The sequence below is a fragment of the Methylobacterium sp. GXF4 genome (assembly GCF_000272495.1).
Classification (GTDB): domain Bacteria; phylum Pseudomonadota; class Alphaproteobacteria; order Rhizobiales; family Beijerinckiaceae; genus Methylobacterium; species Methylobacterium brachiatum.
In genome coordinates this window covers 1-57,339 of the sequence record NZ_AKFK01000070.1, presented here as the reverse complement: position 1 = coordinate 57,339, position 57,339 = coordinate 1, and the positions used below count along the sequence as shown (strand labels likewise).

The following is a 57,339-nucleotide window of genomic DNA, read 5'->3' as shown; positions in this document are numbered from 1 at the left end:
TCGACGCGGGCCTCGCTTTTCCTCTTCAGGCGGAACAGCGCGCGCGTCACCGGCGACCAGCCGAGGACGGCGGCGTAGGCATAGTGGAAGGCGTCGTGGAACCGGTAATCGTCCGGCTTCATGATGTTGTCGGTCAGGCGGTCGCCGATGAAGATGCCGTTGCATCGCTGCACGACGTACCGCCTGTCGTTCCCGCCGGTGCGCTCGAAGATGTCGATGGTCAACGCGCGGGGCAGGCGCTCTTCGTCCGGGAACGCCTCGTCGAACAGCGGCGGGGCGACGCGCGTCGCCGGCCAACGGTCCTCGGCCTTCGCGAGGTTGCGCATGGCGGCCTGCTCCAGGGTGACGCCGGCCTCGTTCGCGGCCGCGACGAGAAGGCCGAACACTGCGGAGAGACGCTCCAGGAGGTCCGGGCTTCCCGCGAGGTCGCCCCGCGCCCCCAGCGCGGCCAGCCGGCCGACGGCCCCGGCCAGCTGTAGCAGGGTGTGCTCGAAGGCGACGGTCGGGACGTGCAAAGGCAAGGCACGCTGCGGCTGCAGGTCCGCGAAGGTCGGCTCGGGTCCCCCGGCGAGGTCCCGGCCGGCGAGATCCCCCAAGCGCAGCCCGGCGTGATCGGCGATCACCGCCAGGTACCAGAGCGCGTCGCCCATCTCCTCGACGACGCTCGCCTCGTAGCCGAGATAGGACCGCGCGTCGCGCTGCTTCTTCTTGGTCTCGCTCAGCAGGCTGCCCGTCTCGCCGAAGAGGCCGAGCACGGCCAGGTCGAGGCCGGTGCCCTTCCCTCGCGTCCGGTCCGTCCGGACCGCCCCGGCTTGATAACCGTTCAGGCTAAGCGGCACCGTATCCATGTCCCCTCCCCGCTCCCGGTTGGCCTATCCTCAGGTTGCCATCGTCGGACCTTTCCGGCGCTCAGTCCAGGGTTGCCTGTACCCACACACGCTCCGGACGCACCCTTGCCATACCGACCGCGGCTGACCACCTAAGCTTTACTGAGCCAGGCTCCCGGGCGGAATGCGCGACGGAAGGACCTGGGCACCGGGGAGAAGCCGCACATGCCGAAGGTTTGCGTGCTCGGTCCTGTCGACGACGAGGAACGCACGGCCCTGCTCAAGCTCTTGGCCGAGGCGGGCTGCGAGGTCGTGGACGAGGAGGTCGCCGCCGTCGAGCCCGACGAAGGGGACGACGACGAGGAGGAAGACGGCGAGCACGTCGAGGATCCCGTTGCACCGGAAGACGACGAGCCCGCGCCCGCGGATGACGAGGCCCCGGCCGGTCACGCCGAGACGCCGGACGAGGACTTGGGGGTGATTGTGCTGTCTCCCGATTGCCTCGCGGACGAGGAGCTGGGGCGCGTGATGCAGCGGGCCGCCGCCCAGGGTCGTCGCGTGATCGGGATCTGGCCTCCTGGAACCCAGGACGAAACGCTGCCGCGCGCGTTCGAGGATTACGGCGGGGATACCGTTCCCTGGGATGCGGGCAGCCTGCGGGGCGCCCTACCGCGGAGGAACGCGAAGCCCGAGTGGTTGAAGCCCGACGCCCAGCCGCGGGCGGAGCGCCAGACCAAGCGGAACAAGTGCTGAGGCCGGCGTGCGCGTCCACTCCTACGTGATCGACCACGACCTCGGGTTCGCGCCCAATCCGTTTCACCGGGTGTGCACGCTGAGCGCGTGCAAACCGCTGATCCGGCAGCACGCGAGCGTCGGGGACTTCGTGGTCGGGACCGGCTCGATCCCGAACGGGATCAAGGACCGTGTCGTCTACTGGATGCGGGTCGACGAGATCCTCACCTTCGACCGGTACTGGGACGACGCTCGCTTCGGCGCCAAGCGACCCGTGATGTCCGGCAGCCGCATGCAGATCTACGGCGACAACATCTATCGCCGCTTGGCCGACGGCACCTTCGTCCAGGCCGATTCCTTCCATAGCGAGCCGGGGGGCGTCACCAGCCTGCCGAACCTGGTGCGCGACACCGGTCGGACGGACCGGGTGCTTCTCGGGCGCGAATACGCTTACTGGGGCGGGTCGGGCCCGCTGGTCCCCCAGGAACTGCGCGATCTCGTGCACAGCACGCAGGGCCATCGAAACCAGTTCACGCCCGAGCGGGTGAGCGCCTTCGTGACATGGCTCCGCGGCATGCCGGGCCGCGGCTTCCTGGGTCGGCCGGCGAACTGGCCAGCCTGAGAGCCGAGCGCCCCGGCGGCCCCACCGCCGGCGAGGACGGCCGGCGAACCCGGCCACGAGGCCATGGGCGTGACCCGCGGCGAGGTGGCCTCACCCCGGTCCTTCGGCGACATCGACGCCGCGCGCCGGCTGCCCCCGACGGGCGGCTCGGAAGGCGCGGCGCCTGCCGGAATGAGCCTGGCTCAGAAGCCTCTACCGCCGAGTTGTCCCGTGCGATGCCCAGGGGCTTTCGAGTAGGGGCGACGGGCGGCGACCTTTCATCCGAGCCGGTCGGAAGCCCGGGCGGACAGCCGCTCGTGGCCCCCGATCTGGCCTCGATCCGTCGAGCCACGGTGGCGGCACGCGATCAGAGACAGGGCGTTCCCAAAGGCGATGAATGACGGCGGCACGCATCGGGTTACGCCGCCCCGCCGCTTGGGCGCCATCTCATTCGGTCCGGGCAGCCTCGGTGATGCCGATCCATGCGCGCGGCTGCGCAGGACACACTCTCATGAAAGCTTGTCCCGTTTTCGGCTCCGCGACAGCGCCGCTCTCAACACAGCTTGTCCCGATTTGCCCGGGACCTTGTCGCGCCGCGATGCGGACGCCCTGATCCGACCGCTCACGAGGTCGTCCGGCTAAGGTGTTGGTGTGTCGGTCCACGCCACGACATGGCCTCGTGGAGCGGACGGGAAGGACGCCTTGGCCTTGCCGAACCGGACGTAAAGCGCCGGAAGGACCAGCAGCGTCAGGACGGTCGCGCTGGCCAAGCCGCCGATGACGACGGTCGCCAGCGGCCGCTGCACCTCCGCACCCGTGCCCGTCGCCAGGGCCATCGGCACGAAGCCCAGGGCGGCGACCAAGGCCGTCATCGCCACCGGCCGCAGCCGGGTCAGGGCGCCCTCGCGGACGGCATCCGGAATCGCCGTTCCCTCCTCCACGAGCGCGCGGATGTGGTTCAGCAGCACCAAGCCGTTCAGAACCGCGACGCCCGAGAGCGCGATGAACCCGACCGCTGCCGAGACCGAGAAGGGCATCTCGCGCAGCCACAGGGCCGCCACGCCGCCGGTCAGGGCCATCGGTACGGCGCTGAACACGATCAGCGCGTCACGCCCGGACCCGAGCGCCCCGAGGAGCAGGATGAAGATCAGCGCGAAGCAGGCCGGCACGACCACCGTCAGGCGCTGGCGAGCGGCCGTCAGGTTCTCGAACTGCCCGCCCCACTTCACCTCGTAACCGGGCGGCAGCCGCACCTCGGCGGCGATGCGCGCCTGCGCTTCGGCCACCAGCGAGCCGATGTCGCGCCCGCGCACGTTTGCGGTGACCACGACGCGGCGGCGGCCGTTCTCGCGGCTCACCTGGTTCGGCCCCTCGCCGAAGGCGAACGAGGCGAGCTGCCGCAGCGGCACGCTCATCCCGCCGGCCGGCGCGGGAGCGGCCGGGACCCCGGTGCCCGACCGCGCGGGCGCGGCCTGCGGGGGCGGTAGCGGCACCGGCAGGTTCCTCAGCGCCTCGACGTCGCCCCGGACGTCGTCGGCCAACCGGACCACGATGGCGAAGCGGCGGTCGCCCTCGAACACCAGCCCGGCGTCCTTGCCGCCGACCGCCGTGCCGATGACGTCCTGCACGTCCGCCATGCTCAAGCCGCGCCGGGCGATCTCGCGCCGGTCGACCTTGATCTCCAGGAAAGGCAGCCCGACCGCCTCCTCGACCTTTACGTCGGCGGCGCCCTCCAGGCTGCGCAGGATGCCGGCGATCTTGCGGGCGCCCTCGACCATCGGGCCGAACTCCTCGCCGAACACCTTCACCGCGAGGTCGTCGCGAACGCCCGCGATCAGCTCGTTGAAGCGCATCTGGATGGGCTGCGAGAACCCGAGCAGCGTGCCAGGGATCAGCTTCGCCTCGGCGTCCATGCGGGCGATCAACGATTCCTTCGCCTCGGACGGGTCCGGCCACTCCGCTTGGGGCCTCAGGATCAGGTAGGTGTCACAGGCGTTCGGCGGCATCGGGTCGGCGGCGATGTCGGGCGTGCCGCAGCGCGAGTAGACGAAGGCCACCTCCGGGAACTTGCTCATGGCGTCCTCGACGCCGAGCTGCATGGCCTGCGACTGCGAGATGGCCGTCGAGGGGATGCGCCGCGCCTCCATGACGATGTTCTTCTCGTCGAGCGTCGGGGTGAACTCCTGGCCGAGCCGCGTCGCCAGGGCCCCGGCCAGCCCGAGGACGACCACCGCGCCGCCTATGAAAGCCAAGGGCGTCCGAACCGCCCCGCCCAGCACCGGTCGATAGGCCGCCTTCAGTCCTCGGATCAGCAGGTTGTCGCCCTCGCCGACCCGCCCGGTGATGAAGGTCGCGACCATCGCCGGGACGAAGGTCAGGGACAGCACGAAGGCCGCCACGAGCGCGATCAGCACCGTCAGCGCCATGGGTGCGAAGGTCTTGCCCTCCACGCCGGTGAAGGTCAGCAGCGGCACGTAGACCAGGATGATGATGGCCTGCCCGTAGACGCTCGGCTTGATCATCTCCTCGGCCGAGACGCGCACGGTCTCCAGCCGCTCGTCCAGGCTCAGCTTCCGTCCCAGCGCGTGCTGCCGCTCCGCCAGGTGCCGCAGGCTGTTCTCGGCGATGATGACCGCGCCGTCGACGATGAGCCCGAAGTCGAGCGCGCCGAGGCTCATCAGGTTGGCGCTGATGCGGCCCGCCAGCATGCCGGTGGCCGTCAGCATCATGGCGATCGGGATGACCAGGGCCGTGATGATTGCCGCCCGGATGTTGCCGAGCGCCAGGAACAGCACCGCGACGACCAGCAGCGCCCCCTCGGCCAAGTTCCTCGACACCGTCCGGACCGTGGCGTCGACGAGGTCGGTCCGGCTGAGCAGCGTCCGGGCCTGGATGCCCGGCGGGAGAAGCTTGTTGATCTCCTTGATCTTGGCGTCCGCGGCCGCCGAGACGGTTCGGCTGTTCTCGCCGATGAGCATGAGGGCGGTGCCCAGCACGACCTCGCGGCCGTTCTCGCTGGCCGAGCCGGTCCGGAGCTCGCGGCCGATCCCGACCTCGGCGACGTCCCTCACCAGGATCGGTATCCCGGCCCGGGTCGCCACGACGACGTCGCGGATCTGGTCGACGTTCTCGATCAGCCCTCTGGCCCGGACGACATAGCCCTCGCCGTTGCGCTCGACGTAGTTGGCGCCCCGGGTCACGTTGTTGGCTCCGATGGCCCGGGTCAGGTCGGCGAAGCCCAGGCCATAGCCGACGAGCTTCATCGGGTCGGGCTGGACTTGGTACTCCTTCACGAAGCCGCCGATGGCGTCGGCACCGGCCACGCCCGGCACGCTCTTCATCTGTGGCCGGATGATCCAATCCTGGACCGTGCGCAGGTAGACCGTGCGCTCGAAGTCGGACCTCAGCCGCTCGCCCTCGGGCGTCAGGTAGCTGCCGTCCGACTGCCAGCCCGGCAGGCCATCGCGGACCGGGGCGCCGTCGCCGGCGGCCTGGTACTCGACCGCCCACCAGTAAATCTCGCCGAGGCCGGTCGAGATCGGCCCGAGCCTGACCTCGGCCCCGGGTGGCAGGGTGTTGCGCACCTCGCCCAGGCGCTCGTTCACCTGTTGCCTGGCGAAGTAGACGTCGACCTTGTCGCTGAAGACGGCCGTGAGCTGGGCGAACCCGTTGCGCGAGAAGCTTCGCATGCTCTCCAGGCTCGGCGTGCCGGCGAGCGCGCGCTCGATCAGCACCGTGACCTGCTTCTCGATCTCGACCGGCGTCAGAGCCGGCGCGATGACGTTGATCTGGACCTGGTTGTTCGTGACGTCCGGGACCGCGTCGATGGGCAGCCGCGCAAGCGACCAGGCCCCGAAAGCGGCCGCGATGAGCGTCACCAGAATGACCGCGTAGCGGTTGGCGACGGAGAAGGCGAGGATCGGGCGGATCACGGTTCAGTCCTCCGCCGCGGCCTTGCCGAGCTCGGACTTCAGCGTGAAGGTGTTGGCCACCGCCACGGCCTCGCCGGGCTCCAGCCCCTCCGTCACCTCCACGGCGGCGTCGTCCGACCGCCCGAGCTTCACCGGCCTAGCCTCGAAGCCCGCGGCCACCCGCACGAAGACGTTCGGTCTGCCCTCCAAGGTCTGGATGGCCGAGGCCGGGATGAGCACCCGCACCGGCTTGTCGGAGATCACGATCTCGGCACCCACGAAAGACCCGGGCCGCCAGGTCTCGTCCGGGTTGGCCAGTTCCGCGACGACCCGCGCCGCGCGCGTGGCCTGGTCGAGGACGGGCACGATGATGACGATGCGACCGCGCGCGGCCTCGCCGGTCGCCTCGGCCCGCACGGCCACCGTCTGGCCCTCGCGGACCAGCGGCAGGTCGCCGGGGCTCACCGCGAGATCGACCCAGACCGTTGACAGGTCGACGACGCTGTAGAGCTCGGTCTCCAGGTTGTCCCGGCCGACGGCCGCCCCGAGGTCGACGCGCCGCTCCACGACCTTGCCACCGAGCGGCGAGCGGATCTCCTGGCGCTCGAACTGCGCCTCCGGCTGGTTCGGCAACGCCTGGATCTCGGCTTGGCTGAGGCCGAGGAAGGTCAGCTTGCGGCGGGCCGCGTCCTCCTTGACCTTCAGGTCCTGGTAGCTCGCCTGCGAGCGCAGGTACTGCTGCTCGGATGAGATGCGCCTGTCCCAGAGCTCCTTGTCGCGCTCGTAGAGCGTCTTCTGCAGGGCGGCCGACACGCGTGCCGCCAAGTATTCTCCCTTGGCGTCGGCGATCTCGCGGCTGTCGAGGAGCGCCACGACCTCGCCCTTGGCGACCTTGTCGCCGAGCCCCTTGCGCAGCTCCACCACCGTGCCGGTGGTCTTCACCGCGATGCGGGCGGTCAGGTTGGCGTTCGGGACGATGGTGCCCGGCACGTGCAGGTGGCGCGAGAGGTTCCCGCCACCGACCCCGTCCGTGCGGATGCCGGCTTTGCCGACTTGGTCGTCCGTCAGCTTGACGAGGCCGGATCTCTCCGGCTCCGGACCGGCCGCCGCGTGCGGTTCGGGCTTGGCGGGCGCGGCGGCCCCCCTGGCGCCCGCCAGCATGGTGCGGACCGCATCGGGAGCGCCGGGCCACCAGGTCGCGATCAGGACGCCGCCGGCGAGGGCCAGCAGAACGGGGATGAGAAGTCTGGACATGTCGGTGCCATGGACGGGCGGCCGCACTCGCACGGCGCCGTCGTTCGAGGATGGGAAGAGGCGGAAAGCCTCAGGTCCTCGGAGGCTCGAACGGTCCCTGCGCCCCGCCCCCGGCTCGAAAGACGTCGTCCAGGCAAGCGAACGACCGCGCCGCCGACGTGGTCACGCTCGCGGGAGCCTTGGCGGCGACGGGCATCACGCCCTGCGCGTGCGATTGCGCGTGGTGGACCAGGTCATCGGCATCCTGGTGGGCCTTGGCGTGGTCCTGTCCCGCCACCGGCGGCATGGCGATCGCGACGGGACCGGAGGCCGCGTGCCGGGCCTCGGCGAGCAACGGCATCACCGTCACGGCCGCCAGGAGCAACGCGACGGCCACCGTCATGAGACGCCGTCCGAATGACACCCGACACCCTCTTCCCGGCGAGCGCCGTCCATCCCGGCGCGTCGAACACCCTTCCCTTATCCCCTCCGGGGGGATAGCATGTCAACATGAATCACGTGCACGCCTCCCACCCGGAGATCATCAAGCGGCTGAGGCGCGCCCACGGCCATCTCGCCGGCGTCATCGCGATGATCGAGGAGGGCCGCCCCTGCGTGGACCTCGCCCAGCAGTTGCAGGCGGTCGAGAGCGCCATCGCCAACGCGAAGCGCACGCTGATCGAGGACCACATGGAGCACTGCATCGGCGACGGCGTCGCGGACGGCGGCAAGTCCGCCAAGGCGGCGCTGGCCGAGTTCAAGGCGCTGGCCAAGTACCTGTGAAGGCCCCGATGCTGAGCGTCCTCGCGAACCGCACCTACCGGCACCTGTTCGCCGCGCAGGTCATCGCCCTGATCGGCACCGGCCTGCTGACGGTGGCCCTCGGCCTGCTCGCCTACCGGTTGGCCGGGGCAGAGGCCGGGGCGGTGCTGGGCACGGCGCTCGCCATCAAGATGGTGGCCTACGTGCTGGTGGCGCCCATCGCGAACGCCTTCACCGGGCAGTTGCCCCGCCGCGCTTTCCTGGTTGCGACCGACCTCGTCCGGGCCGGCGTCGCCCTGATCCTGCCCTTCGTCGACCAGGTCTGGCAGGTCTACCTACTGGTGTTCGTGCTGCAAGCCTGCTCGGCGGCCTTCACGCCGACCTTCCAGGCGACCATCCCGGACATCCTCCCGGACGAGCGTGACTACACCCGGGCGCTGTCGCTCTCGCGCCTCGCCTACGACCTGGAGAACCTGCTCAGTCCGACACTGGCCGCCTTGCTGCTGACGGTCATCGACTTCCACTGGCTGTTCGGCGGCACGGTCGTCGGATTCCTGTGTTCGGCCGCCCTGGTCGTCTCGGTGGCGCTCCCGTCCCCGACGCCGCCCGAGCGCCAAGCGGGGGTGTACGAGCGCACCACGCGGGGGCTGCGGATCTACCTCGCCACGCCGCGGCTGCGCGGGCTTCTCGCCCTGAACCTCGCGGTGGCGGCGGCCGGCTCCATGGTCATCGTCAACACGGTGGTGATCGTGCAGGCCCTCCTGCAACGGCCCCAGAACGACGTCGCGGTGGCGCTCGGGCTGTTCGGGGGCGGCTCGATGCTGGCGGCCCTGCTGCTGCCGCGGGTGCTCGACCGGCTGCCCGACCGCACGGTCATGCTCCCGGCGGCGGCGTTCCTCGGCGTCGTGCTGCTCGGCTTTGCCGCCACGACCTGGGGCGGCGTCATCGGCTGGCCTATGCTGCTGGCCGCCTGGCTGGCGCTCGGGATCGGCTACTCCGCCGCGCAGACCCCGACCGGACGGCTGCTCCGGCGCTCCGCGACGCCCGGCGACCGCCCGGCCGTGTTCGCGGCCCAGTTCGCGCTCTCGCACGTCGCCTGGCTCTTGACCTATCCACTTGCCGGTTGGCTCGGCGCGAAGGCGGGCATGCCGGTCACGCTGGCGGTGCTGGGCGCGCTGACCTTGGTCGCCATCGCCGCGGCGGCGGCGCTCTGGCCGGCCTCGGACCCGGACGTCGTCGAGCACGCGCACCCCGACCTCGAATCTGGCCATCCGCACCTGGAAGGCGTCGGGACGCGCCGGCATGCCCACGCCTTCGTCATCGACGACCTGCACCAACGCTGGCCCGCGGCCCGGCCGGGTTGAACCGAGCCGGATGTTCGTCGGGCGCTTCGGTCACGAGGCCGTGGATGCCACGCGCCGCGGCTTCGATCGAATGGCGAAGGTGCGGGGCGATGCGCCGCCGGAACCCCGCCATGCGGGTCTTCGCGGTGGCAGCCCGGTAAGTCCGTCGGCTTGACCCACGCGTCCTGAGGCTCAACCGGTTCGCTCCGAGCGGGCAGCCGCGTCCATCTCGCCTAAATCCGCCGATGCACCGGCGCCTCGACGGCTGTGGGCTTTCGCGGCGAGGACCGGCGGGGCGACCAAGCCCGCCGGGACCGCGCTTACGATGGGCTGACCGATGGGACGATCCCGACCGCGTGCGCCGCGGGGTCGGGATGGATGCCCTGCCAGCCAAGCCAGCCGGTGTAGAGGCCGACGAGCACGATCAGGGCTGCCGAGGCGTAGGGCGCCCGACGGGCGAAGGCACCGAACCCGGACCACCGCGACGCGACGTGCTTGACGCTGAGGGCGGCCAGCACCCCGGCCGAGACCATCGTGACCGCGAGGCCGATGCTGAAGCAGACGACCAGCGCGAAGCCGAGGCTGAACTGCTTGAGCTGGATGCACAGGAGCAGGACGGTGATGGCGGCCGGGCACGGGATCAGGCCGCCGGTCAGCCCGAACAGCACGATCTGTCCAGTCGTCACCTGACGCCCGGCGAAGCGTCGCCGGATGTCCTCCGCATGCGCCCGGGCATGGGCGTCGTCCTCGTCGCCCAGGTTCATGTGACCGTGGTCGTGATCCTGCTCCTCGAACGCGACCTCGTGAGTTTCCGCACCCTCGGACCCGTCAAGGCGCAGTCGCGCCGTGAAGGCGTGCGGCTCGGGGATCTCCTCCAGGCTCTCCAGGAAGTCGCCCCCATCGGCGAAGGCGAACGTCTGCCGCCCGCCGTCCGGACGGACCGTCTCGACGGTGACCGCACCCGGCGCGGGCAGCGGACCCGTCCCGGCCCGGAGGCGCCAGCGCGGCGGCACGCCGTCCTCGTACACCTCCAGCGTCAACCGGCTGTCGCCGGTCACGACGTGCCGGTGCTCGCCATGGTGATGATGGTGACCGTGGTGCTGCTCGCGCCAGGTCCGCCACGCCATCCAGAGCGCGATGCCGACGATGAGCACCGCCGACGCCAGCTGGAAATACGGCTCGGCCGTCTCGCCTCCCCATTCCTGGCCGAGATACTGTCCGCCCAGCGCGATCACCCAGACGACCGCGGTGTGCGAGAGCGTCGCCGCCAGCCCGAGCAGGACCGCCTGCGTGACCGTGCCCCGGACCGCGATGATGAAGGCGGCCATCATCGTCTTCGAATGGCCGGGCTCCAGGCCGTGCAGGGCGCCGAGCAGGATCGCGCTCGGCACGAACAGCCAGGCATGCGCGGTCCCCTGCTGCAGCAGGTCGGCGAACGGGGTCATGGGGCGGCTCTCGTCATTTGAGGTAGGTCCGCACCACCTCGATCAGCTCGGCGGCGCCCCGGGCGCGCTCGGCGTCCGGCTCGGCGTCCGGGTTCACGACGTGGTGGCGGATGTGGTCTTCCATCAGCTCGGCGGTCAGGCCGTTGATGGCCCCGCGCATCGAGGCGACCAGCATCAGGACGTCGCTGCAGCCGAGCTCGGCTTCCAGGGCCCGCTCGACGGCTTCCGCCTGTCCTTTGATCCGGCGCACCCGCGCCAGCAGCTTGGTCCTGTCCTTGATCGTGTGAGCCATGAATGGCGTCCTCGTACTCGCAATATATAGGGGGGTACCCTATCTGTGTCCAGCGACCGATGCGTCGCGTGGCGGGGAGGCCCTAGCATGAGGAAGGACGACCCATGCATCGGGGTTTGCCAGTGGGATGGGCGGACCGGCTGGTGCCTCGGTTGCGGCCGCACGGTCCCGGAAATACGCGCGTGGCGGAAGATGACGCCTTACAGGAAGGCCGCCCTCGCTCGCGAACTGCCGCGGCGCGTTCAGCAGGTCGCCGTCGCGCAGGTCGAAGTCGAGCCCGGCAGGACCCCGAGCCGCTCCTAGATCGCAGGATCCGCAGGGCGGAACGGCGGCCCCGGTCAGATCGTCCCCGACATGGGTTTCGTCCAGCCGGACGCCCCGTCAAGCCACGCCGGTGTAGCCGAGCCGGAATCGAAAGGCGTCGTGACCGGTGACCGTCACCGCCGCGATTGCGTCCGGCACGTCGGGCGGCATGCGTCGGACGATGCGCTCCATCCCACAGCAGCAAGCCCGGCGGACGAGGACGGCGAGCCCCGATCCGTTTCCGGCGGTCGCGGTCGCCGTCTTATTGCGCCGGGACACGCCGGGCCAGACCACGAGGCTCACCAGCCCCGCCGCTGCCGATGCCCGAGGCGCGAACCGAGCCCGCCGGCGTCGATGGGCAGGTGCAAGCCTGACCGCGAGGGTGGACGTCGGCACCGTCTCGGCCTTGCAGGCCGGCGGTGACCTCATAAGCGCGTTGGAGGCCGAACCCGAGCGGCGGCAGGACGGAGATCCAATCCAGCCAATGCCGGGCGATCCGGCAGGTCGCCGCCTGCAGCGCCGCCAGCACCGCGACGCCGGTCGCACCGAGGACGGATCCGAGCGCGAGGCCGCGCCAGCCGAACCGATGGGCCGCCGCGATCACGGTCGCGGCGATGATCCAATCTGTTCACGTCCCCTGGAAGGCGACGGGGTCCCCGAACCAAGACGGCGTAACATCCTTCCTCGGTCGACGCCCCGCGCAGATCCTCATCGCCCCGCTCATGGCTTTGCGCCGACGGCGCTCGCGCGGAACGGCGGTCCCGGCGTGCTCCTAGGGTCGCGGCGCGTGGGTCTTGGCGATGCGGCGCCGAAGGTCCGTCGGGACATCCATCCGGCGCCATACCGTCGTGGTCTTTCGGCATGTGATCGCGAAAGCTGGCCTGACGCCGGCCCGATCCAAGGCTTCCCGCACCCACCGCGCGCCGGATCCCATCTCCCTGGCGAGCGCACCCGTGGTGGCGTACTCGGCCTCGTAAGCCGCGAGCGCATCGTCCCGCACGAGGATCTCCCCGCACGGCATCGCTGTCCCCGCCATGAGGCCCGCCCGGACGATCAGGCCGACGCTGTCCGTCGGGACCGTGAGCCGCCGGCCGACCTCTTCGAGGGTGAGACCCCCACCTTCGCGCGAACGCCGCGCGACCCTGATGTCCTCCGGGTTGACCAGGAAGCCCGCGAGGCCGGGTACGTCCCGCAGGACCGCCCTGACCCGAAGCTGGCCGGCCAGGATCATGTCGCAGGTGCCGCGCACGCCGTCGACCTTGCCGTGCTGGCTGGCTCGCGCGAGCGGAAGGAGGCCGGCGGGCGTGGCCCCGACGGTCGGCGCCGAGCCACGGATCCGGGATAGCACGGCGGCCACGGCATCCCGGTCGAAGACGTCGGCCTTGATGCCGGCGCGCGCGTGGATCTCGGCGGGTGGGACGATTCGCGCCGCGACCAACATCCGCGTCTGGCGCTTCGCCAGCCCGAGCGCCGCCGGCAGATCCTCCGCGCGGAGCGCGCGGTCGAGGATCGCCCGGATCTGGGCGGCGGTCTCGCGGGCGATGCCGATGGGCGTACCCCTCCTCGTCCGTTGCGGCCAGGCGCCCAGGGCCTTGACGTAGCCGGCGATGAACTCCGGCCTTCGGCCGCATTCCGCGGCGATGTCGGCGAGGCTGACCAACGGGACGTCGGCATGCCGGATCACCACCGAGGTCTTGTGAACCGGGCCCCGACCGGCGTGATGCGCGTATAGGGCCGCCCGAACCGCATCCCCGCTCGCTCCCGCCGGCAGCCGCTTCGCCCAGAGATACAGGTAGCCATAGACCTGTTCGGCCCCCCAGGCGCCGAGGCCGACATGGTCGGCTCGGGCCATCCCGTCGAGCAGGGCGTCGAAGGCGTGCGGCCAGTCCCGGGCGGTGGCGAGACCGGCCGAGAACACCTCCGGATGGCGCTCCGCCGGAAACTTCGAGAGGGCCCCGTCGGCGCCCCCGAGCAGGGCGACGCCGAACCGCTCCATGGCGTCGCAGGCCTCGGCGAGCGTCAGGCCGTCGAGGAGGGGCACGCTGGTCCGGGCCATGCCGCCGAGGCGGCCGACCACGTAGGCGTCCGCCAGCGTCGTCGCGGGCGGGACCCTGGCGCCGTCGCAGGCGAGAAGGGAATGGCCGTTCCTGCAACGGGTCAGCGAGCCGGCTTCCCAGGTGACGCCCGTCCGGCAAATCGGGCAGGACGCCTCCAGGCGGACATGATGGAGGGGACAGGTGCCGACGGCGGCCACGTCCCACCAGAAGCGCCGGTGGATGTTCCAGTGCGCGTGTCGTCCCGACGGCGTCCTGCGAAGGTCGTCCTGCCAACAGCAGGGGCACCACCGCCGCACGTTCGTCGTCCAATCGTCCCGGTGGACCACCTCGTCCGCGATCACGACCTTTTTCTTGGTGATCTCGGTGGGCGTCCAACCCCGGAACGCGTCCTCGCCACGGCCGAGCCGATCCGCGAGGGGGCCGGCGGCGCGGCCCTGCAGGATGTCGCTCATGGAATGGCCCGCGGTCCTGAGGCGTTCGCGGCTCCACGGCTCGCCGTTGACGTCGAAGGCGCGCAGCAGGTGGGCCGCGGCGGATTCCCCGTCGATGACGGGCGGGATGATGGTCAGCCGCATCGGTTTCCCCCTACGCGTCGTCGGCTTGCGTCTCGACCCCGGCCTCGGCGGTCCCCGTCAGGCGCGTGAGCCTCTCGAACTCGATCTCCTTCATCTTCGGCAGGGTCGAGATGTCGACCACCAGGAACGGGTTCCTGCGCGGACCGAGCTCGAAGATCTCCTCGAAGACGAAGCCGAGGTGGTCGACCTGCCCGATGCTCGGCTTGCCCGACTGGATGGCGCGGAAGGCCGCCTTCTTGACGAGGTGCATCATGCGACCGGTGTAGCCGTTCGAAGCCTTGAGCATGCGCTGAACCATGTCGTGCTCCGACAGGCCGCACGCGGCCGGGAAGCCGAGCCTTGCCTCGACCAGCGACAGGAATTTCGTGGCCTTCTTCACGCAGGCTTCCGAGTGACCCAGCGGCTTGATCGGCTTGAAGACGCAGCGCCGGAGGAGCTGGAAATCCTCCTTCAGCACCTTCTTGAGCCAGGGCATGCCCGAGAGCACGAGGGAGACGGGGCGCAACTCCGCACCGGGCGGCCGAAGCGGATCGTCCGGATCCGGGATGACGAGGTTCTTCAGCGTCTCGACCAGGGTGCGCCGCTCGTCACCGGTGCGTCCGCGGAAGGCATGGTGGAATTCGTCGATCATGATGATGGAGACGAGTTGGGCGTGCATCTGGTGGCGCACCCGGGTCCAGATATCGTGCTCCTTCAGGTTGGCGCTGAGCTCCTTCTCCGTCATGGCGAGGTACAGCGCGAGACCCAGCGTCTTCAGCGTGCAGGGGCTCGGCGCCTTGATGTAGACCAGCGGCCGCACGGGGCCGAACTCGTCGCGGAACGGCACGAGCGCCGGGCGGAGCTGCAACCGGGCGAGCAGATGCGACTTCCCGGCCCCGGAAGCGGCCGGGATGACGAGGCACTGACCCTCGACATCGTCGCCGAGGTCCTTGAGCATCTCGTCGAAGCGCGCGACGGTCTTGATCACGACGTCGGTGTTGACGTGGATGGTGTCGACGCGTCGCTTCCAGGCCCGCCGTTCGAGGTCCTGCGGGCTCAAGCGGATCGCGAACCGCTCACGGCGGACCGGGGCGGCCTGGGGGCCGGGAAGGATGGTGACGTCGGGGCGGAAGATCTCCCCGTCCTGGCTTTGCGGCATGCGATGGCCCTCACTCGGCAGTCCAGTTGTCAGGATCGTCGGGGTCGAACTCGGCGCCGACATCCGCCGTCACGCTCCGCGGATCGGCCTCGGCGGCGACGGGCCTCGGACCGGCCGGTCGGGCCGCCGGCGCGGCGTCCTGCGGGGCTTCCTGCGGGGCGCTGGCCGGGCGCGGGGCGGTCTTGCGGCCACCCTGCCCGACCCGGGGCGCGGGTGCCGCGTCGGCCGCGGCCGGCGGCGCGGCCTTCCGCGGGCGTCGGGTCCGCAGCCGCTCTTCCTCGTGGGCGCCCTCGTCCGCGACGTCCCAGGCGACCTCGAACATCGGGTCGTCGGCGTGGTCGCGGAACCAGTCGACGTCGGCGCTCGCCAGGCGCTTCGGCTTGACGCCGGCCTTGCGGCATTCGGCGCGCAGCAGCTCCATCGCGCGGACGAGCGTCGCGCGAGCGACGCGCTGGCCTTCCTGCGTCATCCGACGCGCCGTGCGGACCACGTCTCGCCACTCCGCCAGAGACGTCCCGTCGGCCAACCCGTCCTCGCAGGGGACCTTGATCCAACCGGCCTCCTCGTCCACCAGGACGAGGAGGTGGCCGAGATCGGACGCTTCGGCCTTGACGAGGAATTCGTCGCCGAAGTGGAAGCCCTTCCTGCGACGGACGCCCTTCAGTTCGTCGGACTGGTAGGTGAGGCCGAGGAAGGTGATCCCGTTCCGCTGGATGGTCCGCGGGACCACCAGGGCGATGAGCGGGTCGAGGTCGTCGGCCGACGGCGGCAGGCGCGTGCCATAGCCCGCCAGGTCCTGCCAGCGCAGCAGGGGCGTTCGTCCGAGCAGCCCGCCATGCTTGCGGTTGTGGTAGATGTCGACGACCCAGATGGTGAAGAACTCGACGAGTTGGGCCAGGGTCAGGGCGGCCTGCCCGACGCTGTCGTAGTCGCCGCGCTCGCGCACGTCGCGGAAGGTCCGTCCGGGAAGGTAGGCGCAGAAGTCGCGCGCGATAGTGCCGAGGGCGCGCTCGACCTTGCCCTTCAGGTGGGGCTTGCGCCGGGGCATGTAGCGGAGCTCAAACCGCAGCTGCCCGGCGGCCGCCTTCATCGACCGGGAGTGGAATTCCTTCCCGTTATCGAGCTTGACCACTTCCGGCACGCCGAACACGGGCCACGCCGTGTCGACCCGGATGCCGGTCAGGTCCTTCGGCAGCACCGCCATGCGCAGGCAGTGCATCACCGAAGTCCAGGAGGGACGCTCGTCACTGAGGTGGAATCCCACGATCATGCGGGTCGCGGCGCAGATCGCGACCGTGAGCCAGACCCGCCTCGTGCGCTTGTCCTTGCGGCGCCGGTCGCGCGCCGGCGTGCCGTCGCCCTCCAGGACCAGCACGTCGAGGGGCGTGTGATCGACCTCGACGATTTCGAGCGGCCGCGTCGCCTGGGGGGCCTTCTTGACGTGCCGGAAGGCCTGCTCCGCCGCCGCGGGGCCCTCGCGATGGTAGATCACGTCGAACTGGCTGACGTTCGCCTTCACCCAACGCCGGATCGTCATGCCATCGGGCACGTCGAAGGGCACGGTGCGCGTCTTGTTCTCGCGCTCGATCCTGCCCTGGATGAAGACGATGACATGGCTCAGCGGCGGTCCGTTCCGGGTGAGCCAGTCCTCGCGCACGCGCTCCGCGATGATCATCTCGACCTCGGGATCGAGGCGGAAACCCGCCCGTCCCTTCAGGTCGTCCAGCGGGATCAGCGCCACGATGGACTTACCGCCCTTGCGCCAGCGCCCGTACCAACCCTTCAGCGAGGAGCCGCTCACCCGTTCGAGCGGCACGTCGTCGGGATGGGAGCCCTCGTTCTCGATGGCCCGCTGCCGGCGCTCGGCCGCGACGAGCCTCGCGATATCGGCGTAGCCCTTCGGGACCTTCCTATGGGTCCGCTCGGCGAAGCACCGGTCGCAGGCCTGCACGTAGTCGAGGCGCATCAGCGCCGCGTCCTGCTGGCGAACGTCGAAGGTGTCGATGTTGCGCAGGAGGTTGTCCCTGACGCCTTGGGGGAGCCCGGCGGCGGTGTCCTCCACCAGTTGGAGCCGCCTGGGCTCGCCGAAGTAGAGGTCGGCCAACTCGGCATGGGTCTTCGTGACCGTGACCGGCCTCGCCCCGAGGGTGCGCAGCGTGACGCCGGCCTCGTCGCGCGAGAGCACCTTGTGGTAGACGCCCTCGACGATGACGAGCGCGTCCGCTTGGAGACGGATCTGGCACGCGCCCATGGTCAGCGCAGCCCCCCGCATGCACCGGGTCCCGCCATGCGCACCCTCCCGCCGCGGTGGAGGTCCACCAGGACGGCGTCGCTCAGCACGACGGTCTCGGAACCGCCCGCGAGCCTGCGCAGGGCGAGGCCCGCCCGCTCGCGGGCGACGGAGGCGTAGGGGACGCCGTCGACGACGACGACCGCGCCGATGGGAAGGCGGAACTGCTGGTCGAGCCTGTTCAAGGTGCACTCCTGAGGTTCGCGGGGCGGCGGATCATGGCGTGGTCGTCGAAGGGTCGGCCGGGGTCGGCCAGCTCGGCCTCGCCTCGCGCGACCAGGGCCACGACGGCCCGGAAGGCGCGGGCCTGGAGCCCCGATGCCGCCCGGAGGTCCCGGACGAGGCCCTGGCCGCCGAAGCGGTCGAGAACGACGCGCATGGTGTGCTGCTCCGCCTCGTCGGCCACGAAGGTGCGCTCGCTCGCGACGAGCGCGGCGTTCGCGACGCGGAGCGCGTCGACCTCGACCTCGGTCCAGAGCTCGAAGCCGTCGTAGCCGGCGGCCTTGGCGCCGGCTTCGATGCGGGGCCGGATCCCGTCCCAGCCCAGCCTGATCACCCTCTTCCGCGGCTTGACCTCGACGGCGATGCGCCGCCCGTCGTCGATCTCCACGGCGAAGTCGGCCGTGTAGCGGCGCCACCGGACGCCGTCGTGCCACCGGAAGGGAGCGGGCTCCTCCTGGTAGCGCAGGACGGCATCGTCCTGCTCCAGGATCAGGATGAAGTCCCGCGCGAGGAGGCCCTCGTAGGCCACCATGCGATAGCCCATCCCCACCTTGCCGGAGGGGACCTCGCCCGTGATGCAGTCCCGTCGGCCGGTGACGACCGGGCGCGACGGGCTCGGCTTGCCGACATGACGGCTTCGCAGGGTCGCCGGCATCAGGGCCGCCGCCGGGTGTCGCGGCCGTCAGGCCCCTCGGCTGCGTCGGCGCCACCCGATTCCTCGCCGGTCCGGATCGCGGGAGCGGCCCCCGGCGACAGCCGGATGGGATAGCGAGCGACCCCCTCCTGCCAGCGGTCCAGCGGGGTCCGCCGGTCCGCTCCGGAGCGGCGGAAGTCCAGATCGGCGAGCCAGGCGTGCGCCCCCGCCATCAGGCCTCCTGCGTCCTCGACCGCCTCCCCCCGGGCCGTCAGCCAGCGCTGCAGGCCCGCTGCCCGGCAGGGAGCGCCCGGATGGTCGACCCCGGCGAAGTGCAGCCGGATGCCGAGCGCCGCCGCGGAATGCTGGAACGTGGCGCCGAGGAAGGCGGGATCATGGTCCAGCACGATCACCTCCGGCAGCCCCATGCACAGGCGGGCGGCGCCGAGCGGCTCCGCGGCAGCCGTCGCGGTCCGCGCCCCGAACAGGCCGAGCAGGTCCTCCCCGTCCGGCGGCGCAATGCCGAGCGCCGCCGCCACGATCACGCCGCTGTAGCTGTCGCGTGCGGTGACCAGGTGGACGCGGTCGGCGCCGAGTTCCGGGATGGCGAGCCGCAGGACTTCCCGGGCGACGACGACCTCGGCGAGAGGACGCCCGCACGAGAGCTGCCGGTACCGATACGCCTGCTGCAGGGAACGCAGACGGTCGCCGACCATCCGCACGAGGGTCCGGAAACCGGGAACGTGGGCGGCCGCGCCGCCCCGCGCAGGCGCCGCTTCCAAGCACCTCGCCTGTGCGAGGCGGGCCATGGCCGTCAGCGTGACGCCCAGGCGCGGGTCGGCCTCGGCCACGACCTGGTCGACAAGCTCGCCGATCCACGGGGCCCAGTGGGTCTGCTGCCGGGGCAACCGCGCCATCCGCCGGTCGGCGAGGCCGGCCGGGTTGCCGCCGGCCTCCCTAAGCCGCGCTTCCCATGTCCTGACCTGGCGCGGCGTGGGCGGATCGACGTCGTCGCTCAGCTCGCAGACGGCGCGGATCGCGGCCCGCAGGTGGCGGTCACCCCGCCGTCCCTGCGGGAGGTCCTCGACCGCCCGCACATAGCGGTGGCGGCGCAGCGCGGCGGCGCGCTCGCGCTCCGTCATCTCGTCGAGGGCCTGGATCTCGGCCCGGAGACGGTCAGCGTCGGCAGTCGTCGACGGAAAAAGTTCGAGCTGCTTCATGGTCGTATGGGTCCTTGAAAGGCGGACGGGGCCAGCCTTGTTGATTGGATGGGATGGGATGGGATGGGATGGCGGCCCCGGCCCGGAGGCCGGGGCTTCGTCGGCGGCTCAGAACTCGGTGGGCTCGCTGGCCTCGGTCTCCCGCTCGAACGTCCCCCGCGGGACGCCGAGCAGCGCGGCGACGTCCCCGTCCCAGGCATCGAAGGCTCGGTCGATCAGGGGGGCGAGGGGCGGCTGGAAGTCGGCCGTGAGGGGCTCGACGCGGTACGGCTCGTTCATGATGCTCTCCTCGGATGGGGTCGCGCGGGGCCGGTCCGGATCCGTCGCGGGGACGGTCCGGGCGCGGCCGGCTTGGGCCGGCGGATCCCGAGGAGGCGGAGCGCAGCCCGCTTGCTTTCGCAGGCGAGAGCTGGCATACGTCGTCGGTCTCGAATGTCGGCCTTGATCCCGGTGGTTGGCCGGTCTGGTTTTCGGCAATCGTGATCACGAGGTCTGGCAATGACGCGGTCGAGAGGGCTCAAGCTCTCGGCCGACGGGCCAGTCCTAACCTGCTACGGCTTCGCAGCTCGGTTGCGGGCAAGCTCAAAGCGTGCGGTCCGGATCGGACCGTGCGCTTTTATTTTGCCGCTCCGATCACTTCCCGATCCGGTGGGTCGCGCGAGCGCGCGCGGAGGGCTGCGCGAGATATGTTGCGCATTGCCATTCTCCTCGATGATTGATGAGTTGTTGGATCTAGACTGGTCTTATGACGCCGAGGCCTTCGTTGGATCTTTCAGATACCAATGTTGTGCCTTGCGATCATGGTAAACGAGGTTTTTATTCTTAAGGCGGGTCTTGTTTTTCTCCGAGGCATCGAGCGTGAAGCCGGCGTCCCGAACCGCGTCATTGACTTCGCTTCCCGACAGCCCCTTGGCGCCCGCCTTCGCGAGTGCGTCGACGATGACTTGGGCGACCAGGCCCGAGACTTGCGGCACCGGCTCCCGCTCGGCCCCGCCCGAGACCGGCTCGTCGGCCGGCAGCGGCTGGGCCGGCGCTTCCGTCTCGGCCTGGTCGGCCGCCGGCGTCGGCTCCGGCGCGTAGGCAGCCCCCTGCCGCAGGGTCGCGATCACCTGGTCGAGGCGGGCCGCCTTGGCTGTCTCCGCCGCGATGGCGCTCACGTGTTCCAACATGAGCTCCTGAAGCTGCCGCGTCCTGTCCGCGGCGGCTTGCCGGGCCCGGTCGCGCTCCTGGCACATCTGAATGATCACATCCATTCGGCACCCCCGACCAGGTCCAGGTCCGCATCCAGGTCCGGAGTAGCTCCGCGACCTGCTGATCGGACCATAGACCGGGTGCCCGCCAGGCCGCAAGTTCTTTCGCCCAGGTCCACCGGACGTGGTAAACGGAACCTCACCCGGTCGGCCCGGTCGACCGGGTGAGTGAAACCGGATCGCGCACCCGGCCAATCTTGTCCGTCGCGTCCCCGGGTCATCCTCCGGCGGAGTGTCGCGTGTATCGAACGGCTGGCGACCATCGAAGTGACCAAGGGCGCCCGCAAACGCCACGTCCGCGTTCGTCGATCTTCAAGTCGATGAAGCATTCATTCGAGCACAGGCCGCCGTACCAAATGTCGGTCTGCGTATTCTAATCAGCATCTGCGCCGAGACGAAGGCGTATGCCGCAGTTCATCAAGCTGGCCCTCGGGGGTCAGCGGGTATCGCGACCCTCGCACTGGCCGAGCGGCTTTGCCGTCGACAGGGCCCCCGAGCCGGTCGGCGACCCGGCCGTCCCGGACCTGGTCGTCATGGGCCTGGCCGACCGGTGGGTTGGGCCGGGGCGCGGATCAGGCACCGACCGGCCGGCCCGTCGTGCCACTCGAAGCCGATCTCGACCAAGCCGGACGCCAGCACGAGGTCGCGGACCGGGTCGAACCTGACGGCGCTTCCCTCCTCGTCGGCGGTGCGGACAAGCTCCTCCAGCAACCCGGCATCCTGCGTCCGAACCGCCTCAGGAGCGACCTGGAGCTCGCCGGTCCCGTTGACGTGCATGTGGAGGATGGGCGCGCGGTCCAGCCGCGAGAGGCGGCGCATCGCGCGATGTGCGGGTGTGTCGAGCTCGTCGGGGATGGACGCATCGAGGAGTGCATCGGTGTCTTCGGGCGCGAGCGTCGTCGGCGCGCCGTCCGACGAGACGACCGCGGAGGATTGCTCGAACCGCCCGGCGGCGACGTCGAAGCGGACCGTCAGGAGCAGCCTGACGCCGGCGCGGGACAGGGCGAGGTCTAGCCGGCCTCCGTGTCCCTCTTGCCGGGCATAGCGGGCGTCCCCGATCTCCAGGCCGGCATGCCGGCGCAGCAGTCGACCTGCGGCCGGCGCGAGCGCCTCGTCTATCAGGTCGCGGGAGAGCGCGCCGGCGAGGCTCCGGCGCCATTGCGGACCGCCCCGGTCCGATGTCCGGGCGCCGCGCGCGGGCGGCGCGAGGAGCGCGGCGGCCGTCCAGCGCAGCGCGGGGACGTCGGCCGCGGCCGGGGGGGCGCGGTGAACCAGGTCGGCCAGGTCGCCGATCAAGGATGGAAGGCCCGGCGACAGCGCCGCCCTGAGCCGGCGCTGGACCAGTGCGGCGGCGTCGGCAAGGGCCGCGGAACCGGGTCCGGACGCGGGGCGGCCCGTTCGAGTGGCGCCCGGCGCGAGGTCTTCGAGGTCGGCGAGGGCCTGCAGGATGAGCGGCAGCATCCGCAGGTACTCGAAGGCCCGCCCGAGGTGCGCCCGCGTGCCTTCGGCATCCTCGGGGACCCAACGGGCGATCCGTTCCAGGGCGGCCAGCACCTCGGCGTGGGCCCTCAGGGCGAAATCCTTCGGGATCGCGTCGAGCACGGCGCGGTCGGCCGGATGGCGCGACCGGGCGAGGGGGGCGACGATGCCATCCATCCAGGCCTGCCTGACGTGTTTGCGGATGGCGCTCTGCAGCCCGGGGATCTTGGAGACCTGGAGACCGCCCCCGGAGAGCGCCGCATGCAGGGTGCCCATGGCCGTATCAACGATGGGCCGCGTGTCGGGATGGGCCAGGGCGGAGATGGCCTGCCGCGCCCGCGCGAGTTCGTGCACGTCCGCCCGCGCCGGGCGGACGCCGGCGGGGGAAACCGGGAATTCGGGGTCGGGATGCATGGCCGGACGGTGCCCCAGGCGCGCGGGCGTCCGGTCGAGGCGCACGGCACGACCTCGCACCGGGACTGTGCGCGGAGGCCGGGCCGGGTCGGTCCTGTCCTTGGACGGCGCCCGGGATTCGGGCGCACAGCCCATTGTGCGAGGCGCGCGGCAAGGCACAAACGCCGTCCCCGACCCTGCCGGGACGTGCCGCCGCGCCGCCGCCGGCCGCGACGTTCCCGACGGCGACCCCGGTGAAGTTCCGCTCGCGCGTTCCGCCATGTCCCGCCTCGACATCCAGGGGTTCTCGGGGACCGGGCCGCCTCAGGCGGCACGGCGCGAACGCATGGGGCGCCGGACCGCGGCGCGCCGCTTCGGCATCCGTCGCACGACGGCGCCCGCGGTGGGCGTCACCGGTCCGGGCGCGTGCGCCGGCGGCCGGTCCGGTGTGCCGGCGACGCCGCGCGGCCCGGGCCCGAGACGCGGCGATCTGGACCGGGGCCCCGAGCCCGATCCGGGTGCCGCGCCCCGCGCCCCGCGACCCGGGAGGACGGGACCGGGACCCGAGGGCGAGGGTCATCCGCCCCGGCGGTCCCTGTCGACGACGAACGCCGGCCGCGTGTCGGACAGGCGTCGCCAGGCATCGAGGTAGGCGCCTAGATGCGGTCTGCGGGTCCGCTCCAGCTCCAGGTAATCCTGGAGGCCTGCGATCGCCCTGTCGTGGGCCGCGGCGTCGGTCCGGCCGGCGAGATACGCATGGCGGACGTAGATGCCGAAGGTCGTCATCGTGTCGGTCTCGCAATACGCCCGGACGCGCTCGATCTCGCCGGCGGCGACCATGTCGGCCACCAGCGACCCGTGCTCGCCGAGTTTGCCCGGCATGCCGACCAGCGCGGCCGCCTCCTCCAGGGTGAGCCGGCTGGCGCACCCGAACCCGGACATCTCGTCCATGACGTCGACGTGGGCGCCGCCGTACCGGTTGCCGTAGCCCGACCAGCGCGTGCCGCGCCGGAACCAGGCTTCCGCCGAGATGCCGTGGAGCATCGTGCGGTGGAGCAGCGTCGGCATGTCGAAGCCGCGGCCGTTCCAGGTGACGAGCCGGAATCTGCCGGAGGCGAAGTGCCGCCAGAAGCCGCGCAGGATGCGGGCCTCGTCCCAGCCCGCCTCGCCGCCGCTCCTGCAGGCGGTGACCCGATATTCCTCCAGTCCCGTGTCGCCGTCGCGCAGGATCTCCGCCTGCACGAAGCTGACCGCGACCACGGCGTGCCACGCGCATTTCGGAAACCTGTCCCGGGCCCACACCTCGGGCGGCGGCATCAGCGTTTCGTCCGGCACGGTCTCGATATCGACGACGAGGAGCGCGTCCGCTTCCGCGCCGGGTTCCGCCGCCGGCCGACGGTCGTGGCGGACGGCGGAGCGCGCGCCGGCCGCGGGTGCGCTCGCGTCGGACATGGAGGGGAGCCGAAGCCGGGGCGACGGGGAGCAGGTCTCGTGCATGGGGCGGTTCTCCGGGGCGGCTGTCAGACCAGGATCGTGCGGCTGGCGTCGAACCCGTTCGTCGGGTCGTCCGGGTCGTAGGGGTTGCTCACGACGCGCGTGCGCCCGAGCCGCAGGTCGCAGGCCTGCGGCACGTTCCCGTGGATCCAGACGGCCGGGGCGCCCCACCCCTCCATCACGGGGTCCAGGGCGGAGGCGTGCCAGCAGACCCGCCACGGGTCGAGCACGGGCCTCGCCAGGGTGGGCGGCAGGCAGGACCGTGATGGGGCGAAGCCGGTGACGACCGCGGCCCGGTCGCCCGGGCCGATGTCGCGCAGGACCGGATTCGGCATATGGCCGTACGGGCCGGCACCGACGGCGACGGCGTTGAGGGCGTCCTCGATAAAGGCCCGCGAGCGGGCGTGCGCGCCGGCCGCGTCGTGCGGGAAGAAGGGCACCCCGGGCGCGCTCGCCGCCCTGTCCGTCACCGTCCAGCGGCTCCGGGCGTGGGCGCGGGCGGTCCGGGCGTTCTCGACGCCGTCGAGGGCGAAGTCCGTCCAGAGCGTCGCCCCCAGGATGACCAACCCGGGCCGGAGCGGATCGCCGAGGCGAACGGCGCCGTCGTGGAGCACGGTGATGCCCAGCGCCGCCCCGAGCGGCACGGCCTCGGCGAGCGCCTCGCCCACGGGTTCGCCGTCGAGGTACTCCGCCGGTCCCGGGACGAGGACGACCGGCCGCCGACCCTGGCGGCCGCCGAGCGCGTCCGCAAGCCAGCGCACGGACCGGCACAGGCCGGGCGCGATCCCGCCCGGGACGAGCAAGGCGTCGAAGTCCGGCAGCGGGTCCGGCAGCACGTGGGGCGCCCGGTCGACCCTGAGGTCGGACAGGGTCCACAGACGGAACGGGACGGGCTCCGACGGGGCGGACCGCGCCCCGGGGGCGGCCGGCACGGCGGACGGGCCTTCCGTCGGTACCGGTGCATGCACCTCGGTCCGGGCCACCGGATCGGGAACGTGGAGCGTCACGGCTGTCCTCCGTCCTGCGCGGCGCGGTGTTGGTCCGCCTCGGCGATCAGCGCCCGGAGCGCGTCGCCCGAGACCAGGCGCCGCGCGATCAGCAGCTCGGCGACGGCCGCCACGGCGGTGCGGTTCGCCTCCATGACGGCCAAAGCCTCGCCGCTCAGCCGGTCGAGGTCGCGCTCGACCGCCCCGAGAAGGGCGGGGTCGAGCGACAGCGCGACCGCGACCTCGTGGGGGGCGCCGCGATACGTCAACCGGTCGCCGAGGCCGAGCGAGGCGTGGTTGCCGGCGAGCAGGGTCGTCACGCGCGCGAGGTCCGAGCGGCTATCGCCGCCCGCCCCGGCGCTCGGCTCCCCGAGGAACAGGATCTCGGCGGCCCGTCCGCACAGGAGCGCGACCGCGAGGCCCTCGATCTCCGCGCGGGTCGGCGACTGGCCGAGGCGGGTCGCCACGGAGGTCGCGCCGAGCGAATCCCGGCGCGGGACCAAGTCGACCTGGGCGACGCGGGCACCGATCCGCTCGAACGCCACGGCGTGCCCCGCCTCGTGGTACGCGCTCCGACGTCGGTCCGCCGGGCTCCCTTGATCCGGCGGCGCGACGCGGCCGAGCAGGTCCTCCGGGCGCATCGGCCGTCCGGCGGCGCGCGCGGCGGCACGGGCCTCGGACACCCACCCGGCGACCTGGGCGCCGCTGGCGCCGAGCGCAAGCGCGCCGAGCGGCGCGAGGTCCATGTCGGGCACCTCGCCGTCGTCGAGGTGTTGCCGGAAGATGACCGCCAGGTCGGCGGCCGAGGGCGGCTTGATCTCGATCACCCGGCCCAGCCGTCCGGGCCTGATCAAGGCGGGATCGAGCCTGTCGCCGTGGTTCGTCGCCGCGATGATGCACACCTCGGGGGCGCCGGGCGCGTTGAGCGCATCGAAACCGAGCAAAATGCTCGTGCACAAGGGGGTCCACCACTCGCGCGCGTGGTTGTCCATCGTGGCTCTGTTAGGAATACTATCAGCCTCATCTAGGAACAAAATACTAGGCGCCAGCGCGCACGCGTGCGTGTACGCGGCATCCCAGGCGCGGAGCACGCCACCCAGGTGTCCGTCGGATCCGGTGAACCAGGCGCCGACCGAGGTCGCGACCAGCGGCAGGCCCGCGGCCTTCGCGAGCGAGCGGACGAAAGATGATTTTCCTAACCCCGGGGCGGAACTGAGGGCGACGTGCCTGTCGAGCCGCTGGAACGCGGGCGCGCCGCCGGAGGCGCGCCAGGTCGCGATCTCGTCGATGAGGCGCGTACCCCAGGCATGTGCATCGCCGAAGCCGACCAGGGTCGCGAAATCGGGCGCCGACCCGACGGCGGGATCCGCGGTGGCCTTCGAGCGCGCCGCCGCGGCGAGGCGCGCGACGCAGGACCGCGCCGTCGTCCCGCGCACCGCGGCGGCGATCTCGAAGAAGTCCAGCCCGCGGGCGATCCCGGGCGGCAGGGTCGGACGCCGCCCCGTGGCGGCCCGGACGACCCGCGCGATCACGGCGTCGGTCGCGCCAGGGAGCCGAACGTGCAGGTCCGCCGCGGCGACGAGGGCCGAAGGCAGGTAGCGCGCAGGCGATTGCGAGACCCCGAGCACCCGGTCGCCGCGGGCGAGCCGGTCCGCCACTCGGTCGTTTCCGCGGTCCGCACGGTCCTCGCTTCTCGAACCGCCGTTGCGCGCCACCACGTGACCCCACGCCGCCAGGCGCCCGCACGCCTCGCGGACCGGCTCGACCCAGTCGGCGGCCGGAACCTGGACGACGAGGGCGAAGGCGGGGTCGGCGGCGATGCGGCGGCGCTGGGCGGGCGAGAGCGCCGCTTCGAGCGCGAAGGCCGCGAGCGTCTCGGTCGCGGGACGGCGCTCGTCGGCGGCGACGTCCCCGGTCTCCGCCTCGTTCAGGTCGTCGCGCAGGAATGTCAGGTGGGGCATGGTCGCCTTGCTCCGAGGATGGGTCGAGGTCCGGGGCCGGGTCACGTCGGGCCCGGGTCGCGGCAGGCATCCGCCGGCGACGGCCTACGACGGCACCTCGACGACGCAGGCGGGGTCGAAGGCGGGGTTCTCGCCGTCGTAGCCGAGGGGGTTGCACAGGATCCGGGTCGGACCGATCCGGTGGTCGCGGCTGGCGTGGACGTGGCCGTGAAGCCAGAGGTCCGGGCGGCTGGCGGCGATGAGGCCGCCGAGGTCGCTCGCGAAGGCCGGGTTCAGCACGCTGCCGGCGAAGCTCGGGTCGAGCGAGGCACGGGCGGGGGCGTGGTGCGTGACCACGACGTGCGGTCGCGCCCGCGCGCCCGGCGGGTCGACCTCCAGCAGCGCGCGTTCCAGGAAGGCGCGGCTGGCGGCGTGCAGGGCCGCCGCGTCTTCCGGCCGGAAGGTGCGCCAGCCCGGGTTGCGCGTCGTCGCGATGCAACGGTGATCGTTGAGGCCGGCCTGCGCGGCCGCCACGGCCCGCCGGCGGTTTCCCGCGCCGTCGAGGCCGTAGTCGGTCCAGAGCGTGCCGCCGGAGAAGGCGACGCCGCCGATCTCGACGGTGTCGTCGTCGAGCAGGGTCACGCCGTGCCGTTCCGCGGCCCGGCGTCCGAGCGCGCGCTCCTCGTCCACGGCCGAGCCGTAGAATTCATGGTTTCCCGGCACGACCACGACCGGCATGATCGGTCGGATGGCTTGGCCCAGCCAGAGGATGGTGTCCGCCAGGCCCTGCCCAACATCGCCTGCGACGACGGCGACGTCGGCGTCGGGGATGTGCCCGGGCGTCCACGGCGCCCGCGACAGGTCGCGGTGCAAGTCGCTGAAGGTCCAGATCCGCACGTGATCGACTCCTTGGTTGTCGGGATCGTCCCGTTGTTCGGGATGCGGCGGTCACCGCCGCGGCGGGGGGCGGCGTCCGGGCCGCCGCCTTCCGGGTCGGCCCGGACGCCCGCCGCGCACGTCCGGCGGCAGGCCGGCGAGGACGTGGGCGAGGACGGTGCGGGCCGCCGCATCGCCCCGCCAGGCGGCGACGAGCACCGTCGAGAGCGCGAGGTCCACGACGGCGGGGTCCGGTTCGGCGCGCCGCGTTAGGTCGAGCGTGACGGCGATGGCGGCCGCGGCCTCGCCCCTCCGGGCCGCGGGCCAGGACCGATGATGCAGGCAAACGCCGCCGGCGAGAGCTCGGCGGACCTCCCGGATCGCGGAGGCCTCGATGTCCGGAAGCCGCTCCGTGCGCCAGAGCGCGAGCGGATGGCTTCCCGCGGGCGGCTCGCGGCGCGGGAGGGTCCGGTCGCGGGGATGGGAATCGTCGCTCGCGCGCATGCGTCCTCCGGGCTCGTGACGGGCAAGACGGACCCGCTCCCGCGCGCCGAGGCGCGCGGGCGGGGTTCGTTCGGACGGGATGGCGGTGGCTAGTGCCGGTCGAGGCGCTCGGCGCCCGTGTCGGGTTGGCCCAGGACGAAATACCTCGACAGGGTGCGCGCCCAGCGCCGGCCATCGGACGCGTACAGATCGCTCGTGGTGATGCGGCGGCCGTCGGGGAAGTTCGGATGCCCGTGGACCTCGCCGGTGAGCACTCTCACGGACCGGGTGGAGGCCCGCCACCGCTCAAGGCGCGGGGCGCCGTGCAGGTCCTCCCGCGTCGGCTTGACTTGGTCGCGGATCCCCTGGAGCTCGTCGGCGAGGTCGCGCAGCCGGTCGCCGGCCTCGCGCTCGTCCGGCGCCCGAGCCTGTTCGACGTCGACACCGAGGTTCGCGGCGAACGCGGCGGGGTCGACCTCGGCGGCATGTGGGTTCGCGGCGGCGGCGCGCAGGGCGGCGAGCAGCGTGACGGAGGCCCCGAGGCTGCGGCTCGTGCGATCCCCTTCGGCGATGCGCTGTGCCTCCCCGCGGCCGAACGCCGGCACGACCGTCGGCAGGGTCCGGACACGGCCTCGACCCGGCACGAGCGCCTCGTGCCCACGCATGACGCGGCCGAACGCGTCGGCAGCGGCGGCTCCGCCGCTGCGCCCGCACCCGAGGAGCCAGGGCGGCGAGACCACGTCCAGACCGAAATCCTCCGACGGGTTCATGCCCGCGAGCGCCGACGCCGCGGCATGCTCCTCGAAGGGGGTCGGGCCCACCGGCAGCACCGGCGCGTCGATGCGCGCCCTCAGCCCGAGGTTCCCCAGGCACGCCGCCGGCAGGTCGAGGACGAGATCATCGTCCCGCCCCACGGCCTCGGCCGCGATCTCTCCCGCCTCCCGTGCGTCGCGCGCCTCGCGCTCGCTGACGGTGAGGCCCTCCTCCGTGACCGTCCGGCCCGGCAACGGGGCCTCCTCGGGGAACCTGACGCGCAGGAGCGTGACGGGGCGGCCGAGAACGCCATAGGCGTCGGCGAGAAGGAGCGCGGCGTAGGCGGCATGGGTCCGGCCAGCGGAACCGAAGAAGGCAGAGATCAAGGGCAATCTCCATGACGGAATCCGGACGCCGGCACGCCCGGTGGAATGGCCACAGGGCGCGCGACGTCGGACACGTTGTGATTGATCCGCGAATCTTAAGGCAAAAGAGCGGAAATGAACAGCATATTCCAACTATTATCAAGAGCCATATTTTTGGAATGGTTAACGGTGGCGTGGCGTACAGTGTTGGGCGCCTCGAATTACTTACGCATACGCCCGAGGTGAAACGGCGTCACGATGCCGGAGGCCGCTCCCCGCGACCGGCATGAGGCATCGTGTGACACTTTCGAACCGCGCCCGGCGACCCGAGCGGCTACCTGCGGTCGAAGCCGGCCGGTCCTTGGATTTCCACGCCCCAGGCGGTCGTCGCGCAGACGACCCGCTGCGCCCCTGAGAGCCGGCCTTGACCGACCGTCGTGATCGCCGGTTCGGCGCGACGGTCGCCCGTTCAGGCGCCGATGCCGGGATGAGCCGGCGGCGGCGTCGCACGAGGGGACCACACCTCAGGCCTTTCAGGAATTGACGGGTGCGGATCTCGCGGGCGCTGACGGACGCGACAAGGGGCCGTGCCCACGGCCCGGCCTTCGAGGAGGGCGGGACGCCGATGGCGGTCGTCACGAGCACGGGACCGCGCGAAGCGCGATAGACAGTACGCCGGGCGCGACCAGGGATCCGATAACCAGTAATTTCTGTATTTCTAGACTTATGGAAATATAGATGGCAAGATTCCCTCGATGCATCGGCCCAAAGGAGGACGCCGTGATCGCGACCATCCATTCCAACGACCGCACCGGCCTCCTGGCCGCAGCGCTGGTGGCCGGCGGCCTGACCGCCGCCGGCACCCGTCCGACCGTCGTCGCCGTCGGCGCCAACGGCGCCCAGGCCTGTGGCCTGGCACGCCTCTCGGGTTCGTTCGACCTGCTCCGCCCCGATCCCGGCGACGCGGCGGCCGTCCTCTCGGGACTGGCGGCACGGTCGGAAGGCGACGTGATCGCCGTCCTGCCGACGGACCTGCTTCGCGAGGGCGGTCCGGGCGAACCCGGGCACCTTCGCGTCGTGGCCACCGCGTGCCGGCTGACCGCGGCCCAGGCCCTGCACGCGACCGCGTCGGGGGCGTGGCACCTTCGCTGCGACAGCGGGCTCGGCCAGCCGGCCTGGCGGATCGCCCCGCGCGTCCTGCCGCTCCGGCTGCCGAGGCTCTCGCCGCTGGAACAGATGCGGCTGCTCGCGGGGGATCTCGGCGGCGGCATGCGGTACGCGGCGGTCGCGCTCGCCGCCACCCTCCTCGCCGTTTCGGCGGATCCGGACGCCGAGCGCTTCGAGGCGGGTGACCTGGCCGCGCTCATGTCGCCGCTCTCCCCGGCCCGGGACCGTGCCCTGCACGAGCGGCTCCTCGACTGCGCCGCCGCCCTGGGCGACCCGCTTCTCCGGGACGCGCCCGTCGGCACCGCCGAGGCCGTCGGCGACCGCGTCCGCAAAGCCCGCCCGACGCCGGTGGCGACCGCTCGCCTCCGCGCATTGCAACCCGCCCGCCTTCGCGCCTGACGGAAAGGACCAGAGCGATGATCGACCGCACGAAACCGAACCGCGTCTCGCCGGCACCCCGGCCGCGCGTCGCCTCGCCCGGGACCGTTCGTCCCGGTCGCTCCGGAAGCGCTCGCCGGGTGCGCGCCGGGGCGGGCTCCTCGCGCGCCCGGATCGGTCAGGGCGACCTCTCCCGCGACCGGGCGCCGACGGCGGCTCCGCACCGGGACGCGAACCCCTACGAGGCGTTCTACGCCTTGTCGGCGGACGGGGTCGGCCTGCTCGACCCCGGTTTCGACGACTGGGACTTGGACCCGTGCGTTCTCGTCGGCCTGTCGCCGTACCGCGGCGACGAGCCGGACGACGCTTGACCGCTTCCCAGGCGGCCCACGGCAAGGGCGCCCGGAGGATGCGAGCCGACGAGGACCGGCTTCCGCTTCGCAGCGCGAGCCGGCGCACGTCGAAAGACCGGCGTTCGAAGCCTCGGAAATCGTCCCGGACGCGCCCTCTCGACGAACGTGTAACGGGTATCGTTATGCGTAACGCGTTACGGGTGGCCGACTCCCGGCATAATCGGCAAGCCGGGACACGGGGGTTGCGCCATGGTCAGGGAACGGTCGATCGAGCTGCCCAAGCTTTGTCCGGGAGGGACGAGGCGACGGCGCATCGGGGATGCCGCGCCGCTGCCGGACGCCCGGGCAGGCGGTGCCGCCGGAGACGGTTCGGGTTCGCGTGCGTGCCGGAAGATTGAGCCGGTTACCGTGGTCACGCGCCTCGCGACCGATCTCGGCGCCGGTGGCGATGGATCCGCTGCCCCACGGCATCGCGCCGCGCTGATGGGGTCGGGCATCCGAGCGTGAAGGGGCGCAGCGGTCGGTCGCGAGGGAGCGGAACCTCCCTGCGTCGGCGCGCGTGGTCGAACGCCCATTCCGCGGCGATAGTTCTAGATATATAGAAATAAGGGTTGCGCACCCCGTCCCGCGTCTTCATGGTGCTTCCATGGAGCTCGAACTAGCGGCACGACAGTTGGAGGCGCTCGGCAATCTGACCCGCCTGAGGGTGTACCGTACGCTCGCGCGGGCGGGCCGAGACGGCCTGCCGGTCGGTGCCCTCCAGCAGCGCATCGATGTCCCGGCCTCGACGCTCTCCCATCATCTCCACCGTCTGATCCAGACCGGTCTGGTCGCCCAGGAACGCCAAGCCACGACGCTGGTCTGCCGGGCGGTCGATCCGGCGATGAACGCCCTGATCGGCTTCCTCGCTGAGGGGGGGCACCGGAAGTGGTCGGCCGGTCCCGGTTCGGTGTCGGCCTGATGGACCGGGCTCGCGACCGGGCATGGAACCGCCGCCCGAACGGCGCCGTCCCGACCGCCGCGACCTGTCCGGGCCCGCGCGGCCTTGCCCGGCAGAGGCGCGCCGCTGAGACTTGCCGACGACAGCGCCGACCGGGGCGGCGATGGTATGCTCCGGCCCGAATCCGGATTTTGGGAATGCCGCGCCGATGCGCCTGACGGAAGAGACCGGGACGGATCACCGCCCCTCGGACGACGCCTGGATCGGCAACCTGATCCGGCATTGGCGCGAGGACCCCGGCGCCTCCTATCGGACCTGGTTCCTGTGGGAGGAGCGCATCAAGAACTTCCGCTCGATCCGGCGCGGCCTCCAGGCGGTGATCGACGAGATCCGGGCCGACGCGTTCGGCAACGCCTATCGCGGTTCGTCCTTGGAAACGGTGGTCCACTCCATCGCGGAGCAGCGCCAGGTCTTCAAGGGCGCCGACCACGCCTTCCTCTGGAAGCCTAAGCTGCGCATCCCCGACATCTACGAAGACCGCGCCAACCAGGTTGCGTTCGGCCGGTTCCTCGACGCCTGCCTGTGCTGCAGCGCAGAGGACGGGGTGCTGGCCGCCATCCACGCCCTCGACCGGCAACGCATCAAGGGGCTGGGTCCGGCCGCGGCGAACCTGCTGTACTTCCTGCACCCCACCCTTGTGCCCCCGTTCAACACGGCCATCGTGAAGGGCTACAACGCCGTCGCCGGCGCCAATGTGAAGCTCGGCAAGTGGGACGAGTACCTCGCCATGCGCCGGGGCATCGTCGCCCTCAACGCCGCCCATCGCGGCCTGCTCTCCAACGATTACGGCGCCATCGCGGGCTTCCTGTTCGACGTCGGGTCCGGGCGATACCCGCTGCCGGAGCGCGACGGGGCCGCCGCGCTGGCCCGCTGGCGCGAGGACCTCGACCGCGTGCGCGCGGAGGCCGCCGACACGGCCTCCAAGGCCGCGCTGGCCGCGCGTGAGGCCGACCACACCCACACCGAGGTCCAGGGCTGGCTGCGCGACCTCGGCCTCGCCCTCGGCTTCGACGTCTGGATCGCGTCGAACGACGGCAACCGCCCCTACGCCGCGGGCCGCCTGTCCGACGGCTGCCTCGACCGCCTGCCCGGGCGCCTGACGGCGAACGGGTCGGCCGAGACGGTCCGGCTCATCGACGTGATCTGGCTGGACAAGTCGGCCGGAGACGTCGCGGCCGCCTTCGAGGTCGAGCACACGACGAGCATCTACTCGGGCATCGTGCGGATGCTCGACCTGGCGCTCGGGGTCGAGGGCGGGGCCGCGCGCAACTTCTTCCTGGTGGCGCCCGACAACCGCGAGGAGGACGTGCGCGCGCAGTTCGCCCGGCCCGCCTTCTCGCGTGTGGCCGAGCTCGACCTGCGCTACCTGCCCTACAGCGAGCTGCGCGGGCACCGGGAGACGATCGCCCGCTTCGGGAGCGGCCTGAAGGGCGTGCTCGCCATCGCTAAGCCCGTCGGGCGTCCGCGCTGACCCCGGTGACCGGCGCGACGAAGCCGGCCGGAGGGATTCGGTCGTCATTCCAGCGGCTGGCCGAGAGCGTCCGGAGGTCGCGCAACCGCATCGGCCTCCATCGCGCCGTCCTCGACGAGGGACCGACCAACCACCACGCCGACGCCCTGGACCCGACCCGCTGGTGCCGTCCGACCATCGCGCGATGGGCGAGCACCGTGTCACGGGTGGCCGCCGTCGTCATCGGGCGTCCGGCCGCGGGCGCGGGTTCCGAGGGCGCCGGACCGCACGCGCAGATCCCGACGGTCGCCGAAGACGTTCGCGGCGCGGCCGATGCCCCGCCGCCGGCCGGGATGCCGGTGGCCCCACGACAACGAACCCCGCCGGTGCGGCCGGACCCCGCGGCGTAGCCTGCGGGCGGGCGTCGGATAAGTCGGCTGTCGCGCCGCGGTGGCCCCGCTCGCCGCGGGCCTCGGCCGCGGGCGTCGTCCGGCCCTCGCCGCCGGGACCCCGGCCGGGCTCTCACCGTCCCAGGGAGCTTCGCCCACGAGGGCGGCGAAGCGCCCATCCGGGAGTTCCTCGAACGGCCTCCGCTCCGCTATGCGCTGGCGCAGCTTCCACCGGAGCAGCCGGGGCGTGATCCTCTGGAAGCGCCCCGTCGCCGCGACCAACTCAGGATCCAGGCCGCCGAGGATGCCTTCCGCCGTCTGGGCCCCGCTCCTGGCGAGAAGGGCGTGGACCTCCCGCATGAACAAGCGCCAGAACGGCCGCTTCCCCATCGCCGCGACCGCCTCGGCGAGTGGCGGCTCGGACGTCGCCGCGACGTCCGGCTCGGGCTCGGGCTCGGCCAGCCCGAACCGGTGGCCGACGAGGGTCAGCCCGTTGCCGTCCTGCACCAGGCGCAGGAGGTGATAGCGCAGCCACGCCTCTGTGAGCGGGAAACCCGCCCGCTCGCCCTCCTGCTTGAGCCGGGTCGAGAGCGCTCTCAGGAGCGGGTGGACCGCCATGGGGCCGCGTTGGCGCACCGCCGCTTCGACCGCGTCCCGCACCTGTCCCCAGAAGTCGTTCGCCTCTCGCGCCAGCTTGAGCCCGTGCGCGGTATCGACAAACCTGGGCCCGGCGCGACCCTGCGCGAGGGAGTCCGCCTCACCCGCGGCGGAAACGGGCGGCGCGGCCCCGCCGGCCTGAGTGCCGACGGCCCGCACCCGGTCCAGCTCGGCCTGCAATGCCGCGACCCGCTCCTCCAAGAGATCGACCCGGTCCAGCGCCTCGTCGAGCAGATCCCTCGCCGCGGCCCTGCAATCCTCCGCTCCGACGAAGTCCGCCAGACCCGCCCGGGCCGCTTCGACCCGGGCCATCTCAAGCAGCTCCCGCCCGATCACCGTGAGCCGCCTCTCGAACGCCTCCGGCAGGTCCGCCCGCTCGATGGCCGGCCGGTAGTCCTCTCTGTCCTTCCACTTCCTGAGCTCGCGAGCGATGTCGCCGAACGACCCGCCGCCGAGTTCCCTCCGGACCGTGCGGACCGAGACCCGCTCCTTGGTGCCACCGGGCGGTGCCGGCCTGGCCCGTATCCGATCCGCGGCTGTCCAGACCCCGTTCTCCGTCACCATGCCCGCCATCCCAAGCCGTTACCGGTATCATCGCCGCGAGCGGTGAAGAAACGGTCGCGGTCCGCGTGGAGGCTCGGTGTGGGCGCGAGAGCGAGCCGGACCCGAGGGCGACCGGACAGATAGGCCGCGGGAGGCCTTCGGATTGAGGAACGCCCAGTCGGCGAACGCCCCCGTCGTGTAACGCGTACGCATAACGTTACTCATTATGCGTACGTCTCTGAGTCGCGTGCCAACCGCCGGCGGCAGCAGCCGCCATCCCGCCTTGAGCCGCCGGAAACCTCGCTACCACCGAAGACGTACTTCGTCGGCCTGCCCCGCCGCACTACGAAGGCATTCAGGACCATCGCGGTCGACCAGAGGGTGATCCTGTCGGCCCGTACGCAGAGGCCTCACCGAGGTGCGGCGGCCCGCGAGATCTCGGCACGGGACGGGAGGGGCGCCCATGCTCTTATCCAAGTGCGGTTGCTGCGGGCGGACGGTTCGCACCGAGGCGACGAGGTGCCCGAGCTGTCGCGCCGCCACCGGGGCGGGCATGCGCCCTGCCCCGAACGAGGCGGCATACCGGATCTGCATGCTCGCGACCGCGTGCGCCGTCCTCTTCTGGCTCCTCGTGATTCGCCGATAGGCGCGGACCGGCCTACATCCGCTCCTTGATGCCGGAGCCGACGAGCCACCAATTCACCGGATAGCTGGTCAAGAATCCCGCCACCATCGCGACCTGCATGGCGAACCAGAACTCGACCGAGTTCACCGGCGCGCGCTGGCCGGTCAAGTGCGGGAACAGGAAGAATTGGGCGAACGCCATGAAGCCGTACATGCCGACCTGCCAGGCGATCAGCGAGACGGTGTCCGCCTTCACGGCCGCCACCAGACCCTCGCCGGGAGAGAGCCCGCGCATCGGCACGATGGCGTAATACTGGAACGCGATCCCGAGCGCGTAGGCGAACACGAAATCCAGCACCCAAACCGCGTACATCTTCTCCTCGAACAGGGAATGCCAGCCGAACCAGACGGCGACGCCCGGAACCAGGAAAGCGAGCCACTCGGCGGCGACGTCGCCCAGCATGCAGCCGCTGCCGCAGTGGAGCGCGCCCTTGCCCACCATGACCGGGAACGGGGTCTGCGTCATGTTCGGCGGCTTCTCGCCGCGCTCCTTGGCGTTATGGTGCGCCTCCATCGTGGCTAGCCGTCCATAGCGGTAATACGCCCAGACGACGACGAGCGTCCCGAACAGCGCGCTCACCGGCCAGACGACGTTCATGACCGTCATGTGCTGCGGTTGCCGGATCACCTGCACCGACAGCAGCAGCGAGCACGCCGCGCCCAGCAGCAGGGCGCAGACGGACAGGATGTGGAACCACTCCGGGAACATGCGGCACCCCCACGGAAATGCCGGTGCAACATACCCCCTAGGGGTAAGGTTCCCCGACGCGGTGCAACCCTCCCATGCCGGCGGTGGGCGGATCAGCGCGGCGGGTCCCAGGAGTACGGGAAGCTCAGGGAGTGCTGCAGGCCGGCCGTGACCCGGAAGTCCTGCCGGCGGTCGCCGCCGAAGCCGACGCCGACCGCCCCGACCAGCACCGTCTGCGGCGTCGCCATGTAGCGAGCGCCGATCTCGGCCAGGTTGACCGCCCGGCCGCGCTCCCGGTCGGTCTCGCGGTAGACGTCGGCGACCAGCACGACGGAGTTCGAGACCGGCTGGCTGTAGGCGACGCCGACCCGGTAGCGGTCGCGCCGCTCGGCCTCCCGGCCGGTCGTCGGGTCGTAGTTGTGGAACCACGACGCGTTGAAGTGAACTTGGCGCGGGACGTAGGAATACGGCGACAATCCCTCCGGATCGGGGGTGCCGAGCGACTTGGTCGCCAGGAACTTGAGTTCGGTCTCCGTGCCGCCGGCCATATGGCCGTAGGGCGTGTTCACCCCGAGCGCGACCGCCATGGCGGGCAGGACTAGCCCCTCCTGGTTGAAGTTGTAGAACCCCTGCGCCAGGAATTCGCCCTGGTCGGTGTCGCTCGCGTTGCCGAGCCGGTACGGGGCCTCGACCGAGAGCTGGAAGTTCTTGAACGCGCCCCATTCCAGGCGCGGCACCGCCATCAGGCTGCTGGCGCCGCGCGGGTCGTTCCGGATGCGGTTGTACTGGAAGTAGGACTGCACTTCGAGGCCGTTCTCCTTGATCGGGTAGGCGTCCTCGATGGTGATGGGCAGCCCCTCCTCCAGGTTGGAGTGGTCCGCGGCGATCGCCGAGCCAGCGGAGAGGGCGAGGAGGGCCGCGAGGGCGGTGCGGACGAGCTTCGGCATGGCGCGGCTCCTCAGCGGACGGCGACACGGGCCGGGCCGAGGCTCGGCTCGACGGTCATGTCGATGGGCGCCACGTCCGGGATGCCGGCGGCCTTGGCGTTCCAGGCGGAGAGCATGTGCTCGACCATCATGGTCGGGGTCTCGCCGGGTTCGGTCGAGCCGGGCATCATCCGCATGCCGGGGGCGACCTGCATGAATGCGTCGTGGAGCGAGCCGGGGATCTCGCCGGGCTCGATCCCAAGCCGCCCGTTTTTCATCATCTGCTGCATGATGGCGGCGTGGGATGCCTTGGACAGGCCGCCCGGGTACATCATCGGCAGCATCTCCATGAGCATGTCCATCATGATCATGCCCATGGCGCCCTGGGGCGAGCGCACCCACGCCGGATAGGTCCTCGGATCGAATTCGGGATGGGGCTCCCGGAACCTGCGCGTGTAGGCCTCGTCGCCGGGCTGGTAGCCCATGGCCTCGATGACCCGGTACATTTCAGCCCGCTTCTCCTCGATGGACCAGCCGGGATAGGCGAGGATCGAGTAGGCGATCCCGTGGAGCATGTGCAGGTTGTCGAAGATGTTCGCGCTCTCGGGACTCATCCGGGCGTAGCGCGGCATGATCTCGCGCGAGAGCAGCATGCGGCCGGGCCGGTCCGCCATCACCTCGCGGTACATGAGGTCGATGGTCTGGGCCATCGCGGCCTCCTGGTCGCTGTTGCCCGAGATCATCTGCGTCTCGTACGCGGCCGGGTGCCACCAGTGGGCGACGTAAAACAGGCTCTGGTCGAGCGGGTAGAAGTTCCGGAAGTAGTTGAAGTATGGCTTCATCATGATGCCCGCCCGCCGCATGGTCAGCTCCAGCGGGGCGACGCTGCGGGGCACGCCCGGCGTCTGCATCGTGAGGTAGTATCTGACCGCGCGGTCGGTCCACGCCTTCTTCTCGGCCCACGGGATCTCGCGGAACGCCATCACGTCGTAGGTCTGCTCGTGATGCATGTGCGTCCAGTCGATGGTCCGGAACAGCGTGTGCATCGCCCGGTCGACGTAGTTGGAGTAGTACGGCATCTCCGGCTCGATGGCCGGCGGATCGCGCAGCCATTCCTGCGCCTCCTTGTCGAAGCGGGCATCGACCCCGGCGCGGTCCTCGAACCGCGTGTGCTGCAGCAGGTCGTGCTGCTTCGAGTGGAAGAAGTGCATCCCGGCGCCGATGCGGTAGGCCTTGTTGAGCCGGTAGTAGAAGGCGAGGTTGTAGGGCCCCCTGAGGAAGCTGACCTCGTCCCGCCGCTCGATGCCGTCCAGGGCTCGCGCGGCGGTCCCTGCCAAGGGGGCCGAGGCCGCCGACGCCAGGGCGCCGGTGAGGAATGTCCGCCGTCCGATCATGCCACCCTCCGACTCGATACCCCTTAGGGGTATTTTGGTCGGGCGGATATTGGAAGGGTCGGTCGGGCGAATGCACGCCTTGGACAGGCTTTCCGCCGCCGGTGTTGCGGAAGAGCTACTAACGCGCTTCTGAAGCCCCGTATCATCCCAGCCGACTGCAACTGCGGATACCGGAAGCAAGATTTACATCCATCTCCGAAGACCTCGGGCCGTCGCTCGGCGCATCAACCCGATGGAACGGCGCCGTCATCCTGCAAGGAGGGCTTGCATCGCCTCCGACGACTTCCGCGGAACGCTGGCCGCATACCGCTTGGCCAAGCTCGTCAACCGAACCCTTGGCTCTGTCGACCGACACCGGTCCCGCGACCCTGCGGGCAGGGATCATGATTCCAGCCAAGACATACCCGGCACCTTCGACCAGGGCGTCGCGGCGATGCTGGCCGCCCCGACGGGAGGCTCGCCAGCGCAACGTCGACTTGGCGTCGGCGCCTGAGCTGCGCCACCTCCTGGACGGTGCGGAATCGGAATTCCTTCGGTACGGTCCCGGAGAGCCACGGTCCTTCGGCACCGCCCTCCGGGTCGTTGCGCACCAGTCCCTCGACCCGAACGTCACGCCAGACGCGCGAGCACCTTGGATGGCGCGTCGCAGGCTGCGAGCATGCCGTTGTACCAGATGGCGAGGGGCGTCGCGGGGTCCAGGCAGGTCTCGAATTCCCGGGCAGCCCTGAGATCCGCGACCGTTTGCGGGGCGGAGTAGCCGAGGGCGCGCATGGTCCTCGGCTCGGTCAGGAACGTCCGGACCATCTCGTCGACCATGGCGTTGGGGCCTCCGAGATCGGCGCCGCCCATCGTCATGGCGTCGTCCCGAGCGAAATCGATGATGGCGACCGGGCGGTTCCGTGCATCCCGGAAGCCCTCGAAGGCCACTGTCAGATGCTCGTCGCCGAACCCGTACCCGGCGAAGAGCACGGCGTCGCAGCCGGCCACGAGGCGGTCGAGTTCGGAGTAGTAGGTGCGGAAGGGCCGTTTCAGGATCTGGGTCGTCTTGCCGTATCCCGCGACGATGACCGAGGTCGGGAAATCGATGCCCTCGACGTGGGAGCGCGTGCTGCGGCCACCGGCGTTCTGATGGAAACGGCCGCGGATATCCGGCTGCCAGCGGATCTCGTGCATGTCTCCGGTCGGGCCGGGCTGCATGTCGAAATGGACGGACCCGTGGAGGTGCAGCATGCATGCCCAGCCGGACCGCCGGAGGATGCGCTCCTGGTCGAAAATGCCGGTCGCCGGGTCGAAGCCGGTCTCGATCCCGGGAAAGGCGCGGTACATCACGTTGTCGTAGTTCAGGGTGACCACCGCGACGTCGAACTCGGCCTGCAGCGCGGCGACCAGCACTTGAAGCCTTGCGAACTCGGACGCCTTGTCCGCCTCGCTGGCGGCGCAGCGCTCGCGGAACGCCTCCACGACGGCATCAACCGACGCGCGGCCGAGATCGCGCAGGGTGTCCGGCCCGACCGGCGTGGCGTGCCGACCGAAAAGCGAGACGTCGGGCATCCCCTTGGCTGTCACGACCGCGCCCAACGCCGAGGTCGCGGCGCCAGCGGGGTAAGCCGCGGCGACGGCGAAGATGGCGTACAGCAAGTCCTCGTAGTGCGGCTCGCGGCGCAGGAACTCGGGCACCGTCCGCTGCCAGTGGGTCCTGACCAAACCCTCGACATGCTCGTAAAGGTTCGTCGCGGGCTCGGCGAGCAACGGGTAGCGAACCTGGATGGCGTCGTTGATCATGGCCCGAACCCCTGCGACCGGGGGCATCCCGAATTCGAGGGACGCACCGGCGCCGACGACAAGCAAAAGTTTTCTTCTCGGCACGGCGCTCCTCCCCCTTCAGACCACCTTGGCGATCAGGCGGCTCATCTCGTCGGCGAGGCGACCCCGCTCCTCCTCGGGCAGGTTCCCGGTTAGCGTGGCCTGTACCAGCGCCTGCAGGTGGTCGCGCAGCATGTCGGACTGCACCCGCCGAAGGGCCGCGATGACGGCGTCGGCCTGGTGGGCGACGTCGACGCAGTAGCGCCCGTTCTCGATCATCTGCTGCAGGCCGCGGACCTGCCCCTCGATGCGGCGCAGCCGGGCGATCTGGCGGGTATGGTCCACGGCCACGCCGCCGTGTCTGTCGTCCGGTTCGCTCATCTCGGGCCCGTGTTGCGACTGCCAAGATAGGCGCTCGGGCGCGCCGCCGGAACCCCGGGGCGCGCATTCAGGGCAGGGACAGCCCGTCCTCCGCCGTCGCCTCGACGAAGGCGAGCGCGTCCCTGCGGCGTTCGTCCTCGTTCAGGTACAAAGCCGGCACGTCGGGCGTGCGGCGCAGGCGCAGCGCCTCGTCGATGATCCGCCGCCAGCGTTCGTCGAGAGCGATCAGGCCGTAAAGACCGGCCTCGGACTTCGAGGGTATGCGCCGGAGCGCGAGCAGGTAGTGCAGCCGGCAGGCGCCCAGCACGGCCTCGTCGACCTCGGCCGTCCCAGCCGAGTCCCGCAGGGAACCGAACGCCTCGGCCGCCCACCCGTCGACCCCGGGCACGTTCAGCCAGCCCGGCGGCGGACCCCGCAGGGTCAGCCCGTGCTCGGCGAGGGCGAGCCTGTCCACCGGGCGGCGCCTGTGCCCGGACAGCGGCTCGAAGCGGCCGACCCGGACCGCCGGACCCTTGTCCTCCGGTCCTTGCCGGTCCGCCGCGGCGACGTAGATCCCGTCGAGGGCGGGGCCGCCCATCGCGCCGAGGCCCTCGTGCAGGTCCGCGAGCCGATCCAGCGCGTCGGCCCCCGGGGGCCAGGCGACGACGGCGACGAAGTCGAGGTCGCACCGTCCCGGCACGAAGTCGTCCAGCGCCGCGGAACCGACCACGTGGAAGCCCGAGACGAGGCCCGGCAGCGCCGCGTCGACCGCCGTCAGGTACCGCTCCGCCGCCGCCGCGGCGAGCGGGTGCATCACAGCCGTCGCGTCCAGGAGTTCGGTCACGCGGCCCGTCTCACAACCGGGCGGCCCGCAGGCGCAGGGCGTTGCCGATCACGCTCACCGACGACAAGGCCATGGCGGCCGCCGCGATGACGGGCGAGAGCAGGATGCCGAGGAACGGGTAGAGGATGCCCGCCGCCACCGGCACGCCGGCCGCGTTGTAGACGAAGGCGAAGAACAGGTTCTGGCGGATGTTGCCCATCACCGCCCGCGACAGACGCCGCGCCCGCACGATGCCGAGGAGGTCGCCCTTGAGCAGCGTCAGGCCCGCGCTCTCGATGGCCACGTCCGTGCCGGTGCCCATCGCGATGCCCACGTCGGCCGCGGCGAGCGCGGGGGCGTCGTTCACGCCGTCCCCGGCCATCGCGACCACCTGCCCTGCCGCCTTGTGGCGCTCGACCACGGCGGCCTTCTGGTCGGGCAACACCTCCGCCTCGACCTCCTCGATGCCGAGCCGACGCGCCACCGCCTCGGCGGTCGTGCGGTTGTCGCCGGTCAGCATCACCACCCGGATGCCCTCCGCCCGGAGCGCCGCGAGCGCCTCGGCCGTCGTCGCCTTGACCGGGTCGGCGATGGCGAGGACGCCGGCGACCCGTCCGTCGACGCCGGCGAAGATCGCCGTGGCGCCGTCGCGCCGGAGCTCGTCGGCTTCGGCGTCATGGGTCGATACGTCGACCCCTTGCTCGCGAAGGAAGGCGGCGTTGCCCAGCGCCACGCGGCGGCCCTCCACGGTTCCGAGCGCGCCCTTGCCGGTGGGGCTGTCGAAATCCGTGACGGGAGCTGTGGAGAGCCCGCGCTTCCCGGCCGCCGCCACGATGGCCAGGGCGAGCGGGTGCTCGCTCGCGCGCTCGACGCTCGCCGCGAGCCGCAGGAGCGTGTCCTCGTCGAAGCCGGCCGCCGCCACGATCCGGGTCACGGCCGGCTTGCCCTCGGTCAGGGTGCCGGTCTTGTCGACCACCAGGGTCGTGACCCGCTCCATCCGCTCCAGCGCCTCCGCGTTCTTGACGAGCACCCCGGCCCCGGCGCCGCGGCCGACGCCGACCATGATCGACATCGGCGTGGCGAGGCCGAGCGCGCACGGGCAGGCGATGATCAGCACCGCCACCGCGGCCAACAGCGCGAAGGTGAAGCGGGGCTCCGGCCCGAAGGCCATCCAGGCGGCGAAGGCGAGAACCGCCACGCCGATGACCGCCGGCACGAACCAGCCCGCGACCCGGTCGGCGAGGCGCTGGATCGGGGCCCGGCTCCGCTGGGCCTCGGCCACCATCTGGACGATGCGGGCCAGCATGGTGTCGCGCCCGACCTTGGTCGCCTCGACGACGAGCGAGCCGGACTGGTTGAGGCTGCCGCCGATGACGGGGGCGCCGGCCTCCTTGGCGACCGGCATCGATTCCCCCGTCACGAGGCTCTCGTCCACGGAGCCGCGGCCCTCCACCACCGCACCGTCGACCGGGACCTTCTCGCCGGGGCGCACGCGCAGGCGGTCGCCGACCCCGATGGCATCGAGTTGCACCTCCTCGTCCTCGCCGTCCGGCCGGATGCGGCGGGCGGTCTTCGGCGCGAGGTCGAGGAGCGCCCGCAGCGCGCCGCCGGTGCTCTCGCGGGCGCGGAGCTCCAGGACCTGCCCGAGCAGCACAAGCACGGTGATCACCGCCGCCGCCTCGAAGTAGGCCGGCACCGCCCCGCCGTGCCCGCGCAGCGCCTCCGGGAACAGCCCGGGGGCGAGCGTCGCGACCACGCTGTAGAGGTAGGCCGTGCCCGTCCCGAGGGCGACCAGGGTGAACATGTTCAGGTTCCGGGACAGGACGGAGTGCCAGGCCCGAACGAAGAAGGGCCAGCCGGCCCAGAGCACGACCGGGGTGGCGAGCGCGAACTGGATCCAGTTTGAGGTCTGCTGGCCGAGGCGGTCGGTCAACCCGAGCAGGTGGCCGCCCATCTCAAGCACGAACACCGGAACGGTCAGCACCAGCCCGGCCCAGAACCGGCGCGTCATGTCGACGAGTTCCTCGCTCGGACCGTCGTCCGCACCGACCATCGCGGGTTCCAGGGCCATCCCGCAGATCGGGCAAGCCCCTGGCCCGACCTGGCGCACCTCCGGGTGCATCGGGCAGGTGTAGATCGAGCCCTCCGGCACCGGCTCGGACTTCGCCGCGGGGGAGGCGGGGTCGACGTAGCGGACGGGGTCGGCCTCGAATTTGGTCCGGCAGCCGTTCGAACAGAAGTAGTACGGATGCCCGTCGTGCTCGGCCTGGTACTTCGTCGCGTGCGGGTCCACCGTCATCCCGCAGACCGGGTCCTTCACGCGGAAGGCGCCATCGGACGAGGCAGGTGCGGCATGGCTGTGCGCACGGTGGTCGTGCCCGTGGCCGTGCGCGTGCGCGGAATGATCGTGGCCGCCGACACAGGCGTGGCCTCCCGCAGATTGAGGATGTCCCTGCGACGCGTCGCTCATCACCGCTCCTTCCGTATGGCCGAGGGCCTGGCCGCCAGACCGCGAACGGTCCGGCGGCGCGCGGCGCCTTACCGGTTGCCTTCCTTCTTCGCGTTCTTGTCGAGCCAGGCGACGAGCTCCTGAATGCTCTTCTCCTGCTCACCGATGGTCTTCTCGGCGAGGCGCTTGCTCTCGGCGTTGTCGGCGCCCTTCAGCGCCGCTCGGGCCATGTCGATGGCGCCCTGGTGGTGGGGGATCATCGTGCAGACCCACGCGACGTCGGGATCGCCCGCCATCATCCCCTGCATCATCGGGCCATTCATCGACATCATCGCCCGCTGCAGGCCCTTCTGGGTCTCGGTCATCTGACCGCCCATGCCCTGCATGGCCTGGGACATGTGCGCCTGCATGTCCTTCACCATCGCCTCCTTGCCCGCCGAGGCCGCCTTGCACGCTTCCGGCAGCCTCACGGCGGATTGCATCGAGCCGTGGTCGTGATCGTGGTCATGGTCGGCCGCAACGGCCGCTCCGGCGCCGGCGAACGCCATGGTCGCGGCAAGGACAAGGTTACGAACGAGCATAATTGCCTCCTCTCATCTTGTGGAAGGGGCAGCCGTCGCCGGCCGCCCCGATTGGCTCAGGCGGCCATCTTGCGGCAGCTCTCGGCGCATCGCCGGCACCGCTCGACGCAGTCCTGCATGTCGCCGACCTGCTCGCAGCTCCTGGCGCAGGCCTCGCACACCTCGGCGCAGGCGCGGCAGGTATGCTTGTGCTCGGGGGTACCGATCAGCATCAAGTGAGCCGAAGTCCGGCACGTCTCCGCACAGGCTAACATCAGCCGGAAATGCGCCGGCTCGACGTGCTTGCCGCCGGCCGGAAGGCAATGGTTCGAGGCCATGCCCATGCAGGTCTGATAGCAGCGAAGACACTCATCGATGCAGGACTGCATCTCGTTCGACATCGTATGCATTCCGAGTCTCCATTAAGACGGTTCACACTGTTCGATAAACCGAGATTTACGCTAAAAAGCGATTTTATTTCTCAGCACAGCGCAGTCATAAAGATAGTGAACTGACGTCTTGTTCAACGCGAAAGACGAAAATCTTTCGCGGCGACGTTCGAGTTTGGAAAGTCGGTCCCGCGGCCATCGTGGACCGGTCCCAGCGCGCCGGGATCGTCCGATCACGAACGACCCGATGGGACGCCGCCCTTTCGAGCTCACGGTTCGGCGCGTCCCGCCGGGGCGACCCGAAGCGGCGCCGCCGCTCCTGAGGCGACGATTGGGCAGATCGACAGGGGATCAGTCTCGACCGGCGACGAAGCGGGCGCAGGTCGTGGCCGCGGGCGCACCTCAGGCGTTGCGCGCCCAGGTGCGCATCACCTCACGCGACGGTTCGTGGCGGCTTGCGAAGCGCCTCGGGGCCTGCGCCCTCGTGCCCTGCGACGTCGTCCGGGACCATCACGACGGCCTTGAAGAGGGGGGCTGACAAGGATGTTGGGGCGGCGGGAATACCGAGGGTGCCACAAACGGCCGTCCCGCAGCGGCAGCGCTTGCAGGCGCCGGGGCAGCAACCCTCGTCGGCATCGGCGGCTTTGAGCGAGGCCGTCGCCCGAACCGGCAGCGTCCGGAGACGCGGTGCACCGCGAAGCCATCCCATGAACCCTGGGACGTGCAGCGAGGTTGCGAGGGCTGGTCCAGCAAGCGGTGCCTTCGCATCGACCATTGCCGCCGCGCGCCGATTGTGACCGCAGTGGACATGGCCATCGTGAGCCTCGACGGCGGACGGCGCGACGTAGGCGATGATCGCGAGGATCATCGCCGCTATCGAACGCACCACATGCCGCCTGAAAGCCATCCCGGTCGCTAACCCCGATCTTGCATGTCGCGACGAAGTCGCACCTTTGACGAGAATGCCTGCATCCGCATTTGGTTGCCGGCTCGTCCCATCACGCGGTCGCGCGTACCTGCTCGGCCGGGTAGCCGGCGGCGGTGACGGCCAGTGCGATGCGGTCTGCCGGCCCGACGGCGCCGGACACGGTCACGAGCTTGGCCCCGAGGTCCACCGCGACCTGGGCGTCCGGCTCGATGTCGATGATGGCCCGGGCCACGGACTTGACACAACCTCCGCAGTCCATCTTGTCGACCTTGAAACGATGCATGACGCTCTCCCTATGACGGCGTCACCTTCAGATAGGGCTTCCCATGGTGGGAAGGTCAAGGGTCGGGGAGCGCTCCGCATCGGGCTGGAGCGCGTTCGCTGCAGGCGACATGGCCGTCGTGACGCTGAAGCCGGTCGATCCTCGACATCGTCGACCGGTGCGGCGACGCTTGGCGTGGTTCCATCGCTTAACCCTGAAGCATCATGTCCATCGGCCTGCGCACGTGCGCTTGAACCCTTGATCGATGGGCATCGCGGTGAGGAGGGACCTGGTCCGAACGATCACTCCCGGCCAACCTCCTGGTATTGCGCCTTGAGAAAGCGATTGCTTTTGGTGAAAGATGCCACGACGCTCTGCTCAAGCTCGTAATACCACACCTCCTCCCGTGCATGCTCGATGCGGTCGACATTGAGCGTCAGGATGTACTGCTTGTTCTCGTCGAGTCTTGCCCGAGTGAGGATGAACTCCAGGCTTTTTCGTAAGGTGTCGTCGTCGACGTCGAAGATATTATCGTGAACCAACAGCCCGGGGTGACGGGATTTGGTGTAATCGTTCAGCAGCAGCGCGATGTCATATATGAAGACTTTCTCCCTCTCCACGCTATGACTGCCGTCATCGTCGATCCGCAGGACGATATCGACGACGTGCTTCCTGGGGGTGGTTCGCACCTCGAAGGAAGCCTTGCGGTTGCCCTGGATGAACTGATGAATGGCGAGGATCGTCCGTTCGAACGACCGCAGCCGATCCGCGGCGGCAGAGATGCTGGCCTGCAATGCCAGCCTTTCGGCCTCGATCTCGGACTTCTTGGTCTGACGTTCGATCAGCAGTTGGTCGTAACGGCTGAAGAAGCTTTTGAGCTGTCCAAGTTCATCGCTCTTCGCCTGGAAGGAGGCATAGGTCTGGCGTAGGTTGCGCAGCTGCCCTTTCTGATCGAGAACCGCCACCAGCTTTGCGTACCGCCTATCGAGTTCGGCGAGCTGCTTGTTGAGGTTCCGGATCTCGACGTCCACCACCCTCGACTTCTCGTCCAGCAGGTGGCGCTGGAACTGCTCGATCTTGGACTTGAAAGTAATTACCTCCGCGAGTTCGCGGACGATGCTGGTGCCCAGGCCGGCACGAAGCTGGTCGTAGAAGTCGCGGATCTCGCCGCTGTCTATGCCGGGTTCCAGGGCAATCGGTGCCAGGTTTGCAGCGCGCTGGACGAGCACGTCCTTGCTGCGGCGCAGGTCCGACATCCGGTCTTCGATATCGAGGATCTCGCCCTTCACGATGTCGTAGGCCGGGGCGTTCTCCAGGGCATCGATGCCTTGCCGGATCGTCTCGACCTCCTCGTCGAGGGCGTTGAGGTCGGACCGGGCGTCATCCAGATCCTTCTGGCGGACGAGCCTCACGCTGTCCTTGATGCGAGCCTCCTCGGTGGCGATTGCGTCGAGTTCCCTCTGTATGCCCTTGATGGCACGGTAGATGCCGAGGTCGATGCCGAGGAGCATGAGGTGCGGCGCGTAGTTGTCCGGTATTCGGGCCTTGGTGTCGAAGCAGCCTACAATCGACTTGAACTCGGATCGCTCGTCCCGGATCAGCGGCCCCAGGATCTCCCGGAACCCGACCTGCTCATCCTGGTCGGGGAACAGCCTCCCCGTCAGGAAATCGGTCGCATCCTTGAGCTTGGCGTAGACCGTCTCGCGCCCGTCGACGATGATCCGCGGGTGCTCCGCCTCTTCGAGCGATCTCTTGATGGTGTAGCCGATCCCGTGCAGCCGGAAGTCGACGCAGATGAGGTTGCGCGGATCGAAGCTCTCCTTCGGGATTCTCGCCACGCGACTTTCCGTTTTGCGTTTGAGCAATGCGAAGTTCAAGAATTCGATGCAGAGCGACTTGCCGACGCCGTTGTTCTTGGAGCTGGTCACGTCGCTCTCACCCAGGATCACATTGACCCCTGCCGTGAAGACGATGGGATCGATGGTCGCGGGCTCGGTGTAGAGACGCTCAATCAACATCACGGACGATCAGGTATGGTTCTTCGAAATCGACCAGGCCAACGGCGTATAGGAAGGTGATGCCATAAAAGAACGAATTCCACGCGAACCAACTCTCGCGTTTGAAGCGCTCCACCACGTCGAAGATACTGACACGACCCTTGCCCGACTGCCTGATGTACCGCGCGATCTCGAAACCGACGATTGGCGGAGACTTGTCGAGTGCCTCGTCTTTGAGGAAGATGCTAGGCATCGAGCGCGCGCTTGTTCGGGAACACGTTGCAGGCAATCAGCTGATCGACAAGGTAATATCGAATGGCGCAATCGTCGAATGCGACGGCGCTGGTGCCCATCATCCGAAGGACCTTTTCGGTCAGCGCATCGAGGGCGGCTTTGGGATCGCCTCCATATTCCGTCAGGACACGGTCGCTCCAATTCATGAGGTAGACCTGGAGCTTGCGCACACGCACGTGCCCGAGGTCGGTATGCCTGTTCACTTCCGCCAGCGCACGTCCATATATCTCGTGCAAGTCGACGTACTGCTGTTCGAGGAAGGCGGCGTGATCCGCGAATCGGTCGCGGATCTTCCTGTCGGGATCGGGGTCCTCCCGGTTGTCGCCGACCGAGATCCCTTCCTCGGCGGCGCTGAGAACCTCGATCAGGCGGATCAGGGTACCAACCTCGTTGGACTGCCGGGGCTCGGGGATCTTCAACTCGTCGCGCAGGAACTCGCAGCAGCGCTCAAGCCTGTCCAAGCGAAGGTCGCCGACCTTCCTCAGGAGCTCGGGAATGTCCCAGACGTCGTCCACCAGGGACATGCTGAACACGCCGTCGCCGCCTAGGGACGACTCCCGGTACCTGCGCTTCTCTCCGATGATGAGAACGACCAGGCGGTCGTATCTGCCGTCGAGGCCGCTCGCCACGAAGCCCTTATGGGTGTGCTTGATCTTGTCCAACTCCGACGTCGACGTCACCTGGATGGCGATCCGTTCGTCCTCGTCGCCCAAATCGATAGCTCGCGCGTTCCTCTCTACTATGTTGATGTTCTTCAGCTTATAGTCAAACACCAAGTTCAGAAAATCTCGAAAGAACGCTTCCGCATGGACGTTGACGTCTTGTAGGTTGAGGCTATTGAGGTGCCCGACCGACATCCTCAGTTGCGTCAAATAGTGCAAAGCGACCCCGATGAGGCTTGCGCGATTCATGGTGGTGACGAGACTCTCTCGGATCCCCCGAGTCCTAGCGTTGCGGCGTCCCCTTCGCCACTCCGATCTTCATGCCGCCGGGGCGAGTCTGTGAACCGAGTTCCCGCCCACGCTAAGCCCGCCTTCGGGGGATGTCCGGGCACGAAGCGGGGCGTCGGCTCTTGCGCGGCGGCGCGACGACCGTTGACCACCGTGGACGGCGACGGCGATCATCCGCACGTCGGCCGCGCTCAGGCCGGTTCGCCGCCACGATAACGGGCGAAGGTGTCTCGCCCCTCGGGTCCGAACAGGATCACCGCGTAGGCGCCGGGATCCCTGCCCTCGACCTCCATGCCGGGCGAGCCGGCCGGCATGCCCGGAACGGCCAGCCCGGTTCCGTTCGGGCGCTCGGCCAACAAGCGCCTGATGGCGTCCGCCGGCACGTGTCCCTCGACCACGTAGCCGTCAACGAGAGCGGTGTGGCAGGAGGCGAGGTCCCTCGGCACGCCGAGACGCGCCTTCACCGGGTTCACGGGACCCTCGGTCACCGTCACCGTGAAGCCGGCCTGTCGCAGGTGGTCCACCCACTTCGCGCAGCAGCCGCAACTCGGGTCCTTCGTCACGGCGACGGTCGGCAGGCTCTCCCCCATCACGGGTCGTCCGAGGGACACTCCCGCCGCCAAGCCCGCGAGCACGGCACGCCGGGACGGCATCATGTCTGACTTCATCATTCGCTCCTGTCGATTCCTCATTCGGCCGCCAGAGGCATCCGTGCACCCTCCGCGGCGGCCTCCGGCAACCCGCGACCTTTCACCAACGCGTAGACGGCCGGAATCACGACGAGGGTCAGCACGGTCGAGGACACCATCCCGCCGATCATCGGCACGGCGATGCGCTGCATGACCTCGGAGCCCGAACCGGTGCTCCAGAGGATGGGCAGGAGACCCGCCATGATGGCGACCACCGTCATCATCTTGGGCCGCACCCGCTCGACGGCGCCGACCATGATGGCCTGCCGCAAGTCCTCGCGCGTGAGGGGGCGTCCCTCACGCCGGCACCCTGCCCGGACCTCGTCGAGGGCGTGGTCGAGGTAGACCAGCATGATCACGCCGGTCTCGGCCGCGACGCCGGCGAGCGCGATGAAGCCGACCGCCACCGCCACCGACATGTTGAAGCCCATCCACCACATCAGCCAGACGCCGCCGACGAGCGCGAACGGCAGCGAGAGCATGACGATGAGGGTCTCGGTCAGACGGCGGAAGTTCAGGTAGAGGAGCAGGAACACGACGAGCAGCGTCAGCGGCACAACGATCCTGAGGCGGGCTTCGGCGCGCTCCAGGTACTCGTACTGCCCGCTCCACTGCAGCGTCGTGCCCTGGGGCAACCTGACCTCCCTGTCGACCGCGGCCCGGGCGTCGGCCACGTAGCCGCCGAGGTCGCGCCCAGTGAGGTCGACGAAGATGTAGACCGCGAGCTGGCCGTTCTCGGTCCGGATCGAGGTCGGCCCCCGGGTAAGCTCGACCTTCGCGACCTCGCCGAGCGGCACCGTCCCGCCGGCCGGCAGCGGCACCTGCACCTCGTCGGCGATGGCCCGCGGGTCGGAGCGGAAGGCGCGCGGGTAGCGTACGTTGACGGTGTAGCGCTCGCGGCCCTCGACCGTGTTGGTGACGCTCTGCCCGCCGAGAGCCGAGGCGACCACGTCCTGGACGTCGCCCACCATGAGCCCGTAGCGGCCGAGCGCCTCCCGGTCGGGCGTGATGTCGAGGAAGTACCCGCCGATGACCCGCTCCGCGTAGGCACTCGACGTGCCCGGCACGTCGCGCACCACTGCCTCGACCTGACGGGCGACCTTCTCCATGGCGCCGAGGTCGGTGCCGAGCACCTTGATGCCGACCGGCGTCCGGATGCCGGTCGAGAGCATGTCGATGCGGGCCCGGATCGGCTGCGTCCAAGCATTCGAGACGCCCGGGAACTGCAGCGCCCGGTCCATCTCCGCCTTGAGGCTCGCGAGCGTCACGCCCGGGCGCCACTCGGCCTTAGGCTTGAGGCTGATGATGGTCTCGGCCATCTCCATCGGCGCCGGGTCGGTCGCGGTGCTGGCGCGCCCGGCCTTGCCGTAGACCGAGGCGACCTCGGGGAAGGACTTGATGATCCGATCCTGGGTCGCCAGCAACTCGCCCGCCTTCGTCACCGAGATGCCGGGCAGGGTCGTCGGCATGTACATCAGCGTCCCCTCGTCGAGTTCCGGCATGAACTCCGAGCCGAGCTGGCGCGCCGGCCAGACGGTGACCGCCAGGACGCCGAGGGCGAGCAGGATGGTGGGCAACCGCGCCCGCAGTACGCCTGCGATGACCGGGCGATAGAGCCAGATCAGGAGCCGGTTCACCGGGTTGCGATGCTCCGGGACGATCCGTCCGCGCACGAACAACACCATCAGCGCCGGCACCAGGGTCACCGACAGGAGCGCCGCCGCCGCCATGGCGAAGGTCTTGGTGAGCGCGAGCGGCCCGAACAGGCGCCCCTCCTCGCCCTCCAGGGTGAAGATGGGCAGGAAGCTCACGGTGATGATGAGGAGTGAGAAGAACAGCGAGGGGCCGACCTCGCCCGCCGCCTCGACCAAGATCTCGACCCGCGGCTTGTCCGGCCGCGCCCGCTCCAGGTGCTTGTGGGCGTTCTCGATCATCACGATGGCCGCGTCGATCATGGCGCCGACCGCGATGGCGATGCCGCCGAGCGACATGATGTTGGCGCCCAGCCCCAGCGCCTTCATCCCGGCGAACGCCATCAGGATGCCGACGGGCAGCATCAGGATGGCGACCAGCGCGCTTCGGACGTGCAGGAGGAACACGATGCACACGAGGGAGACGACGACGCTCTCCTCGACAAGCGTGTGCCGCAGCGTCTCGATGGCCGCGTCGATGAGTTGCGAGCGGTCGTAGACCGGCAGGATCTCGGTGCCGGCCGGCAGGCTTTTCGCCACCTCCGCGAGCTTCGCCTTCGCGTTCTCGATGACGGTCAGGGCGTTCGCGCCGAACCGCTGCAGGACGATGCCGCCGGCGACCTCGCCGTCACCATTCATCTCGGTGATGCCCCGCCGCTCGTCAGGCCCGAGTTCGACCCGGGCGACGTCCCGCACCCGCAGGGGAGCACCACCGGTGGTCTTCAGGACGATGTTCTCGATGTCGGCCACGCTCCGCAGGTAGCCGCGTCCGCGCACCATGAACTCGAACTCGGAGAGCTCGACCGTGCGGCCGCCGACGTCGGCGTTGCTCGCCCGGATCGCGTCCCGGAGCTTGTTGAGCGAGATCCCCTGCGCCCGTAGGCGGTTCGGGTCGACGACGACGTTGTACTGCTTGACGAAGCCGCCGACGCCCGCGACCTCGGCCACGCCCTCGGCCCGCGACGCCCCGAAACGGACCACCCAGTCCTGGAGGGAGCGCAATTCCGCGAGCGTGCGCTCCTTGGCCACGACCACGTACTGGTAGACCCAGCCGACGCCGGTGGCGTCCGGACCGAGGGTTGGGGTCACGCCCGCCGGCAAGCGGCTGGCCGCCGCGTTGAGGTATTCGAGCACGCGCGAGCGGCCCCAATATGGGTCCGTGCCGTCCTCGAAGATCACGTAGACGAAGCTGACCCCGAAGAACGAGAAGCCGCGCACCACCTTCGCCTTCGGGACCGTCAGCATGGCGGTCGTGAGAGGATAGGTGACCTGATCCTCGACCACCTGCGGGGCCTGGCCCGGGTATTCGGTGTAGACGATGGCCTGCACGTCCGAGAGGTCGGGGATGGCGTCGAGCGGCAGCGTTCGCAGCGCCATGACGCCAGCGGCCACGGCGAACACGGTGCCGACCAGCACCAGGACGAGGTTGCGGGCCGACCAGCCGATGAGGCGCGCGATCATGGCTTGCCCTCAAGGTTCGAGGCCTGCCGGTCGCTCGCCTTCGGGGCGGACATGGACTGAAGCGCCGCCTTCAGGTTGCTCTCGGCGTCGATCAGGAAGTTCGCCGCCGTGACGACCCGGTCGCCGGCGGCGACGCCGTCGCGGATCTCGACGTAGCCCGTGCCGCGAACCCCGACTTTGACCTCGCGCGGCTCGAAGCGCCCCCCGCCCCTGTCGAGCAGCACCACTTGCCGCGCACCTGTGTCGATGACCGCGTCGTCGGGCACCGCCACGACGGGCTTGCCCGCCCCCGTGGCGATCTCGACCTCGGCGTACATGTCGGGCAGGAGCGCGCCGTCCGGGTTCGGCAGCTCGATGCGCACCCGCGTGGCCCGGGTGTCCGGGTTCACCTGCGGATAGATCACCCCGACCTTGCCGGAGAAGGTCCGGCCCGGGGCCGAACGCAGGCGCACGGTCACGGCCTGTCCGGCGCGAACCCCGGCCAGGTCGCGCTCGGGCACGTCGGCCAGCACCCACATGACCGAGATGTCGCCGATCCGGAACAGGGTGTCGCCGGCCGCGGCTTTCATGCCCTCGACGGCCGAGCGCTGCAGCACCACGCCGTCCCGGGCCGACGACCAAGTGATGGCCATCGGCACCTTCCGGGTGCGCTCCATGTCGTCGATGACGGCCTCGGAGACGTTGAGGTTCTGCAGGCGTCGCCGAGCTCCGTCGAAGCCGGGGTTGGCGATGAGCTGCGCGGCGGCGGCGTTGATTTCGGGGGAGTAGATGTGGACCAGCGGCTGGCCCTTGCGGACGCGGTCGCCGGTGGTGACGTCCTCGACATGGTCGACGTACGCGTCCGACCGGGTCGCGATGACCGTCACGCGCCGCTCGTCGAGGGCGACGGTACCGGGCACGCGCACCGGCTGCGCCACCACCCGCCGCTCCACTGTTTCGGTTCGGACGCCGGTCCGCTGGACCTTGCCGGGGGAGACCGTCACGACGGCGCCGCCCTCGTCCTCGCCCGCGTAGACGGGGATGTAGTCCATCCCCATCGAATCCTTTTTCGGGGTCGCCGAGGTGTCCGGCAGCCCCATCGGGTTGCGGTAGTAGAGCAACTTGCGCGTGCCCCCGTCGGGCTTCCCGGCCGCCGCCGTTCCATGCGCCGCCATGCCGTGCCCGGTCACGTCGTGGCCGGCCATGTCGGGGGATGTCGTCTCGCTCCCTTGTGCCTGGTCGAAGCGCACGTCCTCGCTGGCCCGAACCGCCCGGAAGTCGTGCCCCTCCGCAGTCGTTCTCGGCGACGCGGAGTAGACCGGCTTCCCATCCGGATCCTGGTAGTAGACCACCGGACCCGTGACCTTCGCCGGCGCCGGTGCCTGCGGACCCGGCATGCCGGTCGGAAGCCAGTGGGCGAACTCGGTCCGTGCGCGCTCGACGAGGACCGGAACGGGGCTGCCATCACGCCCCGCCCAGTACCCGGTGCCCCCCGCCGCCAACGCGGCGAGGATCCCGGCGAGCCATGCCGAGCGGCTCACTTGACGGCCTGGAAGACGAGCCTGTCCTCGACGGTGCCGGTTTCGCCCTGGACCTTCGCCCCCAGCGAGAGCCGCCAGCCCCCGGCCATCGTGAGCTTCGCCTTGAAGCGGTAGAGGGCAGGCTCCGTCGACGGGACCTGCTCGATCGTCGAGGTCATCTCGTCCATGCTGTCGGGCGCCATGTCGATGCGCTTGGCGAAGATCACCGCGTCCGGAACGGGCTTGCCGGTGCGCTTGTCCATGAGTCGCACCGAGAGGATGGTCTCGCCGACCTTCGCCTCCGTCCGGATCAGCACGAAGGCGTAGTCCTTGATGCCGGCGAGCGCCGGCAGGGCCGGGACCGACAGGGCGGCACCGAGCAGCGCGGCACCGAGGGCGCGCGCGAAGGGGTACGTGGTCACGGATTTCGTCTCCTGAACGCGATGGATGGCCACGCGTGGACGCGCGGCGTCGTGCCGGCGTTCACGCCGGCGTCATCGGGCTCAGGCTCGGGGGGGCTCAGGTAACGGGCGGCCGGACACGCTGGCGAAGGACGCCGCATCGGGCCACACCCGGCTCGTCCGCGTCGCCACCGGGGCCGGGACGGACGCCGCGGTCGGCAGGAGGGAGGCGACGCTGGCGAGGCAGAGCGCCAAAAGCGGACAGCCGGCCTTGGCGCAGTCGGGCTTCGCCGCCTTCCCGGGCGGGCAGCACGGCATGTCGGCCATGTCCGCGTCGCCCACGTCCATCCCCTCCATCTCGGCATGGGCAATGGCCGAGGTCGCCTCAGGCGCGGCTTGCGCCATGATGAACGCGCGCATCCCCGCGGCGGCCGCGGGCGCGGCCACCGGCGTCAGGGCGAGGCTGAGTACCGCCAGGAGCGGCAACAGTCGCCGAAGGGCGATCAAGAACGTCACGCAGGTACGATGCCAGCTTTTCGATCCGGGCGGAAGGCCAGTGTCACGGGAGACGGCGCGTCCCAAGTCTTGAGGGTCAAGGTTTCGTTCCGTCGGGCGGCCGATCCACCGACCGACCTCGCCGGGCGGGCGTCTCGGCGACCCGTTCCTCGTGGGCCCGCCGGACCGCGCCATGGCGCGTCCGGCCTGCCGTGCAATGGCCGTCCCCGAACGGCAGGCAGAGGCCGGATCGAGGCCGCCACCCATGGAAGCCGCATCGACACCGTCGGTCCCCTGGCAAGCCCCCGGACATGGAGTGGCCGTCTGCCGAGCGCGCAATCTGGAAGGCGGTCAACAGGGGAATGGTCGCGTGCATCGCAGGCGTGAGCCGGTCGTCGTTCTCGGGCTGTTGCGCTGGCCGCCCATCGCAAGGGCGCAGGTTCCGGGCTCCCGGCATCCGCGCGCGTGCTGTCCGGGCATCTGGGAAACCTACCGCACACTTGACCCTCCGCGCGGTAGGCGGTGCAGGGCGGCGCGCCGAACCTCACCCCGTACCACCCCAATCGGCCGGTCCGGCGGTTCGGACCCCGCGGGAGGTTCAGAAGTGCTGGGCGGGGGGGGCCGACCGGGCGGCGGCAGGGCGGCGGGGCACCGCGCTGATCGATCCGGTCGTCAGGCCGACGTCCGGAGCTTCGACCTGAGGCGTTTCGGTCCGTTGCGATTGATGCGTCTGGGGCAGGAAACGGGGTGGGACGTTGTCCATCCATCCCGCGAGCGCGTAACCCGGCAGTCCGGCGAGCATGGCGATTCCTGCAAAGGCGGGGATGATCTTGCTTTTCATGGCGGAAACCGTTGATCTGACGAGAAGCTTGCCGCTCCTTGTCTTTAAGTCCGGATGTCTTGGACGTACCGTTACAGCGCGCTGCGAACCTTTGTGGGGTTGGGCCGGGGTCGCCCGGCGCGGCGCCTCGCTCACCGGGGGGATAATCCTGCAAGCGATTGTGGGATGCGCGACGGCCGCATTGCCTCGCGCGGCCGGGCGGGTGGGAGGGTCA

52 protein-coding genes (1 of these 52 only partly in view) are annotated in these 57,339 nt (G+C 70.5%); 9 read left to right on the top strand and 43 right to left on the bottom strand.

All coding sequences use genetic code 11. The features are described from left to right. Positions 1-848: the 5' portion of a nucleoside triphosphate pyrophosphohydrolase family protein gene (locus tag WYO_RS19370; protein WP_007565623.1), read on the bottom strand. The gene continues 304 nt to the left of window position 1, outside the view; the window shows 848 of its 1,152 coding nt (coding positions 1-848); the start codon lies at positions 846-848; the stop codon falls past the left edge of the window. Positions 849-1,052: 204 nt separating this feature from the next. Here WYO_RS19370 and WYO_RS19365 point away from each other — a divergent pair, with 204 nt between their 5' ends. Together WYO_RS19365 and WYO_RS19360 are read left to right on the top strand one after the other, a co-directional pair. Continuing rightward, the gene (locus tag WYO_RS19365) at positions 1,053-1,580 is read left to right on the top strand and encodes a hypothetical protein (RefSeq protein WP_007565621.1); all 528 of its coding nucleotides are present in this window, start codon (positions 1,053-1,055) and stop codon (positions 1,578-1,580) included. 7 nt (positions 1,581-1,587) lie between these two features. Continuing rightward, entirely contained in the window at positions 1,588-2,181 is a 594-nt protein-coding gene (locus WYO_RS19360) for a hypothetical protein (protein ID WP_007565619.1), read from the top strand. Positions 2,182-2,798: 617 nt separating this feature from the next. Here the strand turns inward: WYO_RS19360 and WYO_RS19355 are convergent. The 3 genes from WYO_RS19355 to WYO_RS19345 form a co-directional block, all read right to left on the bottom strand. Next, on the bottom strand, positions 2,799-6,092 hold the full coding sequence (locus WYO_RS19355; protein ID WP_007565618.1) for a CusA/CzcA family heavy metal efflux RND transporter: 3,294 nt from the start codon (positions 6,090-6,092) through the stop codon (positions 2,799-2,801). 3 nt (positions 6,093-6,095) lie between these two features. Further along, positions 6,096-7,325, bottom strand: coding sequence for an efflux RND transporter periplasmic adaptor subunit (locus WYO_RS19350; protein WP_007565617.1), 1,230 nt, complete (start codon positions 7,323-7,325; stop codon positions 6,096-6,098). 70 nt (positions 7,326-7,395) lie between these two features. Beyond that, a complete protein-coding gene (locus WYO_RS19345) occupies positions 7,396-7,707 on the bottom strand; it encodes a hypothetical protein (RefSeq protein ID WP_007565615.1) in 312 nt (103 codons plus the stop codon). A gap of 107 nt (positions 7,708-7,814) precedes the next feature. On the opposite strand from WYO_RS19345, the gene WYO_RS19340 reads away from it, so the two are divergent. Both WYO_RS19340 and WYO_RS19335 read left to right on the top strand, forming a co-directional pair. After that, on the top strand, positions 7,815-8,087 hold the full coding sequence (locus WYO_RS19340) for a metal-sensing transcriptional repressor (protein WP_007565613.1): 273 nt from the start codon (positions 7,815-7,817) through the stop codon (positions 8,085-8,087). A gap of 8 nt (positions 8,088-8,095) precedes the next feature. Then, positions 8,096-9,430 carry an MFS transporter gene (locus WYO_RS19335; RefSeq protein WP_007565612.1) on the top strand — a complete coding sequence of 445 codons (1,335 nt, stop codon included), beginning with the start codon at positions 8,096-8,098 and terminating at the stop codon, positions 9,428-9,430. A 299-nt stretch (positions 9,431-9,729) separates the two neighbouring features. On the opposite strand, the gene WYO_RS19330 is transcribed toward WYO_RS19335, so the two are convergent. Beyond that, a complete protein-coding gene (locus WYO_RS19330; protein ID WP_007565609.1) occupies positions 9,730-10,854 on the bottom strand; it encodes a nickel/cobalt efflux transporter in 1,125 nt (374 codons plus the stop codon). Between the two features lie 13 nt (positions 10,855-10,867). Further along, positions 10,868-11,146: a metal/formaldehyde-sensitive transcriptional repressor gene (locus tag WYO_RS19325; protein WP_007565607.1), complete on the bottom strand. Its 279-nt coding sequence runs from the start codon at positions 11,144-11,146 to the stop codon at positions 10,868-10,870. Between the two features lie 87 nt (positions 11,147-11,233). Between WYO_RS19325 and WYO_RS19320 the strand changes: the two genes are divergently transcribed. Beyond that, positions 11,234-11,449 carry a DUF1289 domain-containing protein gene (locus tag WYO_RS19320; protein WP_007565605.1) on the top strand — a complete coding sequence of 72 codons (216 nt, stop codon included), beginning with the start codon at positions 11,234-11,236 and terminating at the stop codon, positions 11,447-11,449. A gap of 78 nt (positions 11,450-11,527) precedes the next feature. On the opposite strand, the gene WYO_RS31065 is transcribed toward WYO_RS19320, so the two are convergent. From WYO_RS31065 to WYO_RS19245, 16 genes are all read right to left on the bottom strand, one after another. Beyond that, positions 11,528-11,752: a hypothetical protein gene (locus WYO_RS31065; RefSeq protein ID WP_007565602.1), complete on the bottom strand. Its 225-nt coding sequence runs from the start codon at positions 11,750-11,752 to the stop codon at positions 11,528-11,530. A gap of 469 nt (positions 11,753-12,221) precedes the next feature. Then, positions 12,222-14,081, bottom strand: a complete 1,860-nt coding sequence (locus WYO_RS19310) for a TniQ family protein (protein WP_007565600.1) — start codon at positions 14,079-14,081, stop codon at positions 12,222-12,224. Between the two features lie 10 nt (positions 14,082-14,091). Further along, positions 14,092-15,219: an AAA family ATPase gene (locus tag WYO_RS19305; protein ID WP_007565597.1), complete on the bottom strand. Its 1,128-nt coding sequence runs from the start codon at positions 15,217-15,219 to the stop codon at positions 14,092-14,094. A gap of 10 nt (positions 15,220-15,229) precedes the next feature. Next, complete coding sequence (locus WYO_RS19300) at positions 15,230-17,491, bottom strand: DDE-type integrase/transposase/recombinase (RefSeq protein ID WP_007565595.1); 2,262 nt, start codon at positions 17,489-17,491, stop codon at positions 15,230-15,232. After that, on the bottom strand, positions 17,473-17,694 hold the full coding sequence (locus WYO_RS19295) for a hypothetical protein (RefSeq protein ID WP_007565593.1): 222 nt from the start codon (positions 17,692-17,694) through the stop codon (positions 17,473-17,475). The genes WYO_RS19300 and WYO_RS19295 overlap by 19 nt, the downstream gene beginning before the upstream one ends. Continuing rightward, positions 17,691-18,386 carry a TnsA endonuclease N-terminal domain-containing protein gene (locus WYO_RS19290; protein ID WP_007565591.1) on the bottom strand — a complete coding sequence of 232 codons (696 nt, stop codon included), beginning with the start codon at positions 18,384-18,386 and terminating at the stop codon, positions 17,691-17,693. The genes WYO_RS19295 and WYO_RS19290 overlap by 4 nt, the downstream gene beginning before the upstream one ends. Continuing rightward, the gene (locus WYO_RS19285; RefSeq protein WP_007565589.1) at positions 18,386-19,585 is read right to left on the bottom strand and encodes a hypothetical protein; all 1,200 of its coding nucleotides are present in this window, start codon (positions 19,583-19,585) and stop codon (positions 18,386-18,388) included. Before WYO_RS19285 ends, WYO_RS19290 begins: the two co-directional genes overlap by 1 nt. A 108-nt stretch (positions 19,586-19,693) precedes the next feature. Further along, positions 19,694-19,864: a hypothetical protein gene (locus tag WYO_RS31705; protein ID WP_007565587.1), complete on the bottom strand. Its 171-nt coding sequence runs from the start codon at positions 19,862-19,864 to the stop codon at positions 19,694-19,696. A gap of 464 nt (positions 19,865-20,328) precedes the next feature. Continuing rightward, a complete protein-coding gene (locus WYO_RS19280) occupies positions 20,329-20,838 on the bottom strand; it encodes a hypothetical protein (RefSeq protein ID WP_007565585.1) in 510 nt (169 codons plus the stop codon). Positions 20,839-21,366: 528 nt separating this feature from the next. After that, a complete protein-coding gene (locus tag WYO_RS19275) occupies positions 21,367-22,773 on the bottom strand; it encodes a hypothetical protein (RefSeq protein WP_007565582.1) in 1,407 nt (468 codons plus the stop codon). Positions 22,774-23,283: 510 nt separating this feature from the next. After that, on the bottom strand, positions 23,284-24,159 hold the full coding sequence (locus tag WYO_RS19270; protein ID WP_230364973.1) for a 3'-5' exonuclease: 876 nt from the start codon (positions 24,157-24,159) through the stop codon (positions 23,284-23,286). 68 nt (positions 24,160-24,227) lie between these two features. Continuing rightward, a complete protein-coding gene (locus tag WYO_RS19265) occupies positions 24,228-25,208 on the bottom strand; it encodes a hypothetical protein (protein ID WP_007565578.1) in 981 nt (326 codons plus the stop codon). Continuing rightward, positions 25,205-27,148, bottom strand: coding sequence for an AAA family ATPase (locus tag WYO_RS19260; RefSeq protein WP_007565576.1), 1,944 nt, complete (start codon positions 27,146-27,148; stop codon positions 25,205-25,207). Before WYO_RS19260 ends, WYO_RS19265 begins: the two co-directional genes overlap by 4 nt. A gap of 84 nt (positions 27,149-27,232) precedes the next feature. Next, positions 27,233-28,024 (bottom strand): metallophosphoesterase, encoded by a 792-nt coding sequence (locus tag WYO_RS19255; protein ID WP_007565574.1) that lies wholly within the window; start codon positions 28,022-28,024, stop codon positions 27,233-27,235. A 51-nt stretch (positions 28,025-28,075) separates the two neighbouring features. Continuing rightward, positions 28,076-28,507: a hypothetical protein gene (locus WYO_RS19250; RefSeq protein WP_007565572.1), complete on the bottom strand. Its 432-nt coding sequence runs from the start codon at positions 28,505-28,507 to the stop codon at positions 28,076-28,078. Positions 28,508-28,596: 89 nt separating this feature from the next. Continuing rightward, positions 28,597-29,625, bottom strand: coding sequence for a hypothetical protein (locus tag WYO_RS19245; RefSeq protein ID WP_007565570.1), 1,029 nt, complete (start codon positions 29,623-29,625; stop codon positions 28,597-28,599). Positions 29,626-30,384: 759 nt separating this feature from the next. Here WYO_RS19245 and WYO_RS19240 point away from each other — a divergent pair. The 4 genes from WYO_RS19240 (at position 30,385) to WYO_RS19225 (ending at position 33,973) form a co-directional block, all read left to right on the top strand. Beyond that, on the top strand, positions 30,385-31,170 hold the full coding sequence (locus tag WYO_RS19240; protein ID WP_007565568.1) for a hypothetical protein: 786 nt from the start codon (positions 30,385-30,387) through the stop codon (positions 31,168-31,170). A gap of 17 nt (positions 31,171-31,187) precedes the next feature. Further along, positions 31,188-31,520: a hypothetical protein gene (locus WYO_RS19235; protein WP_007565566.1), complete on the top strand. Its 333-nt coding sequence runs from the start codon at positions 31,188-31,190 to the stop codon at positions 31,518-31,520. A 628-nt stretch (positions 31,521-32,148) separates the two neighbouring features. Further along, positions 32,149-32,463, top strand: coding sequence for a metalloregulator ArsR/SmtB family transcription factor (locus WYO_RS19230; RefSeq protein WP_007565564.1), 315 nt, complete (start codon positions 32,149-32,151; stop codon positions 32,461-32,463). A gap of 187 nt (positions 32,464-32,650) precedes the next feature. Beyond that, positions 32,651-33,973, top strand: coding sequence for a hypothetical protein (locus tag WYO_RS19225; protein WP_007565562.1), 1,323 nt, complete (start codon positions 32,651-32,653; stop codon positions 33,971-33,973). A 200-nt stretch (positions 33,974-34,173) separates the two neighbouring features. Here WYO_RS19225 and WYO_RS19215 read toward each other — a convergent pair whose 3' ends face one another. The 21 genes from WYO_RS19215 to WYO_RS19120 form a co-directional block, all read right to left on the bottom strand. Further along, complete coding sequence (locus tag WYO_RS19215; protein WP_007565560.1) at positions 34,174-35,562, bottom strand: DNA-binding protein; 1,389 nt, start codon at positions 35,560-35,562, stop codon at positions 34,174-34,176. A 637-nt stretch (positions 35,563-36,199) separates the two neighbouring features. Next, on the bottom strand, positions 36,200-36,934 hold the full coding sequence (locus WYO_RS19210) for a DUF4396 domain-containing protein (RefSeq protein ID WP_007565557.1): 735 nt from the start codon (positions 36,932-36,934) through the stop codon (positions 36,200-36,202). A 92-nt stretch (positions 36,935-37,026) separates the two neighbouring features. Then, positions 37,027-37,860: a hypothetical protein gene (locus WYO_RS19205; protein WP_007565555.1), complete on the bottom strand. Its 834-nt coding sequence runs from the start codon at positions 37,858-37,860 to the stop codon at positions 37,027-37,029. 11 nt (positions 37,861-37,871) lie between these two features. Beyond that, positions 37,872-39,233: a hypothetical protein gene (locus tag WYO_RS19200; RefSeq protein WP_007565553.1), complete on the bottom strand. Its 1,362-nt coding sequence runs from the start codon at positions 39,231-39,233 to the stop codon at positions 37,872-37,874. A gap of 609 nt (positions 39,234-39,842) precedes the next feature. Beyond that, positions 39,843-41,015, bottom strand: a complete 1,173-nt coding sequence (locus WYO_RS19195; protein WP_007565552.1) for an SIR2 family protein — start codon at positions 41,013-41,015, stop codon at positions 39,843-39,845. Between the two features lie 99 nt (positions 41,016-41,114). After that, entirely contained in the window at positions 41,115-41,417 is a 303-nt protein-coding gene (locus tag WYO_RS19190) for a metal-sensitive transcriptional regulator (RefSeq protein WP_007565550.1), read from the bottom strand. 67 nt (positions 41,418-41,484) lie between these two features. Further along, positions 41,485-42,240: a DUF4111 domain-containing protein gene (locus tag WYO_RS19185; protein ID WP_007565548.1), complete on the bottom strand. Its 756-nt coding sequence runs from the start codon at positions 42,238-42,240 to the stop codon at positions 41,485-41,487. Between the two features lie 10 nt (positions 42,241-42,250). Next, positions 42,251-44,689 (bottom strand): heavy metal translocating P-type ATPase, encoded by a 2,439-nt coding sequence (locus WYO_RS19180; RefSeq protein WP_007565546.1) that lies wholly within the window; start codon positions 44,687-44,689, stop codon positions 42,251-42,253. A 68-nt stretch (positions 44,690-44,757) separates the two neighbouring features. Then, the gene (locus WYO_RS19175; RefSeq protein ID WP_007565544.1) at positions 44,758-45,249 is read right to left on the bottom strand and encodes a DUF305 domain-containing protein; all 492 of its coding nucleotides are present in this window, start codon (positions 45,247-45,249) and stop codon (positions 44,758-44,760) included. A 56-nt stretch (positions 45,250-45,305) separates the two neighbouring features. After that, complete coding sequence (locus WYO_RS19170; protein WP_007565541.1) at positions 45,306-45,638, bottom strand: four-helix bundle copper-binding protein; 333 nt, start codon at positions 45,636-45,638, stop codon at positions 45,306-45,308. 412 nt (positions 45,639-46,050) lie between these two features. Continuing rightward, a complete protein-coding gene (locus tag WYO_RS30050) occupies positions 46,051-46,485 on the bottom strand; it encodes a hypothetical protein (protein ID WP_230364971.1) in 435 nt (144 codons plus the stop codon). Between the two features lie 130 nt (positions 46,486-46,615). Further along, positions 46,616-46,828 carry a heavy-metal-associated domain-containing protein gene (locus WYO_RS19165; RefSeq protein ID WP_007565540.1) on the bottom strand — a complete coding sequence of 71 codons (213 nt, stop codon included), beginning with the start codon at positions 46,826-46,828 and terminating at the stop codon, positions 46,616-46,618. A 281-nt stretch (positions 46,829-47,109) separates the two neighbouring features. After that, entirely contained in the window at positions 47,110-48,825 is a 1,716-nt protein-coding gene (locus tag WYO_RS19160; protein WP_007565538.1) for a DUF2326 domain-containing protein, read from the bottom strand. Then, positions 48,815-49,057, bottom strand: a complete 243-nt coding sequence (locus tag WYO_RS19155) for a hypothetical protein (protein ID WP_007565536.1) — start codon at positions 49,055-49,057, stop codon at positions 48,815-48,817. The genes WYO_RS19160 and WYO_RS19155 overlap by 11 nt, the downstream gene beginning before the upstream one ends. Then, positions 49,050-50,009 carry an SMEK domain-containing protein gene (locus WYO_RS19150; RefSeq protein WP_007565534.1) on the bottom strand — a complete coding sequence of 320 codons (960 nt, stop codon included), beginning with the start codon at positions 50,007-50,009 and terminating at the stop codon, positions 49,050-49,052. Before WYO_RS19150 ends, WYO_RS19155 begins: the two co-directional genes overlap by 8 nt. Positions 50,010-50,239: 230 nt before the next feature. Further along, a complete protein-coding gene (locus WYO_RS19145) occupies positions 50,240-50,716 on the bottom strand; it encodes a DUF411 domain-containing protein (RefSeq protein ID WP_007565532.1) in 477 nt (158 codons plus the stop codon). A 20-nt stretch (positions 50,717-50,736) separates the two neighbouring features. Beyond that, complete coding sequence (locus tag WYO_RS19140; protein ID WP_007565530.1) at positions 50,737-53,889, bottom strand: CusA/CzcA family heavy metal efflux RND transporter; 3,153 nt, start codon at positions 53,887-53,889, stop codon at positions 50,737-50,739. Further along, positions 53,886-55,409 (bottom strand): efflux RND transporter periplasmic adaptor subunit, encoded by a 1,524-nt coding sequence (locus WYO_RS19135; protein ID WP_007565528.1) that lies wholly within the window; start codon positions 55,407-55,409, stop codon positions 53,886-53,888. Before WYO_RS19135 ends, WYO_RS19140 begins: the two co-directional genes overlap by 4 nt. Next, positions 55,406-55,810 carry a FixH family protein gene (locus WYO_RS19130; RefSeq protein ID WP_007565526.1) on the bottom strand — a complete coding sequence of 135 codons (405 nt, stop codon included), beginning with the start codon at positions 55,808-55,810 and terminating at the stop codon, positions 55,406-55,408. The genes WYO_RS19135 and WYO_RS19130 overlap by 4 nt, the downstream gene beginning before the upstream one ends. 81 nt (positions 55,811-55,891) lie before the next feature. Continuing rightward, a complete protein-coding gene (locus tag WYO_RS19125) occupies positions 55,892-56,305 on the bottom strand; it encodes a hypothetical protein (RefSeq protein WP_007565524.1) in 414 nt (137 codons plus the stop codon). Positions 56,306-56,882: 577 nt separating this feature from the next. Further along, complete coding sequence (locus WYO_RS19120; protein ID WP_039903393.1) at positions 56,883-57,125, bottom strand: hypothetical protein; 243 nt, start codon at positions 57,123-57,125, stop codon at positions 56,883-56,885. Positions 57,126-57,339 lie beyond the last annotated feature (214 nt).

Bases quoted from the DNA above. Each gene is read 5' to 3' on its own strand.
- WYO_RS19365 (WP_007565621.1), top strand. From the start codon at position 1,053: ATGCCGAAGGTTTGCGTGCTCGGTCCTGTCGACGACGAGGAACGCACG.
- WYO_RS19350 (WP_007565617.1), bottom strand. From the start codon at position 7,325: ATGTCCAGACTTCTCATCCCCGTTCTGCTGGCCCTCGCCGGCGGCGTC.
- WYO_RS19345 (WP_007565615.1), bottom strand. From the start codon at position 7,707: ATGACGGTGGCCGTCGCGTTGCTCCTGGCGGCCGTGACGGTGATGCCG.
- WYO_RS19340 (WP_007565613.1), top strand. From the start codon at position 7,815: ATGAATCACGTGCACGCCTCCCACCCGGAGATCATCAAGCGGCTGAGG.
- WYO_RS19335 (WP_007565612.1), top strand. From the start codon at position 8,096: ATGCTGAGCGTCCTCGCGAACCGCACCTACCGGCACCTGTTCGCCGCG.
- WYO_RS19330 (WP_007565609.1), bottom strand. From the start codon at position 10,854: ATGACCCCGTTCGCCGACCTGCTGCAGCAGGGGACCGCGCATGCCTGG.
- WYO_RS19325 (WP_007565607.1), bottom strand. From the start codon at position 11,146: ATGGCTCACACGATCAAGGACAGGACCAAGCTGCTGGCGCGGGTGCGC.
- WYO_RS19320 (WP_007565605.1), top strand. From the start codon at position 11,234: ATGAGGAAGGACGACCCATGCATCGGGGTTTGCCAGTGGGATGGGCGG.
- WYO_RS19310 (WP_007565600.1), bottom strand. From the start codon at position 14,081: ATGCGGCTGACCATCATCCCGCCCGTCATCGACGGGGAATCCGCCGCG.
- WYO_RS19305 (WP_007565597.1), bottom strand. From the start codon at position 15,219: ATGCCGCAAAGCCAGGACGGGGAGATCTTCCGCCCCGACGTCACCATC.
- WYO_RS19300 (WP_007565595.1), bottom strand. From the start codon at position 17,491: ATGCGGGGGGCTGCGCTGACCATGGGCGCGTGCCAGATCCGTCTCCAA.
- WYO_RS19290 (WP_007565591.1), bottom strand. From the start codon at position 18,386: ATGCCGGCGACCCTGCGAAGCCGTCATGTCGGCAAGCCGAGCCCGTCG.
- WYO_RS19285 (WP_007565589.1), bottom strand. From the start codon at position 19,585: ATGAAGCAGCTCGAACTTTTTCCGTCGACGACTGCCGACGCTGACCGT.
- WYO_RS31705 (WP_007565587.1), bottom strand. From the start codon at position 19,864: ATGAACGAGCCGTACCGCGTCGAGCCCCTCACGGCCGACTTCCAGCCG.
- WYO_RS19280 (WP_007565585.1), bottom strand. From the start codon at position 20,838: ATGGATGTGATCATTCAGATGTGCCAGGAGCGCGACCGGGCCCGGCAA.
- WYO_RS19270 (WP_230364973.1), bottom strand. From the start codon at position 24,159: ATGTCCGACGCGAGCGCACCCGCGGCCGGCGCGCGCTCCGCCGTCCGC.
- WYO_RS19260 (WP_007565576.1), bottom strand. From the start codon at position 27,148: ATGCCCCACCTGACATTCCTGCGCGACGACCTGAACGAGGCGGAGACC.
- WYO_RS19250 (WP_007565572.1), bottom strand. From the start codon at position 28,507: ATGCGCGCGAGCGACGATTCCCATCCCCGCGACCGGACCCTCCCGCGC.
- WYO_RS19235 (WP_007565566.1), top strand. From the start codon at position 31,188: ATGATCGACCGCACGAAACCGAACCGCGTCTCGCCGGCACCCCGGCCG.
- WYO_RS19230 (WP_007565564.1), top strand. From the start codon at position 32,149: ATGGAGCTCGAACTAGCGGCACGACAGTTGGAGGCGCTCGGCAATCTG.
- WYO_RS19225 (WP_007565562.1), top strand. From the start codon at position 32,651: ATGCGCCTGACGGAAGAGACCGGGACGGATCACCGCCCCTCGGACGAC.
- WYO_RS19215 (WP_007565560.1), bottom strand. From the start codon at position 35,562: ATGGTGACGGAGAACGGGGTCTGGACAGCCGCGGATCGGATACGGGCC.
- WYO_RS19210 (WP_007565557.1), bottom strand. From the start codon at position 36,934: ATGTTCCCGGAGTGGTTCCACATCCTGTCCGTCTGCGCCCTGCTGCTG.
- WYO_RS19205 (WP_007565555.1), bottom strand. From the start codon at position 37,860: ATGCCGAAGCTCGTCCGCACCGCCCTCGCGGCCCTCCTCGCCCTCTCC.
- WYO_RS19200 (WP_007565553.1), bottom strand. From the start codon at position 39,233: ATGATCGGACGGCGGACATTCCTCACCGGCGCCCTGGCGTCGGCGGCC.
- WYO_RS19195 (WP_007565552.1), bottom strand. From the start codon at position 41,015: ATGATCAACGACGCCATCCAGGTTCGCTACCCGTTGCTCGCCGAGCCC.
- WYO_RS19190 (WP_007565550.1), bottom strand. From the start codon at position 41,417: ATGAGCGAACCGGACGACAGACACGGCGGCGTGGCCGTGGACCATACC.
- WYO_RS19180 (WP_007565546.1), bottom strand. From the start codon at position 44,689: ATGAGCGACGCGTCGCAGGGACATCCTCAATCTGCGGGAGGCCACGCC.
- WYO_RS19175 (WP_007565544.1), bottom strand. From the start codon at position 45,249: ATGCTCGTTCGTAACCTTGTCCTTGCCGCGACCATGGCGTTCGCCGGC.
- WYO_RS19170 (WP_007565541.1), bottom strand. From the start codon at position 45,638: ATGCATACGATGTCGAACGAGATGCAGTCCTGCATCGATGAGTGTCTT.
- WYO_RS30050 (WP_230364971.1), bottom strand. From the start codon at position 46,485: ATGATCCTCGCGATCATCGCCTACGTCGCGCCGTCCGCCGTCGAGGCT.
- WYO_RS19165 (WP_007565540.1), bottom strand. From the start codon at position 46,828: ATGCATCGTTTCAAGGTCGACAAGATGGACTGCGGAGGTTGTGTCAAG.
- WYO_RS19160 (WP_007565538.1), bottom strand. From the start codon at position 48,825: ATGTTGATTGAGCGTCTCTACACCGAGCCCGCGACCATCGATCCCATC.
- WYO_RS19155 (WP_007565536.1), bottom strand. From the start codon at position 49,057: ATGCCTAGCATCTTCCTCAAAGACGAGGCACTCGACAAGTCTCCGCCA.
- WYO_RS19150 (WP_007565534.1), bottom strand. From the start codon at position 50,009: ATGAATCGCGCAAGCCTCATCGGGGTCGCTTTGCACTATTTGACGCAA.
- WYO_RS19145 (WP_007565532.1), bottom strand. From the start codon at position 50,716: ATGAAGTCAGACATGATGCCGTCCCGGCGTGCCGTGCTCGCGGGCTTG.
- WYO_RS19140 (WP_007565530.1), bottom strand. From the start codon at position 53,889: ATGATCGCGCGCCTCATCGGCTGGTCGGCCCGCAACCTCGTCCTGGTG.
- WYO_RS19120 (WP_039903393.1), bottom strand. From the start codon at position 57,125: ATGAAAAGCAAGATCATCCCCGCCTTTGCAGGAATCGCCATGCTCGCC.